Origin of the sequence: Lentzea sp. NPDC003310 (assembly GCF_040610935.1) — a bacterium.
Lineage (GTDB): Bacteria > Actinomycetota > Actinomycetes > Mycobacteriales > Pseudonocardiaceae > Lentzea.
The window spans coordinates 1-43,926 of sequence record NZ_JBEXNC010000034.1; the positions used below are offsets into that span (position 1 = coordinate 1).

Consider the following 43,926-nt stretch of genomic DNA (forward strand, 5'->3'; position numbering starts at 1 on the left):
GCAACAGGCGTGCCATCAACCCACCCACAGCGCTGGCCCCCTGATCAGATTGCCGGGGGTCTGGGGGCAGAGCCCCCAGGGGAAGCACGCAACAGGAACCCGCCCACGGCACCCACGAACAGACGGAACCGACGCGTCAGCCCAACGGCCGAATCCCCCACCGAGCCCCCCAAGACTCCCCAGGAGCAACCCAGATCAAATCCACCCCGGAGTTCAAAGCATCCGGCGGACAGGTCATCGGCTCAACAGCAACAGCCCGCCCCCGCCCAGGATAAGAATCGGGCGTGTAAACCTGAACCCACCGAAACGCAGGATCAGCCCAAACCTCAACACCACCGGCCTCGGCAGTCAACGCGTGGTGGATCAGCCCGTCCTCGCCAGGTTCACACCCACCGAACGGCGTGTCGAGCTTCACCCCGGCCAACTCCCGCCCACCTCGGAAGTCGAACGAGGTCCCCTCAACAGGCACAGCCGGCCCAGAAGGCACCATCCGCTCGACATCCAACGGCAGCACGGTAGTAGCCGCCAACGTCAAAACACACGAATCGGTCAAAGCCCGCCCAGCCCGCGGATAAGGATGCGTCCCCACACCAAACGGCGTGGCCACATCCCCAACGTTCTTCACCCCGTGCGTGACCGTCAACCCACGATCATCCAACGCATAAGACACGGTGACGTCCAAAGCAGCAGGCCACCCAGCCTGAGGCTCGATCAACGCCCGCAACGACACCAACGACCCGGTGTGCTCCAACACAGACCAGGGCCGACGCCGCACCAGCCCGTGGATCGCATTCCCCCGAGCAGGTTCGGTGACCTCCAACTGCTGCCGAACCCCGTTCAACGACCACACAGCCCCAGCGGTCCGGTTCGGCCAAGGCACCAGCACGGCCCCAGCACTCATCGGCGGCTTCTCGTCGGCCCCGAATGTCTCGACGTAAGGCACGCCGTCCACCTCGAAAGACCGCAGGCCCGCGCCTACAGTCGTGATCACGGCGGTGGCACCCTCGTACGAGATCCCCAACATGAGGCTGAAGCCTACGGGGCCAGCGGAAGGATTTGCCCATGAAGGTTCATCACCTCAACTGCGCCACGTTCCGGCCTCCCCTGGTCGCGGGCGGTCTGGTGGCCCACTGCCTGCTGATCGAGACCGATCAGGGCCTGGTCCTCGTCGACACGGGCTTCGGCACGAACGAGGTGATGAACCCCAAGGCGACGATCGACGGGCTGAGCCGCAAGCTGCTCAGGCCGGTGCTCGACATCACCGAGACCGCGATCAGCCACGTCGAGAAGCGCGGGTACACCGCCGACGACGTGCGGCACGTCCTGCTCACCCACCTCGACCTCGACCACGCGGGCGGGCTGCGCGACTTCCCCAAGGCCACCGTGCACGTGCTCGACAGCGAACTGGAGGCGGCGGTCAACGCGCGCGGCCCCAAGGAGAAGGCGCGGTACCCGAAGGCCCAGCGCGACGGCGTCAAGTTCGAGACGCACAAGGCCGAGGGTGAGGACTGGTTCGGGTTCCAGGCCGTCAAGGACATCACCGGGCTTCCGCCGGAGATCCTGATGGTGCCGCTGATCGGGCACACCCGCGGCCACACGGGCATCGCGGTGCGGTCCGACGACGGGTGGCTGCTGCACGCCGGCGACGCGTACTTCTACCGCGGCGAGGTCGAGACGCCGCCGAGCAACATCTTCGCGCTCAAGCTCACCGCCAAGCAGACCGAGACGGTCCGCGAGCAGCGTCTGTCCAATGTGGAACGGCTGCGGGAGCTCAAGGCGGGCGGCGAGGTCGAGGTGTTCAGCGCGCACGACCCGGTCGAGCTGGCGCGCCTCGCGTGACGTTCATCCACCAGGTCCGCCTCGACCAGGCCGACGACACGCACCGGTACCCGTTCACGCTGCCGGTCGTGCGGCACCTGCTGGAGCACCCGCTCGAGCTCAGCCGCCCCGTCACGTTCCTCGTCGGGGACAACGGCGCGGGCAAGTCGACGCTGGTCGAGGCGATCGCGGTGGCGGCCGGGTTCAACGCGGAGGGCGGCACGCAGTCGTTCCGCTTCGCCACCAGGGCCACGGAGTCCTCGCTCGGCGACTACCTGACCCTCAGGTGGGGCACCAGGAAACCCCGCACGGGGTTCTTCCTGCGCGCCGAGTCGTTCTACAACGTGGCCACCGAGATCGACCGGATCGGCGAGGGCATCCACGCGTCGTACGGCGGGAAGTCGTTGCACGAGCGGTCACACGGCGAGAGCTTCATCGACCTGATGAACCACCGGTTCGGCAGCAGAGGCCTTTACGTGCTGGACGAACCGGAGGCCGCGCTGTCGGTCAAAGGATGTCTCACGGTCCTGCGGCGCATGCACGAGCTCGTCCAGGAGGGCTCGCAGTTCATCATCGCCACGCACTCGCCGATCCTGCTGGCGGCACCGGACGCCACCATCCTCGAGGTCACCGACACGATCGACGAGGTCTCCTACGACACGGCGGAACCGGTCCGCCTCACCCGCAACTTCCTGGATGAGCCGGACCGGTTCCTGAGGCACCTTCTGCAATAGAAGAACTACTTGCCGAGGTTCTCCGGGTGGGTCTCCACCTTGCCGTGCGCGACGCGGTTGATGCCCCAGAGCACCAGGCCGGCGAGCAGCAGCCAGCCCGCGATCTTGTAGTCGTCCCACGGACGGCCGGACAGGCCGGGGATCGCGAGGTACGCGCACGTGATCGCGCCGAGCACCGGTGCCCACGTGGGCGCCCGGAAGTGCTGGTGCTCGGACTTCTCCCGGCGCAGCACCAGGCACGCGACGTTGACGATGGTGAAGACGATCAGCAGCAGCAACGACGTGGTGCCGCCGAGCTTGCCGATGTCCGCGGTCGACACCAGGATCACCGCGACGCCGGTCGTGAAGACGATCGAGATCCACGGCGTGCGGCGGAACGGGTGCACCGTGCCGAAGAACTGCGGGATGATCTTCTCGTTCGCCATGCCGTACAACAACCTCGACGCCATCAGCATGTTGATGAGGGCCGAGTTGATGACGGCGAGCAGGCCGATCAGCGCGAAGATCCACAGCGGGAAGCCCGGCGCGCCGACGGTGACGACCTTCAGCAACGCGCCGCTGCTCGCCTTCGCGAGCTCGTCGGACGGGATCAGCAGCGACGACGTGATCGCGACCAAGACGTAGATCAGGGCCGCGACCGCCATGCCGATCAGCATCGCGCGCGGGAAGATCTTGGCGGGGTTCTTGCACTCCTCCGCCATGTTGACCGAGTCCTCGAAGCCGACCATCGCGAAGAACGCGAGCGCGGTCGCCGAGGTGACCGCCATCAGGACGCTGGAACCGGACGGCACGTGGATCTCGGTGAGCCGGGACGGGTCGCCGTCGCCGACCGCCACCGCGTACGCGCCGATCAGGATGATGATGACCAGGCCGGACAGCTCGATGCACGTCAGGACCACGTTGGCCTTGACCGACTCCGAGACGCCGCGGAAGTTGATCAGCGCCAGGCCGCCGATGAAGACGATCGCGAGGCCGGTGAACACCAGCGACTCCGGCCGGAGCGAGACGTCGAAGAACTCCACCAGCAGCTGGCGCAGGTACGTGCGGCCGAAGGCGAGCGCCGCCGACGAGGCCGACGTGATGCCCGAGCACATCACCGCGAACGCGACCATGAACGTCAAGAAGTGGATCTTGAACGCTCTGTTCGTGTACAGCGCGGCGCCGGCGGCCCTGGGGTACTTGCCGACGAGCTCCAGGTAGCTGAACGCGGTCAGGAACGCGACCACGAACGCGAGGAGGAAGGGCAGCCAGAGCGCGCCGCCGATCTTGCCCGCCACGTTGCCGGTGAGGGCGTAGATGCCGGTGCCGAGGATGTCGCCGACGACGAAGAACAGCAGCAGCTTCGGGCCGATTGCCCGGTGTAGCTCTGGTTGCTCCGTTTGTGGAGTCGCTTCAGCCATGCTGGGAGATTGTGCCCTTTTCACGCAGCTACCTGCAGTTATAAGACACTTACCTCACCCGGATGGTGTAACAATCTGCCGATGAAGCTCGCGGCCACCGCGATCATCGCCGGCCTGGCGCTGACCGCCTGCTCCTCGTCCGAACCCGCGAGCGGGAACGCCTCCCCGCACCGTGACGCGAAGAGCCTGATCGCGGCGGTGACGAAGACCGTCACCGAGAAGGGCTCCTACCGCTTCTCGATCACCCCGCCGCCCCTCGGCGGCGGCGTGCGGGCACTGGCGAACGGCAGCGTGAAGCTGGGCGGCGAGGTCCCGGGCATGGACGCGACGACCACCCGTCCCGTGCAGACCGGCGGCGAGGCGGTCGAGCTCCGGCTCGTCTCCACGACGAAGGACGTCGCGTTCGTGAAGCTGCCCGCCGACGTGTTCGGCCTGCCCGCCGACAAGCCGTGGGTGCGGCTCGACCGCAAGGTGGACGACGACTTCACGACGACCGTGCTGGGCTTCCACGACGTCGTCTACCAGCAGGCCGTGTTCACGACGTACCACCTGCCGGTGATGGAGGCGGGCGGCGAGCTCAGGCTGACCGCGCAGGTCGGCGGCAACACCCGGTACTCGGTCAACGTCGACTACCAGAAGGCCTACGACACCCTTGAGGACGAGGCCCTGCGCGCCGAGGTCAAGCTCGCGCTCGACCAGCAGGTGCCCGGCTCCACCGGTGAGATCGAGCTGGACGGCAACGGCCTGCCCGTCCGCATCGCCTTCTTCACCGAGTTCCAGGGCGCGCAGATCGTCGACGAGGCCCGCTTCTCCCGGTGGGGCGAGCCCGTGACGATCACCGAGCCGAACCCGGCGGAGATCAGCTCGCGGAGTTGACCCGGTAGCGCCAGATCGCTGGCATCAGCGCGACCATCGCGACGCTCGCCACGACCACCAGCAGACCGCCGACCGACACCGCGGCGGCCGTGCCGAACGCCGCACCGCCCGTGCCGTGCAGCAGGTCGGCGACGCGCGGCCCACCGGCCACGACGACGATGAAGACGCCCTGCATCCGCCCGCGCATCTCGTCCGTCGCGGCGGACTGCAGGATCGCGCCGCGGAAGGCCATCGACACCATGTCCGCGGCGCCCGCGAGCGCCAGGAACGCGGCCGCGACCCACAGCGAGCCGGCGAGGCCGAAGCCCGCGACCGCGACGCCCCAGCCCACGACGGCAAGCGTCAGCGCGACGCCGTGGCGGTTGACGGTGGAGATCCAGCCGGACGTGAGACCGCAGATCACCGCGCCCACCGGGATCGCCGCGAACAGCACGCCGAGCGCGAAGCCACCGCCCGCCGGGTCGCCGAACGTGTGCTGGGCCATCTCCGGGAAGAGCGCCCGCGGCATGCCGAACACCATCGCGATGATGTCCAGCAGCATCGACGCCATCAGCACCTTCTGCGCCCACAGGTACACGAACCCGTCGAGCACGTCCCGCAGCCCCGCACGCCGGATCACGCCGTCCAGCGGGGGCATCGCGGGCAGCTTCCACACCGCGTAGACCGTGACGGTGAGCGCGATCGCGTCCACGAGGTACAACGTCGAGAGCCCGACGATCGGCATGAACGCGCCGGCGAGCAACGGCCCGAGCACCGCGCCGAACTGCATGACGGTCGACCCGAGCGCACCGGCCGACGGCAACAGCTCCGCCGGCACGAGCCGCGCGATCGCCGCCGACCGAGCCGGGGCGTTGGCCGCGAAGAACACCTGCTGCAGGCCGAGCAACGCGATGACGAGCCACACCGAGCCGACACCCAGCGCGGCCTGCACCCACAGCAGCACCGACGAGACGGCGATGCCGGCGTTGGTGACGAGCATCAGCTTCCGGCGGTCGACGGTGTCCGCGATGGCACCGCCCCACAGCCCGAAGACCAGCAGCGGCACCAGCGCAACACCGGCGGCGATGCCGACCCACGCGGACGAGCCGGTGAGGTCGTAGACCTGCTTGGGCACGGCGACGGCGGTGAGCTGGGAGCCCACCGCCGTCACGATCGTGGAGAGCCACAGCCGGCGGTACGCGACGATCTTCAACGGTCGCGTGTCGATCACGAACGTCGAGCGCGCGCTTCTCCCCACGGTGGCCACTTCGTTAGCCTATGGCAACTAACAAGCGCTTTCCGCGCCCGTGTCGCCAAGACCACTCGCCAGTGGCACCGGACTAGAGGCGGACGGGGTACACCGGCTCCGGCACCTTCGGGCTGATCCGGCCCTCGACGAAGATCCCGTGCCAGATCATGAAGCAGAGCACGCTCCACAGCTGCCGGCTGCGGTCGAACTGCTCGGACTTGTGCTCGGCGAGCAGGTCGAGCACCGCGTTCTTGTCGAGCAGGTGGCCGGTCTGCGAGTCGTTGATGATCCCGCGCGCCCAGTCGTACATCTCGGCGCGCAGCCAGTGCCGGATCGGCACCGGGAAGCCGAGCTTGGGCCGGTTCAGCACGTGCGGCGGGATGATCTTCGCCAACGCCTTGCGCAGCGCGTACTTGGTCGTGCCCTCGGTGAGCTTCTGGTCGAGCGGCACCTCGGCCGCGACCCGGAACACCTCGGGGTCGAGGAACGGCACGCGCAGCTCGATGGAGTTGGCCATCGTCACCTTGTCGGCCTTGACCAGGATGTCGCCGCGCAGCCACGTGTAGAGGTCGATGTGCTGCATGCGCGCGACCGGGTCCCAGTCCTCCGACTCGCGGTACCAGGGCGCCGTGACGTCCTTGAAGCCGATGCCCTCCTGGTAACCGGGGAACACCGCCCGCACCTGGTCGTCACTGAAGTTGCGGGCGTTGCCGTAGTACCGGTCCTCGAGCCGCAGCGACCCGCGCCGCAGCAGGTCCTTGCCGCGCACACCCTCGGGGATGGACTTGGAGACCGCGCCCATCAGCTTGCGCACACCACCGGGCACCTTCTCGAACGGCGCCAGCGACAACGGCTCGTGGTAGATCACGTACCCGCCGAACAGCTCGTCCGCACCCTCACCGGACAGCACGGCCTTGACGTACTTCCGCGCCTCCTTGGCGATGAAGTACAGCGGCACCAGCGCCGGGTCCGCCACCGGGTCGTCGAGGTACCAGAGGATGAGCGGCAGCTCCTCCATCATCTCGTCGGGCGACACCGTCCTCACGACGTGCCGCACCCCGATCGCCGCCGCCGTCTCGGCCGCGACGTCGACCTCCGAGTACCCCTGCCGGTCGAACCCGCTGGTGAACGCGATGAGGTTGGGGTTGTGCTGCTTGGCGAGCGTGGCCGTGGCCGTGGAGTCGATCCCGCCACTCAGGAACGCACCAACGGTCACGTCCGGGTCGGAGATCATGTGCTTGGCGACCGAGTCGCGCATCACGTCCGCAATGCGCTCGTGCAGCGCCTCGGCCTCGTGCGCCCCGTTGACCGGCCGCGGCGAGAACACGGGCTTGAAGTACCGGTTGAACAGCACCTGCCCACCGGGCGACACCTTGAACGACGTCCCGGACTCGACCCGCCGGATCGCCTTGTGCAGCGACTCGGGCTCCGGCACGTACTGCAGCACAAGGTAGTGCTGCAACGCCGTCTGGTCCAGCTCCTGACTGATCCCCAGAACCCCGGTGAGCTGCAACAAGCTCTTCTTCTCCGACGAGAAGCCCACCCCACCCGGCCCGGCGGCCCAGTACAGCGGCTTGATCCCGAACGGGTCCCGCGCTCCGAAGACGACCCGCTCCTGCGCGTCCCAGATCATGAACGCGAACATGCCGCGCAACATCTTGACCCAGTCGGCCCCGAGGAAGTGATACCCGGCGACGATGGCCTCACCGTCACCCTTGGTCTTGAACTGGGCCCCGAACTTCCGCATGAGCTCGGCCCGGAGCTCCTTGTAGTTGTAGATCTCGCCGTTGAAGTTCAGCGTGTACCGCGTCGGGTTCTCCGGCGGCCCCCACACCAACGGCTGGTGGGAGTGCTCCAGGTCGATGAACCCGAGCCGGTTGAACCCGTAGATGACCTCTTTGTCGGCCCACGTGTCCTGCTCGTCGGGCCCCCGGTGCCGCTGGCAACGCAACGCCGAGGCCACGGAGGCACGCGCGGAGGCCGCGGTGGCCTCGGTGGAACAGATGAGTCCGAGCACTCCGCACACGTGTAATCGCACCTCGTAGTTCGCTGTTTCCGAAATCCCAGTATGACGAAGTCCGGGATCGGACATTCCCGCCACCCGAAGGACGCCCGACCCCCAGGTCAGGTTCCGCGCGGACCGTGACAGCGGCATGAACGCGCCGTGTCGGCAGGGGACGGACGGCCAGGCAGGAAACAGGCGCCAGCCGCACCAGGCGCCCACGCAAGCAGACAACCACCGCGAAACAGGCGCCCGCCCTCGCACGGCAACCACGCACGCAGCCCGGCGTGGCGATGCGAAGCGAGCCGGACGAACCTCGACGCGCTACGAGGCGATAAGGCCCCGGCCTCGGCGATCGGGGCTTGACTTTGGGTGCGAGGTGCTACCCCTCGCGGATCGGCCGGGCGCTTTTCAGCCCGGCTTTAAAAGGCCGACCAGCGCCTCGCAAGGGCCCCGAAGTCAAGCCCCGATCGCAACCCACTACATCGTCCCGGCCCGCGTGAGCACCCTCGCAAGGCGACCGGAACCAACCCAACGCAACCAACCCCGCTGGAACGCAACCAGTCGCACGCAACCCGCAAACGCAAAAGGGGCGCCCCCGCCCACCGGAAGCGCCCCACACACCCAAGCAACTACGGAGCTACTCGCTCCAACCCCCACCCGTCCCGCCCAAGCCGGAACCGCAGCCGATCGTGCATCCGATCCCGCCGCCCCTGCCAGAACTCGACCTCCTCGGGCCGAATCCGCCACCCACCCCAGTGCGGCGGCACCGGAATCTTCTCCGTCTCGGCGAACTGCCGCTCGATCTTGTGCAACGCCGAGTCCAAAGTGGACCGCCCGGTGACCACACGCGACTGCGGCGACGCCCAGGCCCCGATCTGCGACCCGCGCGGACGCGAGTTCCAGTACTCGGCGGTCTCCACCGGCCCGACCTTCTCGACGGTCCCGCGCACGTGCGCCTGGCGCTGCATCGCGAACCACGGGAACGTCGCCGACGCGTACCGCGTGGCCATCAGGTCGTGCGACTTGTTGGAGGTGTAGTTGGTGAAGAACACCAACCCGCGGGCGTCGAGGCCCTTCGCCAGCACCGTGCGCGAGGACGGGCGGCCCTTCACGTCGGTGGTGGCGAGCACCATCGCGTTGGGCTCGGGCAGGCCGGCCCCGGTCGCCTGGTCCAGCCACAGCTGAAGCTGTTCGTACCAGGTGGCGGCGAGCTCGGACTCGCTCAGCGAACCCTGCTCGTAGGACACGCGCATCGCCGGTAGTGCGATGTTCGTGGTCTCCGTCATCGGCGAACCTCCAAGCAGTGGCAGAACTCGTGGTCCCTGGACCCGCGACCATACGCACGGCGACCCGATCCCGAAACCGCCTGCGCGGTGATGACCACCACCTGAACGGTGACTGTCCGTGCAAAGAACAGTTCTGGATCGAGTCCGTGATCGAGTCAGATGGCGTCGAGCACACGTGTGACGGTGACCACGTCATCACCCAGTGCGGTGGCGAGAGTTCCGCCTGCTGCCAACGGAACGACGCTCCACCACTCCCCGCCGCCGACCGCGCGCTCGACGGCGTCCAGGACCAGCTCCGTGCCCACGACGCGGTGCCCTGCCAATCCGGCCGACGCCCCGTCGACCGCAGGGTCGCCCACCACCAGCTGCTGGTGCAACAACGGCTTGCCGCAACGGGTTGCACGCACCAGCGACGACAGCGAGCCGGCGGGTTCGCCGGTGCGGCCGAGCACCAGGACCTCGCGGGTTCGCAACTGTGCGTGACCGTCCAATTCGGCCTCCACCACTGCGGAGTGGCGGGCGCGGCGCGTCACGACCGTGGGCTCCGGGAGGTAGCGAACCGATCCCTCGACCAGGAACCGCACGAGAGAAGACGACTCCGCATCGGACGAACCGGGCAACAACAGCGTCGCCGCAACACCTCGAAGCTCTAGCGAGGCTCCAGGACCGACTTCGACGGTCAGGGACAACGAATCGCCGCCGAGCGGTGCCGTGACCGAGGAAACCAGGTGCACCAACGCAACCGGGCCGACTCGTCGGGCCGGCACCAATGTCAACGGTGTCATCGACCGAAGGACCCGCACGACGCTGTTGCCGTGCGAGTCCAGCGCCACCACCAGCCGAGCCGACGCCTTCACAGCTGGGCCAGCACCCACTTCGCCACCTCGGGCGCGTCCGGGGTCTCGACCAGCGACTGGGCGATGACGGGCAGCTCGCCGCGCATCCGGTGCGCGTCGGAGATCATCACGTCCATGTCCGCGCCGACGAACGGCGCCAGGTCGATCTTGTTGATCACCAGCAGGTCCGCCGTCGTCACCCCCGGTCCGCCCTTGCGCGGCACCTTGTCGCCGCCGGCCACGTCCACGACGAAGATCTGCCGGTCGACCAGGCCGCGCGAGAACACCGCGGTCAGGTTGTCGCCACCGCTCTCGATGATCACCAGGTCCAGCGAGGAGAACCGGTGCTCCAGCCGCTCGACCGCGTCCAGGTTCGCGGTGATGTCGTCGCGGATCGCGGTGTGCGGGCAGCACCCGGTCTGCACCGCCTCGATCCGCGCAGGGTCGAGCACCCCGGCGCGACGCAGGAAGTCCGCGTCCTCGGTCGTGTAGATGTCGTTGGTCACGACCGCCAGCGAGAGCTGCTCGCCCAGCGCGCGGCACAGCGCGGCCGTCAGCGCGGTCTTGCCGCTGCCGACCGGTCCGCCGATACCGATGCGCGGCGCGGCCCCGTGGTGGTGATCGTGCGGGTCGGGCCCGTGGTTAGCCCCCAAAGAGACGCACCCCTTCACGTCGTGCATGTGCCTCGGCCAGCAGGTCCAAGGCAGGCGAACCCAGCGCGGGCAGCTCGGCGCACGCCCGCGAAGCGATGTCCTCGACCGGCAGCGCGGCCACGATCGCGTTGACCCCGAACGGGTCCAGCCCCAGCAGTCGCACGGCCGCCGACGCCGGTCCACTCACCGACAGATAGGCGCAGGTCAGCGCGGCCTCGAAGGCGTCACCGGCCAGCACCCCGATGACCAGCGGCTGGTGCGGGTCCCGAGGCAGCGCCTCCAGCCGCGCCGAAGGCCACGCCCGCCGGGCCGCGCGCAGCATCCCCCGTCCCTGCGCCCGCGAGGCCTCGCGCTGGGCGGGCGACGGCGTGCGCGCGTCGAGCTCCGCGTCCAGCTCCGCGAGGTCGCCGCCACGGGCCGCCGCGGCCGCGAACCCCGCCGCCAGCAGCCCCGCCCCGACCAGCCGTCCGTGCAGGAACGACCGCAGCGACGGCTCGTCGGTCACCAGACCGCGCGCGGCGGCCTCCTCCAGCCCACCGGAGTGCACGTGGCCACCGCCGGGGAAGCGGGAGTCGGCGAGGATCAGCGCGGTCAGCATCAGAACAGGAAGTACCGCTGGGCCATCGGCAGCTCCGCGACCGGCGAGGGCTCGACCAGGTTCCCGTCCACGTGCACGGCGAAGCTGTCCGGGTCGACCCGGACAGCCGGCATCGCGTCGTTGAGCACCATGTCCGCCTTGGTCACCGACCGCGTCGAGGCCACCGGCAGCACGCGCCGCGCGTACCGCTCGCCCACCCCGGCCGCGATCGCCTCCGGTGCCACGAAGAACACCGAGGACGCGGCACCGGCGGTCGCGCCGAACATCGGCCGCGCCCACACCGGTTGCGGCGTCGGGATCGAGGCGTTCGCGTCGCCCATCGCGCCCCACGCGATGAACCCGCCCTTGAGCACCACCGACGGCCGCACGCCGAAGAACTTGGGCTCCCACAGCACCAGGTCGGCGAGCTTGCCGACCTCCACGGACCCGACCTCGTCCGCGATGCCGTGCGCGATCGCCGGGTTGATCGTGTACTTCGCGACGTACCGCCGCGCCCGCAGGTTCGCGTCCAGCGTCCGCCGCGACGACATGACGTGCGCGGTCTGCCAGGTCCGGATGATCACCTCGCCGACGCGGCCCATCGCCTGCGAGTCGGACGAGATCATCGAGATCGCGCCCATGTCCTGCAACAGGTCCTCGGCCGCGATCGTGGTCGGCCGGATCCGCGACTCCGCGAACGCCAGGTCCTCCGGCACCGACGGGTTGAGGTGGTGGCACACCATCAGCATGTCGAGGTGTTCCTCGAGGGTGTTGACGGTGTGCGGGCGCGTGGGGTTCGTCGACGACGGCAGCACGTTCGGCAGCGAGACGACGCGGATGATGTCCGGCGCGTGCCCGCCGCCCGCGCCCTCGGAGTGGTAGGCGTTGATCGAGCGACCGGCAATGGCGTCCACAGTGGACTCTAGGAACCCGGCCTCGTTCAAGGTGTCCGTGTGGATCGCGACCTGGACGCCGGACTCGTCGGCGATGCGCAGGCAGGCGTCGATCGCGGCGGGCGTGGTGCCCCAGTCCTCGTGCAGCTTGAACCCGCCGGCGCCGCCGACCAGCTGCTCGCGCAGGCCCTCCTCGGAGACCGTGTTCCCCTTGCCCAGCAACAGGACGTTGATCGGCATGTGGTCCATCGACGTCAGCATGCGGTCGAGGTACCAGGCGCCGGGCGTGACCGTGGTGGCCTTCGTGCCCTCCGCCGGACCGGTGCCGCCGCCGATCAGCGTGGTCAGCCCGGACGCCAGCGCCTCGTCCACGATCTGCGGGCAGATGAAGTGGACGTGGCAGTCGATGCCGCCCGCGGTGAGGATCTTCCCGTTGCCGGACAGGATCTCCGTCGACGGCCCGATGACGAGGTCCGGGTGCACGCCGTCCATCGTGTCCGGGTTGCCCGCCTTGCCGATGGCGACGATCCGGCCGTCCCGCACGCCGACGTCGGCCTTGACGACACCCCAGTGGTCGAGGACCACCGCACCCGTGATGACCAGGTCCGGAGCACCCCCGGCACGGGTCGCGATCCCCTGCCCCATCGACTCGCGGACCACCTTGCCGCCGCCGAAGATCACCTCGTCACCCGAGCCGGCGCCGCGCGAGCGGTCCTCGGTGACCTCGATGAACAGGTCGGTGTCGGCGAGCCGGATGCGGTCGCCGACCGTCGGTCCGAGCAGTTCGGCGTAGCGCTCGCGGTCGATCATCGCTGCAACCCCCGGACGATCCTCAAGCCTGCCAGCGGAACCAGCGCGACCTCACGTTCGACGCCGGGCTCGAACCGCACGGCGGTGCCCGCCGGGATGTCGAGCCGGTAGCCGAACGCGGCCTCGCGGTCGAACTCGAGCCCCGTGTTGACCGAGGCGAAGTGGAAGTGCGAGCCGACCTGGACGGGCCGGTCCGCGGTGTTCACGACGACCAGCGTCACGCGCGGCCGTCCGGGGTTGAGCTCGACGGGCTCGGCGCCGACGACCACCTCCCCCGGCGCCGGACCGGCGGACGGCGCGATCGGGCGGTGCACGGTGACGAGCTTCGTGCCGTCCGGGAAGGTCGCCTCGACCTGCACCGAGTCGATCATCTCCGGCACGCCGCGCATGACCTGCTCCGGCGCGAGGACCGTGCGCCCGCTCTCCATCAGCTCGCTGACCGTGCGGCCGTCCCGCGCGCCCTCCAGCACGTGGTCGGTGATCAGGGCGACGGACTCGGGGTAGTTGAGCAGCACGCCGCGTTCGAGCCGGCGGCGCGCGACGTCGGCAGCGACGTGCACGAGGAGCTTGTCGCGTTCATGCGGCGTCAGATGCACCAGGCCGTTCTAACACGGGAAAGCGCGGTTGCCCGGACTGGAAACACGGCCGAAACACGACCGCGTGTCCACCGACCGGTTGACAACCGGGGTCGGTCCTGCGGTCGTCCCGCGCGCACCCCCTGCCGCCGCAGGATTTACGACATGAACGCGATCCGAGTGAGGGGCCTCCGCAAGGCCTACAAGGACCACCAGGCGGTGGCAGGGGTGGACCTCGACGTCGCACGGGGTGAGGTCTTCGCGGTGCTCGGTCCGAACGGTGCAGGCAAGACCACCAGCGTCGAGATCCTGGAGGGGCACCGCGACCGCGACGCGGGCGAGGTCAGCGTGCTGGGCGTCGATCCGGCCGAGGGTGGCCGCGAGTGGCGGTCGAAGCTCGGCATCGTCCTGCAGAGCGCGACCGACGCGGCGACGCTCACCGTCCGCGAGGCCGTGCACCACTACGCGAAGTACTACGGCGACCCGCGCGACCCGGAGGAGGTCATCGACCTCGTCGGGCTGACGGAGAAGGCGAAGTCCCGCGCCGGCACGCTCTCCGGTGGCCAGCGCCGCCGCCTCGACGTGGCGCTCGGCATCATCGGCCGCCCCGAACTCGTGTTCCTGGACGAGCCGACCACGGGCTTCGACCCCGAGGCGCGCCGGCAGTTCTGGGGCCTGATCAAGCTGCTCGCCTCCGAGGGCACCACGATCCTGCTGACCACGCACTACCTGGACGAGGCCGAGGCGCTCGCCGACCGCGTGGCCGTGCTCGCCGGTGGCCGGATCGTCGCCGAGGGCACGCCGCAGACGCTCGGCGGCCGCGCGCACGCCGACGCCACCGTGCGCTGGCTCTCCGACTCCGGACACCGCGAAGTCCTGACGCACGAGCCCACCAAGGTGATCGCCGACCTGTCCCGGCACGGCGAACTGGCCGAGCTCACCGTCACCCGCCCGTCCCTGGAAGACGTCTACCTGGAGCTGATCAAGTGACCACCGTCGTCGCGTCCCAGGCAGCAGCCCTGCCCTCGACCCTCCGGCTCGGCCTCGCGAGGGGTGGGACCGAGCTGCGGGAGTTCTTCCGGCAGAAGGAGAACCTCATCTTCACGGTGTCGCTGCCGGCACTGCTGATGCTGCTGCTGGGCACCGTCTACGTGAAGGAACCCGCCGCCGCGCAGATGTTCGCGGCCAGCATGATCGGCGCCGGCATCATCTCGACGTCGTTCGTCGGGCTCGGCATGAGCGTCGTGGCCGACCGCGAGGACGGCACGCTGAAGCGCCTGCGCGGCACGCCGATGCCGTTCACCTCGTACTTCCTGGGCAAGATCATCCTGGTGTTCGTGTCGAGCCTGTTCGAGGCGGTGCTGCTGGTCGTCGTCGGCGTGCTGCGGTTCGACCTGGAGCTGCCGACGAGCACGGAGAAGTGGCTGACGTTCGCGTGGGTCTTCACCCTGGGCGTCGTCGCCTGCTCGTTGATCGGCGTGGCGCTGAGCTCGATCGCGAAGTCCACCCGCAACGCGGCGGGCGTGCTGAACCTGCCGTACATCGTGCTGCAGTTCCTCAGCGGCGTGTTCATCATGCAGTCGGAACTGCCCGAGTCCCTGCGCACGGTGGGCTCGCTCTTCCCGCTGAAGTGGGTGTGCCAGGGTTTCCGCTCGGTGTTCGCACTGGACGACGGCTACGCGGTCATGGAGGCGGCGGGATCATGGGAGCTGGGCAAGATCGCGCTGGTGCTGACGGCGTGGAGCGTCGTGGGCCTGGTGCTCGTCGGCAGGACCTTCAAGTGGAGCAACACCAGCCGCTGACGACCTGGTACGTGCTCTTCGCACTGACCCAGGTCACCACGATCACCCTCGTCCTGGTGGACGCCAACCCCCTCGCCGACCGGCTGTCGGCGGCGGGGTTGCTCGTCCTGAACTCCCTGTGGTTCGTGCTGTACGGCCTGCGGCTCATGAAGAACGGCATCGAGGACTGGCGCGGCCTCGTCTACGCGGCCGGCTCGCTCGCGCTGTGGGCCCCGGCGGTCTGGCTGACCGGCAACGCCACGTTCGCGTTGTTCGGCCTCGTCCCCCAGATCTACATGATGATGCCGGTGACCTGGGCGTTCTTCCCGATGGTGGTCTTCGTCTTCACGCCGCAACTGCTGACCTGGCTGGCCGGCGCCGACCCCGCCCTGCCGTGGCCGGGAGCCCTGCTGATCATCGGCTTCTCGCAGGCCTTCGGCTGGGCCGTCAGCCGGATCGCGCAGCAGAACCAGCAACGCGGCGAACTGCTCGAACGCATCGAGTCGCTGACCCTCGAAGCCGAACGCGCCCGCTGGGCCGCCGAGATCCACGACACGCTCGCGCAGGGCTACACCTCGATCATCACGCTCCTGCAGGGCGCCCAGCCGAACGTCGACCTGGCCCTGCAGACCGCGCGCGAGAACCTCCGCGAGGCACGAGCCCTCGTCGCGTCGAACTCACCGTCGCCTTTGGACGGTTCGTCCCTGGAGGACGCGGTGCGCCGCCTGGTGTCCGGCCAGTCGCTGCCGTCGACGTTCCGGGTGATCGGCGACCCGCGACCGCTAGCCACCTCGGTGGAGGTGGTGCTGCTGCGCACCGCGCAGGAGGCGCTGACCAACGTGGCCAGGCACTCGGACGCGTCACGGGTGGACGTCGTGATGAGGTTCGACGAGGACGGCGTGTCCCTGGAGGTCCGCGACGACGGCCGCGGCTTCGGCGACGCCCTGGAAGGCTTCGGGCTGCGGGGCATGCGCGCCCGGCTGGAACAGGTGGGTGGGACGCTCTCCCTGTCGTCGGACGAGGGGGCGTCGGTGCTGGTGGAGGTGCCGCTGTGATCAGGATCCTGCTGGTGGACGACCACCCGGTGGTGCGTCAGGGGCTGCGCGGCATGCTCGTGGCGGACGACCTGGAGGTGGTAGGCGACGCCGGCTCGGGCGCCGAGGCGATCACCCAGGCCGCCCTGCTGAAGCCGGACGTCGTGCTGATGGACCTGCGAATGCCCGAAATGGACGGTGTGGCGGCCACCGCCCGGATCGTGGGCACCGGCCCTCGGGTGCTCGTGCTGACCACGTACGAGACCGATTCGGACATTCTTCGCGCGGTGGAGGCCGGGGCGTCGGGGTACCTGTTGAAGGACTCGACGACCGAGGACCTGATCGCGGCCATTCGGGCAGCTGCTCGTGGGGAGACCGTGCTGGCTCCCTCGATGGTGGCGAAGGTGGTGGGGCAGGTTCGGACTCCGCCTCTGTCGGCTCGGGAGGCGGAGGTGTTGAAACTGGTCGCCAAAGGCATGTCCAATGTTGAGATCGGTCGGACCTTGTTCATTTCTGAGGCGACGGTGAAGACGCACTTGTTGCGGGTGTTCAACAAACTCGGGGTGTCCGACCGGACGGCTGCGGTCACCACGGCGATGGATCGCGGCATGCTGCAGTGACGCGCTGATGTCGCCGGTTACTGCACATCGGTGAAATGGCCTGCGAAGCCGAGGGCCGTTCGAGTGCCGCCCTCCGACGAACTGATCGGCGACCGCACAATCTGTTCAATCGACTCTCACGGACAGTCACCGCCACTGTTCGCAACATCAGTCGGGGGGACAGTGCTGCGGGAGCTGATTCTATTCCTCGAAGAATTCATACGTGGCCACGGCCCACCGGCGGTGGCCAAAGCGGCGTTCGGCCTGATGTCCTTCGCCGTGCTGATCGGCGCCGCTCTCGGCAGCACGGCGGTGAAGGCCGGGGCTCTCGTCACCGCCGTCCTGGTGATCACAGCCGCCGGAATCGCGTTGATCGGCCGACTCAAGTCCGAACACCGGGGACTGGAGGTCCACAAGGAGCTCGTGTCCCACTACTGCCGGCTTCTCGACACAGTGCACCCCTCCTACGAGGTCCTCGACTGGGACGAGACGATGACCGTCGACGACCGGGGCAACGCCCACACGAGCTTGAAGATCAAGGTGAGGGCGGTGCACGCCGACCTGTACTACGTCCGGATGCGGTTCGGTTGCGGATGGTCACAACCGTCGCGCTACCGCAAGCGGGTCCGGACAACCGTGCGGAACCTGCTGGCCAACGGCTCAGCAGGAACCACCCTGCGCACGACGCTGTCGTGGCCCAAAGACGGGGCCATGGCGGCGATCGCGCATTTCCACGCACCTCCGCCGGCGAACTCGGAGGTGTCGTTGGCCATCGACCTCTATTGGCCCAAGAGGTGCAAACCGCTACTGGACGGACTGCCCGACGAGTTCGGCCTCATGTACTGGCAACCGGTCAAGCGCGCGACCTATCGCGTCGTGCTGCCGAAAGGCATCGAAGTGGTAGTCGAGCCGATCTCGAAGACCGAGGGGCAAACTGGACTTCGATGGCGCCGAAAAGTGGACACCGAAGGCAGGGAAACGATCAGTTTCAAGGTGTCGGACCTGCCGGTGCGCCAACGCACCGGAATCCGGCTGCAACTCAAAGAGACTCGCCGAGCACAGAGGTCAGGATGAGGTTCGGCTATTCGTCCTCATCGGACGTGCCAGAATTACCACCGAAGCAGGACCTCAGCACTGATCACGCTCGCAATCTCGTAGGGCTGTTGATTGCGAACAGTAAACAGTATGCCAAAGTCATGATCAACTTCCGTCCCTCGATCGTGAAGTGACCCAGGACACCCGGTTGTCACCTCGCGGCCACCGGCCTGCAACACTGTGAACTCCGGCAACGGCGCCGGTCAGGTCCGTTCAGATCGTCCATCGCCCCGGAGGCGTGACCACATGACCCAGACCGCCGATCCGACCTCGTTGGTGCTGCCCGCCGACCTCAAGCCGTCCGACGGACGCTTCGGTTGTGGACCGTCCAAGGTGCGTCCCGAGGCCGTGCAGGCCCTCGCCACCGAAGGGGCCGCGCTGCTCGGCACCTCCCACCGGCAGAAGCCCGTCAAGAACCTCGTCGGCCGCGTCCGCTCCGGCCTGCGCGAGCTGTTCCAGCTGCCGGACGGCTACGAGGTCGTGCTCGGCAACGGTGGTACCACGGCGTTCTGGGACGCGGCCAGCTTCGGGCTTGTGCGCGAGACCGCGCAGCACTTCACGAACGGTGAGTTCTCCTCCAAGTTCGCGAAGGTCACGCAGACCGCGCCGTTCCTGAAGGACTCGCTCGTCACCAAGGCGGAGCCGGGCACGTCGCCCGAGCTCTTCTACGCCGAGGGCGCCGACCTGGTCGGCTGGGCGCAGAACGAGACGTCGACCGGTGTCGCGATGCCCGTCACGCGCATCGAGGGGTCGGACGGTGCGCTGATCGCGATCGACGCGACCTCGGGTGCCGGTGGCCTGCCGGTAAGGGCCGAGGACTTCGACGTCTACTACTTCGCGCCGCAGAAGTCGTTCGCGAGCGATGGTGGTCTGTGGCTCGCGCTCATGTCGCCCGCGGCCCTGCAGCGCGTCGACGAGCTCAAGGACCGCTGGGTGCCGGAGTTCCTGTCGCTGCCCACGGCGCTCGACAACTCCACGAAGGACCAGACGTACAACACGCCGTCGGTCGCCACGCTGTTCCTGCTGGCGCACCAGATCGACTGGATCAACGGCAACGGTGGTCTGGAGTGGTCGGTCGCGCGCACCAAGGACAGCAGCGACCGGCTGTACTCGTGGGCCGAGAAGACGGCCTACACCACGCCGTACGTCGAGAAGGCCGCTGACCGCTCGCAGGTCGTCGGCACGATCAACTTCTCCGACGAGGTCGACGCCGCCACCGTGGCGAAGGTGTTGCGCGCCAACGGGATCGTGGACGTCGAGCCGTACCGCAAGCTCGGCAAGAACCAGCTGCGCGTCGCGATGTTCCCGGCCATCGAGCCGAACGACGTCACGATCCTGACGCAGGCGATCGACTGGGTCGTCGGCCAGCTCTGACCCACAGCAGGACAGCAACCTGGAGCGCACCGAACGAGTTCTCGGTGCGCCCCAGGGCTTTTCAGGCAAGTGCCTCCGTGGGCGACTGACGGGCCGCCCGCACCGCGGGATAGACGCCGGCGATGGCGCCGATGAGGATCGCCGAGCCCACTCCCCCGAGCAGGGCCGGCCACGGCAGTGCCGCGGGCCATTGCTGACTGATCGAATATCCGGCTGTGACCGCGATTCCCACGATCACGCCGACCAGCCCGCCGAGTCCCGACAACAACACCGACTCGGTGAGGAACTGCCACCGGATCTGCCGCCGGGTCGCCCCGAGCGCCCGCCGCAGTCCGATCTCCCTGCGCCGTTCCAGCACCGAGATCACCATCGTGTTCGCCACGCCGACGCCACCCACCAACAACGCGACTCCGCCCAAGCCCAGGAACAGCGCGTTGTAGGAACTCTCGGCCAGCTGCTGCGCCTCCAGCGCCTCCGAGGGCCGGGAAACCTTGACCTCGTTGGACTTCTGCGGGTTCAGCGTCGGGCCGAGCAGACCGCGGACGTTGTCCACCTGGTCCGGGGTCGTGCGCACGTAGACCGTGTTCGCGTTGCCCTCGAACCCGAACGCCTCCTTGGCCGCGTCCCAGCCGACGAGCGCGGACCTGTCGATCTCCGGCGCCAGCGGCAGCGGTCCCAGGATCCCGACGACCGTGAACCACTGCCCGTCGATCCACAGCTGCACACCGGGCTTGTCGATGCCGAGGCGCGAGGCAGCGGTGCCCCCGAGCACCACCGACTTCTCGCCCGGTGAGAGCCACCGGCCGGCGCGGACCTCGGCGTTCAGCACCTTGAGCAGGTCCTGCTCGGCCGCCTGCACCTGCAGGCCGAGCGTGTCGCTGGACGGCACCAGGTCGTTCTTGCGGACGCTCGCGGACAGCTTGCCGGTGGCGCTGGCCGCCGACACCGCGCCGATCCGCTTGGCCATCGGCACGGCGGTCTCGGGCAGCTTCGCGTCCTGGCCGAAGAAGTCCTGGCCGGGCGCGGCGGTCAGGAGGTTGGTGCCCAGCCTGGACATCTTCTCCTTGAGCGCCGCCGCGCTGGAGGCCGGGATGCCGACGACCGCGACGACGGCGGCGATGCCGATCGCGATGCCGAGGGCCGAGAGGACCGCGCGGATCGGGCGGGTCCGCATGCCGAAGAACCCGAGGCGCAGCAGGTCGATCACACGATCACCCCGTCCCTCACTTCGACGCGGCGCGGCGCCCACGCCGCGATGTCCCGGTCGTGCGTGATCATCACGATCGTCGTGCCGTCGGCGTTGAGGCTCTCCAGCAACTCCAGCACCCCGGCGCCGTTCTTCGTGTCGAGGTTCCCGGTCGGCTCGTCTGCCAGCAGGATGCCCGGCGTGTTCACCACGGCCCGCGCGATCGCGACCCGCTGGCGTTCGCCGCCGGACAGCTCGTGCGGCTTGTGCAGCGCCCGGTGGATCAGGCCGACCCGGTCCAGCGCGGACATCGCCATCGCCCGCCGCTTGGACCGCGGCACGCCGGCGTACACCAGGCCCGATGCCACGTTCTCGATCGCGGACAGCCCCTCGGTGAGGAAGAACTGCTGGAACACGAACCCGATCGTGCGCGCCCGCAGTGCCGACAGGGCGTTGTCCGACAACGACGACACGTCGTGGCCGTCGATCTCGACGGTGCCTGCGGTGGGCTTGTCGAGCGTGCCCATCAGGTGCAGCAGCGTCGACTTCCCCGAGCCGGACGGTCCCACGATCGCGAGCATCTCCCCGCCCCCGACGGTCAGGGAGACGTCGCGCAACGCCTGCACGCCGCCGGGGTAGGTCCGGCTCGCGCGGTCGACGGTGATCACTCGGTGGTCACCACCGTCATGCCCTCGCGCAGACCCTCACCCTGCACCTCGACCTGGCCCTTGGCGAAGATGCCGACGGTGACCGGGATGGTCTTGCCGTCGTCGGTCACGACGGCGTAGCCGCCCTCGGGCAGCGCGAGGAGCGCGCCGATGGGGACCGCGAGGACGTTCTGCTTCTTCGACACGGTGAACAGCGCGGTGACGTTGCCGCTCTCGACGCCTTCGGCGGCCTTGGGGTCGTCGACGGAGATCGTCAGCACGATCTTCGGCTTGGAGCCCTGGTTGGGGTCGCCGGTGGTGCGGGTGATGCCGGTGATGGTGCCGGTGGTGGACTTGCCGCCGGAGATCGACAGCTCGACCTTCTCGCCCTGCTTGGCGAGGCGCTGCTTGGCCTGGTCCAGCTCGACGGTGACGGCGCGCTCGGTGCCGGTGACCTTCATCAGGTCGCCGCCGGCGGGTGCGCCGAGCTGGGCGGTGAGCGAGGACACCCGGATCGCTCCACTTTGGACGACCACGTCGCCGGCGCCGAGCTTGCCGGTCTGTTCCAGGCCGTTGGCCTTCTGCCACTTCTTCAGCGCGGTGGCCGTGTAGTAGGTGAACTTCTCGTCGGGGGCGCCGAAGTCCTTGTACCCCAGGGCGGCGAGATTTTCCTCCACCACCTTGACGTCGGGCCCGTTCGACATGCCCTGCTCGAGGTCGCGGAAGAGCGGCAGCGAGCCGTAGAACAGCGGCACGGGCTTGGCGTCGGCGTGGAACACCGGTTTGCCCTGCTCGATGACGTCGCCCTGCTTCGGCAGGCCCGTGACGGTGCCGCTTTTCCGGCTGGCCAGAGCTCGATCCGCGCCGAAGCCGAGCTGGCCCGTGAGCGACTGCTGGTCGGCGAGGTTCGTCTTCTTCACGGCCGCGGTCTTCGCGGGGTCGTTCTGCAACGGCGCGGCGTTGGCCTGGTTGGACGCGACTCTCGTGAGGACCACGACCCCGCCGGTGCCGAGCACCACGGCGGCGACGAGCGCGGCGATGACGATCTTCCTGTTCACGCGGCGCTTCATCCGACGGGCCTCGCCGCGACCATGCCGCCCTCACCGAGGCCGCAGTCCTTCATGTCCTGCTTGACCTTCTCGTCCTCCGTGTCGGGCAGCTCGATCGGCTCCAGCGGCTCGCCCACGCCACCCTCGAACTGCGGGTCCGGCCAGTTGTAGCCCTTGTCCCGCATGCACTTCGCCTGCTGGCGCATCTTGTCCTGGTCCTCGGGCGACGGCGGCTTGAACTCGCCGCCGTTGGGCAGGAACTTCTTGCACGCCTCGTGCGCGGTCTTCATCTTCTCCGCGTCGATGCCGCCCTCGCCGCCGATCGTGATGCCGACGCCTGCCTCGCTCGACTCCGGGTCCGGCATGTCGATGCCGTTCTCCCGCATGCACTTGGCGAACTGGACCGAGTCGCCCTTCTCGTCCTTCTTCTGGTCGGCCGCCTGGTCCTTCGACCCGCAGGCGGTGAGCGCCAGGAGCAGGCCCAGCAACACTGCGATGGTGGATTTCATGGCGACAGGTCTACGGAGGCGCTCATTCGGCGGCGTTAAGCGAAAGGCCTTATCCGGCGCTTATGCCCGTTGCGCGGAAAATTGGCGTCATGCGTGTGCTGGTGGTCGAGGACGAACAGCTGCTCGCGGACACGATCGCCGAGGGGCTGCGCAGGTTCTCGATGGCGGTCGACGTCTGCTACGACGGCGAGGCGGCGTTGGAACGGGTGGGGGTGCACGCGTACGACGTCGTGGTGCTCGACCGCGACCTGCCGCTCGTGCACGGTGACGAGGTCTGCAAGGCCGTGCACGCGACCGGGGGCGAGGCGCGGGTGCTGATGCTGACGGCGGCGGCCGAGGTGGACGACCGGGTCGCCGGGCTGGGTCTCGGTGCCGACGACTACCTGACCAAGCCGTTCGCGTTCGCCGAGCTCGTCGCCCGCGTGCAGGCGCTGGGCCGCCGCGCCCGTCCCGCGTTGCCGCCCGTGCTCGAACGAGCGGGAGTCACGCTCGACCTGCCGCGGCACCAGGCGTCGCGCGACGGGACGTTCCTGCCGCTGTCCCCCAAGGAGTTCGCCGTGCTGGAGGTGCTGATGCGGGCGGAGGGCAACGTGGTGAGCCCCGAGGAGCTGCTGGAGAAGGCCTGGGACGAGCACGCGGACCCGTTCACCAACGCCGTGCGGGTGGCGGTGATGACGCTGCGCCGCAAGCTGGGGGCGCCACAGGTCATCCAGACCGTGCCCGGCGCCGGCTACCGGTTCGGCTCGTGAAGCTCCGGACCAGGCTGACGGCCTGGTACGCGGGGGTGTTCCTGATCGCGGGCGTCGCGCTGGTCGCGCTCAACTACTGGCTGCTCGCCGGGTGGATGCCGATGGAGGGCATCGCCGTCTCGCGCGCTCTGCCCGCCGACGCGGGGACGACCTACCCCGGTTTCATGCCGGTCGAGGCGTCGCAGCTGCCCGCGGACACCCTGGTCGTGAGCGGCGCGGAGTTCGCGGCGAACACGATGGACACCGTCCTGTGGCAGTCGATCCTCGCCCTGCTGGTGGCCGCCGTGATCGCGGTCTGGCTCGGCTGGGTCGTCGCCGGTCGGGTGCTGGCGCCGCTGCACTCGATCACCTCGACCGCGCACCGGCTGGAGGCCGAGCGCCTCGACCAGCGGATCGAGCTGGACGGGCCGCCGGACGAGCTCAAGGAACTCGCGGACACCTTCGACGGCATGCTCGACCGGCTCGCGTCGTCGTTCGACAGCCAGAAGCGGTTCGTGGCGAACGCCTCGCACGAGCTGCGCACGCCGCTCGCCGTGCAGCGGACGCTGATCGAGGTGGCGCTGGCCGCACCGGACGCGAACGACGACCTGCGCCGTCTCGGAGCGCACCTGCTCGACACCAACGAGCGGAGCGAGAAGCTCATCGACGGGCTGCTGCTGCTCGCTCGCAGTGACCGCGGGCTCGCCACGCGTGAGCTCGTGTGGCTGGACGAGGTGATCGACGACGAGATCGAGTCCTGCGCGGCGCTGGCCTCGGAGAAAAAGGTCACGTTTGAAGTTCGCACCCGCAGGTATCTGGTGGACGGCGATCCCGTCTTACTTGCGCAGCTCGTCGGCAACCTGTTGCGCAACGCCGTGCTCTACAACGAGCCGGGCGGGTCGGTGACCGTGGAGCTTGATCAAGAGCTGACCGTCGCCAACACCGGCCCCACCGTGCCTGCCCAGGCAGTACCCGGGTTGTTCGAGCCCTTTCGACGTCTGCGCGACCGCACCGGGACCGCCGGATCGGGCCTCGGGCTGTCGATCGTGCAGTCCGTCGCGAGGGCGCACCAGGGCTCGGCGAAGGCTCGTCCGAACGGGGGAGGAGGCCTGGTGGTCCAGGTGAACCTTCCGGAAACGGGCGTGCGACAGGCCTCGTGAACTGGCAAGATCACGTAGAGATATCGGCGAGTCTCCCACTCGTGGAGAGCTCGTTGTCCTAACGTTGTCTGCTGGCGAGGTGCGAATTCAGGGAGGCCACGATGCGAGCGCTGCGAGTCATCGGGCTCGACGAGGACGGCAAGTCCGTCATCCTCGAGGACCCCGAAAACCGCGGCGAGCGCTTCACGCTCCCCGCGGACGAGCGTCTTCGGGCGGCCCTGCGCGGTGACCTCGCGCGCCTCGGCCAGATGCAGATCGAGTCCGGCGAGGCCCAGATGCGGCCGCGCGAGATCCAGGCCCGCATCCGCGCCGGTGAGTCGATCGAGCAGGTCGCGGCCGCCGCGGGCATGCCGACGCACCGCATCGAGCGCTTCGCCTACCCCGTCCTGCTGGAGCGGTCGCGCACGGCCGAGATGGCCCAGCGCGCGCACCCGGTCCGCGAGGACGGCCCGGACGTGCAGACGCTCGGCGAGGTCGTCGCGCACTCGTTCGGCCTGCGCGGGCACGACCTCTCCGAGACCCGGTGGGACTCGTGGAAGGGCGACGACGGCCGCTGGATCGTGCAGCTGCACTGGGCGACCGGGCGTTCGGACAACCGCGCGCACTGGGCGTTCCACCCCGGTGCGCAGGGCGGCACGGTCACGGCGCTCGACGACGTGGCCGTCGACCTGATGGACCCGAACCCGAACCGGACGCTCCGCACGGTGCGCCCGGTGACGCAGCTGGCGCGGCAGGCCCTGGAGGCGACTCCGGTGCTGCCCGCGTCGATGCCGGTCGTCGAGGAGCCCGCTCCCGTGCCGGTGCCGGCCCAGGCGCCGCCGCCCGTGGCCGCTCCGGTGGTCGCGGAGAAGCCCGTCCAGGAGAAGCTGCCCGAGCCCGAACCCGCTGCTGCCCCGCCTGCACCGCCGGTGAAGAAGGAGCAGGAGCCCGCCGCGGAGAAGCCGGTCCGCAAGGACCCTCCTCCGAAGCGGGGGAAGAAGAACCACCCCATCGTCCCTTCGTGGGAGGACGTTTTACTGGGCGTGCGGTCGAACCGCTGACTGAGATTCTGACCGGAACTCAGACGGGAAAGCTGACGCCGTGGGACGTCGTGTCGCGCTGGCTGCCGGAGTGGGTGCACTCCTCGGGCTGGCCTGGTGGGGACTGTTCGAGCTCCTCGCTTCCGGAGCGGTCTGCTCGAAGGACGACTGGGGCTGCCTCGGGGCCTTCGTGACGTCGATCCCGATCTTCGCCGTGGCGGGGTCGGTGGTCGGCGGACTGGCACTGCGATCGCTGAAGGTGTCGCGGGCGTGGCTGACGGCCGTGCCCGCGACCCTCATGGCCGTGGTCGCGATGGTGTTGTTGCTGGGGTTCAGCTACCTCTCGTTCGCCGTGTTCGCGGCGCTGTACGCGTTGATCGCCGTGCTGACCGGCGCGCGTCGTGAAGGTGCTGTGGAGGGTTCGTGAAGGCCGGGTCCTCCCCGGCCTTGATCAGGTAGTTCTGGGCGCATGGTGTCGCGCACTGTTGTGGGGGCGGGCGCGGGAGTCCTCGCCGGCGCGGGGTTCGCGCTGACGCTCGAGGGGTTCACCCGCTACTGCTACCTCAGGCCCGGCCGCACCGGCTGCGGTGTCTCGCTCCCCGTGTTCTACCCGCCCGTCTTCGCGACCTGGATGGCCGTCGCGGGTGTGCTGATCTGGCTGGGGTTCCGGCTGGTCCGGCAGGAGCGCGGCTGGCTCGCGGCGGCCGGAGGCAGCGTGCTGTGGGCCGTGCTGATCGTGGCTGTCGTGTGGTTCAAAGCCGCTTACCTGGACATGTACCAGGAGGACGGGCGCCGGTTCTTCGTGGTCGCGGCGGTGGCCGTGCCGTGCGTGGCCTACGCGGCAGCGGCCGGTTTCGCAGGTCGGGCACGGCCGTGCTGACACGGGTGCTCACGGGTGTGGTGGCCGGGATCGCCGGTGTCGTGGCCACGGTCCTGGCGTTCCTCCTCCTGGCCGTCGGCTTCTGCGGGTTCGAGAAGCCGCCGCCCTGGTCCGACGAGCGGTGTCTCGTCGGCGACTACGCGGAGTACGGACTGCTGCTGATCCCCGTCGTGCTGCTGGCCGGGCTGGTGGGCACGGCGGTGTTGCACGCTTGGCTGCTGACGTGGCGCGGTCAACCTCGGCCCTGGTCGGTGGTCGCACCGGGTGCCGGTCTGGCCCTCGTGCTCGCGGCTTTCGGTGTGCTGACGGGGTTCGTCGGGATGGCACTGGTTCCGGCGGTGGCGTTCGGGCTGGCCGGAGCGCTCACCGGACTCGGGCGGAACGGGCTGTGATCTCCGATGGGACTGCGTAGTTCTGCGGATGGAGGCGCGTCCCAGAAGTCGCCATCATCGGGTCATGAGAGTGGCCGTGGCGGCTGTGGTGGGGGCGTTGTGCGCGGCGGCGTGGTCGTTGTCGTTCGTCCCGATCGGCGAGGCGCTGTGCTACGACGGTCCCGCCTCGCCGATCGGCTGCCTGGGTCTCACCTTCCTGTGGGTGGCCCCGATCTCGGCGGTGGTGTGGGCGCTCGTGGCGTGGGGGCTGCTGAGGCTCGCCCGGTTCACCCCTGCCTGGCCGACCGCCGCCGTGGGCGTGCTGGGCTCGTTCGTGCTGGCGCTCGCCGCCGGGCTGACCGCCATCGGGATGAAGCTCCGGCCGTCTGCGGACGACCTCGTCCTGGCGGTCACGATCTCGGCAGGTGCCGGGTACGCCTTGGCCGCGGCGCTGACCGCTGGTTACCGTGGGAGGCGTGACGGAGCAGAGCACCGCGGGCAAGACGGGTAGGTCAGGACGCCGGCTCCTCTTCCGGGTCGTCCTGTCGATGGCCGTCGGCGCGGGCCTGGTGCTCGGGTGGACGTGGGCCTACGAGTCGGGCTTCCTGAAGTCGTTCCTCGACAGCACGTCGATGTCGACGTTCCTGCTGCTCGTGCTGATCGGGCTGCCGCTCGCGCTCGTGTCGTCGCTGGTGCTGGCCGGACCGGTCCTGTGGGTCTTCGGGGTGCGGCCGGTGTGGCCGATCATCCTGCTCGGGCCGGTCGTGCTGGGGCTCGGGCTCTACTTCAAGGTGCACGAACCGGCGCTCGGGTGGTTCACCAACCGGCACCACGCCGAGGCGTTGCTCGCGGCCGTCGCCTACGGGCTGGTCGGCCTGTTCACCTTCAAGCGGTAGGCACCTCGTCCAGCAGGTGCAGGTTCCAGCCCTCGCGTTCGCACCAGTCCTCGGCGTCCTCGCGGCTGACGAGCATGGCGTGGCGCGGGCGTGGGCCCGCGAGCCGGTCCCAGCCGTCCGGAGCCAGGACGAAGTTCACCCCGTCGCGTGAGGCGATGAGCCGTCCGTGTGGAAACGCCATCGTCTGCTCGGTGCGCAGAAACCGCGTCATGGTGGTCATCGTGCCCTTGACCTCGACCTAAGTCGAGCGGTGAGGCTCCGGTGGGAGAAAAACCGGATGCTGAGTGTCGGTCCTCCTTCGTACTTTGGAGAGGACCTGGAGGGGGCTCGTCGCGTGAGCGATCAACGTAACTCGACAATTCAGACCTTGCGGAGGTTGTGGCCGTACGTGCGGCCGCACCGCGCACGGATGACTGTCGTGCTGTCGGCGACGATGCTCGCGATGCTGTGCGGTCTCGGCATCCCGCTGCTCACGCAGCGCATCGTCGACGGTCCGATTCAGAACAAGGAGACCGGCCCGCTGCCGTGGCTGATCCTGGGCGTGCTGCTGCTCGGCATCGGTGAGGCGGCGCTGTTCTACATCCGGCGCAAGGTCGTGGCCCGGCCCGCCGCCGAGGTCGAGGCGCGCATGCGGTTCGACCTCTACAAACACCTGCAGCGGCTGCCCGTGGCGTTCCACGACCGGTGGCAGTCGGGTCAGCTGCTCTCGCGCGCGACGAACGACCTGACGACCGTGCGGCGGTTCGTGGCGTTCGCGATCGTGTTCCTGATCGTCAACAGCCTGGTCGTGCTGATCGGGCTCGGCATCATCGCGACGCTCTCGCCGTGGCTGCTGATCGTGTCGCTGTGCGGCGCGCTGCCGTTGATCGTCATCTCGTACTTCTTCGAGGCGAAGTTCAAGGTCGTGGCGCGCAAGGCGCAGGACCAGGCGGGCGACCTGACCACGACGGTCGAGGAGTCGGTGCTCGGCATCCGGGTGCTCAAGGCGTTCGGGCGCGGGCCCGAGCTGTCGAAGCGGTTCCTCGCGCAGGCGCGTGAGCTGCGCTCGACCGAGCTGCACAAGATCTCGATCCTGGCCTCGCTGTGGTCGGTGCTGATCGTGCTGCCGGAGCTGTCGATCGCGGGCATGCTCGCCGTCGGCGCGGTGGGCATCGTGCAGGGCTGGATGACGGTCGGCACGCTGGTCGCGGCGGTCGCGGTGAGCGCGTACCTGCGCTGGCCGATCGACTCCATCGGCTGGCTGCTGGCGGAGACCAACCAGGCCGCCTCGGCGCTGGAACGGTACTGGGAGGTCGTCGACTCCCCCGTCGCGATCACCGGCCCCGCCTCGCCCGCGCCGCTGCCCACGCCGCTGCGCGGGCACGTCCGTTTCGAGGGCGTCCGGTTCGCGTTCGAGGACGGGCGCGAGGTGCTGGCGGGCATCGACCTCGACCTGCGTCCCGGCGAGACGGTCGCGCTGGTCGGTGCGACGGGGTCGGGCAAGACGACGCTGACCGCGCTGGTGCCGCGGCTCGCGGACGTGACCGGCGGCCGGATCACGATCGACGGCGTCGACGTGCGGGACCTGTCGCTGGAGGACCTGCGCACCGTCGTGGGCACGGCGTTCGAGGAGCCGGTGCTGTTCTCCGCGTCGGTGACCGAGAACGTCGGCCTGGGCGTCCCGGACGTCACCGAGGCGCAGGTGCGCGAGGCGTTGCGGGTGGCCAAGGCGGAGGAGTTCGTCGACGCGCTGCCGTGGGGTCTCGCGACCCGGATCGGCGAGCAGGGCCTGTCGCTGTCCGGTGGTCAGCGGCAACGGCTCGCGCTCGCCCGCGCGGTCGTCGGCAAGCCGGCGGTGCTGGTGCTGGACGACCCGCTGTCCGCGCTGGACGTGCACACCGAGGCCGAGGTCGAAGGCGCGCTGCGGCGCGTGCTGCGCGACACGACGGCGCTGGTGGTGGCGCACCGGTCGTCGACGGTGCAGCTGGCGGACCGGGTGGCGTTGCTGGTCGACGGCAGGATCGCCGCGATCGGCTCGCACCGGGAGTTGTTGGAGACGAACGAGGAGTACCGGCGTCTTCTGTCCTCGATGGACGAAGACCTGGTGGAAGAGGAGGTGGCGTCGTGAGTGAAGTGACTGTGCAGCAAGAAGAAGAGTGGCGCGGCGTCGCCGCCGAGGAGATCGAGGAGATCTCGCACTCGACGGGTCTGCGGCTGCAGGCCCGCTCGCGCCGGCTGCTGGGGTCGTTGCTGCGCCCGCACGTCGGCCTGGTCTCGCTGGCGATCGCCGCGGTGGTCGGCGGCAACCTCGCGGCTCTCGCGGGTCCGCTGCTGATCGCCGTCGCGATCGACAGCGGCATCCCGGCCGCGACGGGCGGCAGCGCGGCGACCCTCGTGTGGTGCGTCGTCGGGTACGCGGTCTCCGCGGTGCTGATGACGTTCCTGCGCTGGGCGTTCCTGCGGCTGTCCGGCCGGGTGGGCCAGGACGTGCTGCTCGACCTGCGCGGCCGCATCTTCCGGCACTCGCAGGCGTTGTCCGTCGGATTCCACGAGTCGTACACGTCCGGCAAGGTCATCTCCCGGCTGACGAGCGACGTCGACTCGTTGCAGGACCTGCTGGAGGAGGGCCTCGACAGCCTGTTCAACGCGGCGCTGTCGGTGACGGGCATCGCGATCATCCTGCTGTACCTGGACGTCCCGCTGGCCCTGGTCGTGATCGCGGGCTTCGTGCCGATCTTCTTCATCTGGCGCTGGTTCCGCCGCCGCTCGATGGACGCGTACCGCGGCACCCGCGGCGCGATCGCGAAGATCATCGTGCAGTTCGTGGAGTCCATGAACGGCATCCGCGCGGTGCAGGCGTTCCGGCGCCAGCCCCGCAACGAGCAGATCATGACGGGCTTCAACGGCCAGTTCCGCGACGCGAACACTGACGCGCTGGGCGTGATGGCGACGTTCGTCTCGTCGGTCCGCGCCATCGGCAACGTGTCGCTGGCACTGGTCCTCGCCTGGGGCGCCTACCGCGTGGCGGGCGGCTCCCTGGAACTGGGCGTGCTGACGGCGTTCACGGTGTACCTGCGCCGCTTCTACGACCCGTTCGACGAGCTGGCGATGTTCGCGAACTCGTACTCCTCCGCCACCGCCGCCCTGGAGAAGATCTCGGGCGTCCTGGAGGAGCAGCCGTCGGTGCCGGAACCTGCTTCGCCGGTGGCCCTGCCACACGCGCGGGGCGCCGTCCGGTTCGCCGACGTGGAGTTCCAGTACCCCGGCACGACCCGCCTGGTGCTGCCGAAGTTCTCGCTGGACGTCCCGGCGGGCCAGACCGTGGCCCTGGTGGGCGCGACCGGCGCGGGCAAGACCACGGTGGCAAAGCTGGTGGGCCGCTTCTACGACCCGTCCGCAGGCTCAGTCCAGCTCGACGGCACGGACCTGCGCTCGGTGTCGGACACGGACCTGCGCCGAGCCGTCGTGATGGTGACGCAGGAGAACTTCCTGTTCTCCGGCTCGGTGGCCGACAACATCGCCCTGGGCCGCCCCACCGCGTCCCGAGCGGAGATCGAGGCAGCAGCGGCCGAGGTGGGCGCGCACGAGTTCATCGCCGCCCTCCCCGACGGCTACGACACGGACGTCCGCAAACGAGGCGGCCGCCTGTCCGCCGGACAACGCCAGATGGTGGCGTTCGCCCGCGCGTTCCTCGCGAACCCGGCGGTACTGGTCCTGGACGAGGCAACATCGTCCCTGGACGTACCCACAGAACGCGCCGTGCAGGCAGCCCTGGAGACAGTGCTGGCCGACCGCACCGCGTTCATCATCGCCCACCGCCTGTCGACGGTCCTGATCGCGGACCGCGTCCTGGTGCTGGATGGTGGCATTGTGGTGGAAGACGGCTCCCCCGCGGAGCTGATCGGTGAGCGGGGCCGGTTCGCCGCCCTGCACACGGCCTGGCGCGACTCGCTCGCCTAGGCCGGAAGGTCGCGTTCGCGCCAATGGGGATCTGGCGCGAACGCGACCTCACGACAGCCGCGCGCCGGGGAGAGAACGACTCCGGGATCGACGGCTGGGATGCGTGGGTTGCGCAAGCCCGGCGCAGACCGGGCACGCCTCACGCGATGGCGAAGCCGAGGCGTGTGACTGATGGGCCTCAGTGCAAGCGGTGGTGACGCAACCACGACGGCGATTGGGGCTTGACTTTGGGTGCGAGGCCTTAAACTTGACCCCTCGGCCGGGCTTCACAGACCGGCCTTTTCCAGGCCGAGGAAGGCCTCGCAAGGGCCCCGAAGTCAAGCCCCAATCGCGATCGTCGCGAAGCGGCGATGTCCGGCACCGGTTCGGTACAGGACGCAAGGTGACCACGCTGGAACGCGACAGGTCGCGCGGCTGAGGCGACCACCCTCGCAAGGCAACTGGACGCACGGCACCCAGCCCCTCCGCTGGAACAGGCGCCGACCCACGCAAGCCGACCCGCGCACGCCACAAACGCCCACCCCGCCCCCCCGGTCCGATAGGTTTCCGGGCTGAAAGCTCCAGACCGAGGAGGGCCCAGTGGAGTTGCGAGTCCGGGACGGCCGCGCCGTGCTCGCCAGCAACGACGAGTCCGGTGAGCGCGAGGTCGACCCGCACAGCCTGCCCCTGGGCGCCGACCTGGCCGAGGCCCTGCACGAGTGGGCCAAGGTCGCCGACGCCGTCCACCGCACCGAAACGCCCAAAGACGGCGTGGCCGGTGCCCTCATCGCACGCCGCGGCAAGCAGCTCGCCGGCCGGATCGCCGCGGTCATGAACTCCCCGGTCAGCTACACCGACCCGGTCAGCGGCGACCTGCTCACGGTCGAGGCACCGGAGGCGCCCGAACCCGCGGACACGCCCGCCGAGGTCACGCGGGAGGACGAGCCGACGCCCTGGGGCACCGGGCTCACGGTCAGCCTCATCACGGCCGCGATCGTCACGGTGACCGTCGTGTCGCTGTCGCTCGGCCTGGGCGAGACCAGCCGCTGGCTCGCGCTCGTCGCGAACGTGCTGGTGGTCGGCGGGCTGGCGCCCAGCGTGTGGCTCGGGCGCAAGGTGCCCGTGTGGCGCTGGGTCGCGTACGGCGTGGTGACCGGCGTGCTCGTCGCCTGGCTCTCCCTGATCCTGACCCTGCTCTAAAAGGCTCTAAAGCAGCGCGTAGAACGCCACCGCGCCCGCGGTGGCCACGTTCAGCGAGTCCACGCCCGACGACATCGGGATGCGCACGGCGAGGTCCGCCGCGTCGATCGCCTCGTCGGTGAGGCCCGGCCCCTCCGAGCCCAGCAGCACGGCCACGCGTCGTCCGCGCAGGCCGGCGTCCGCGAGGTGCAGGGCCGAGGGGTGCGGGGTCAGGGCGGCAACGGTATAACCCTTTTGTCGCAACAAGTTCAGCGCTGCGGGCCACTGATCCGTGGTAGCGAACGGCACGCGCAGCACGTGACCCATCGAGACGCGCACGCTGCGCCGGTACAGCGGGTCGCTGCAGCCGGGGCCGAGCACGACGCCGTCCACGCCCAGCGCGGCGGCGTTGCGGAAGATCGAACCCAGGTTCTCGTGGTCGCCGACCCCTTCGAGCACGGCGAGTCGTCTCGCCCCGTCGGCCAGGTCGTCGAACGACACCTCCGGGGCGCGGTCCGCGGCCGCGAGTACACCCCGGTTCAAGTGGAAACCGACGACCGACGCCATAACCTCTGCAGACGTCACGTAGGCGGGAACGTCCAGGTCAGAAAGGTCAAGCGCCTCGATCCGCCGCCGCACCCCGAGCAGCCCGCGCACCGGGTACGGCGACGCCAGCAGACGTTCCACGACCACGATGCCCTCGGCGATGACGAGACCTCGTCCTCCCGGCCGGTCGGGCCTGCGGTCGGCCGTCGACAGGTCGCGGAAGTCGTCCAGCCGGGGGTCAGCCGGGTCGTAGATCTCGATCACGTCAGCCACGCCGGAAGTTTCGCATCCGCCCGGAGGTGGAACAGGCGAGGTAGTCCGGAGGGCGGAACCACACGCGCCCGACCAGCGGATGATCGCTGGTTGTTACCTCGACGTGACAGAGAGCACCGTTTTGGGCGATGTAAAGGGGGTTTCCGCTGTGTCACGTTTGGCGTTCCGCCTGGCCCGCGCCCACCGGCGCCGAGCGAAGGGGTAGCGGCATGGGAAGTGAAGTGTCCAGCCGCACTTTCACCAGAGACGACCGCCAGCGCTATCGGGAGAAGATGCAGCGGAGTCTCGACGCACTGGCCACGATGCTGGCCGAGGACACGTTCTCCTTTCCCCGTCGGCAGATGGGGCTCGAGATCGAGCTGAACCTCGTCGACGACGCGATGCGTCCGGCGATGGCGAACTCGGAGGTCCTCGAGAAGATCGACGATCCCTCCTACACCTTGGAGCTGGGACAGCAGAACCTGGAGATCAACGTCCCCCCGCGCGAGCTCGCCGGGGGTGAGATGCTTGGCCTGGAAGAAGAACTGCGGCAGTCGCTCGACAACGCCGACTCCAAGGCCAACGACGTGGGCGCGAACCTCGCCATGATCGGCGTGCTGCCCACGTTGCGGGAGCGGCACTTCGACCGCAAGTGGCTCTCCGAGGCGCCGCGGTACGCGCTGCTCAACGACACCATCTTCAAGGCACGTGGCGAAGAGATGGTGCTGCGCATGGAAGGTCCGGCGATGCCGGGCAAGCACCCGGAGAAGCTCGACAGCTACGCCGAGTCGATCCTGCCGGAAGCCGCGTGCACGTCGGTGCAGCTGCACCTGCAGGTGGAGCCGACGCACTTCGCCGCGCACTGGAACGCCGCGCAGTGCCTGGCGGGCGTGCAGGTCGCCATCGCCGCGAACTCCGCGTTCCTGCTGGGCAAGGCGCTCTGGCACGAGACCCGGATCCCGTTGTTCGAGCAGGCCACGGACACCCGGCCGGACGAGCTGAAGAACCAGGGCGTGCGCCCACGCGTGTGGTTCGGTGAACGGTGGATCACGTCGATCTTCGACCTGTTCGAGGAGAACGTGCGCTACTTCCCCAGCCTGCTGCCCGAAACCGATGACGAGGACCCGTTGGAGGTCCTGGAAGCCGGTGGCGCGCCTCGTCTTTCCGAGCTGCGCCTGCACAATGGCACGATCTGGCGCTGGAACCGCCCCGTCTACGACGTCGTCGACGGGGTGCCGCACCTGCGCGTCGAGAACAGGGTGCTGCCCGCCGGCCCCACGGTGCTCGACACGATGGCCAACGCCGCGTTCTTCTACGGCGCCCAGCGCGCCCTCACGTCCCAGGAACGTCCACTGTGGACGCAGATGTCGTTCCAGGCGGCGGAGGAGAACCTCTACACCGGCGCACGGCACGGCATGCACGCCCAGCTGTACTGGCCGGGCATCGGCTGGATCCCGCCGGACGAGCTGGTGCTGCGCCGGCTCCTGCCGATGGCACACGAGGGCCTGCGCGACTGCGGTGTCTCGGACGAGGCCCGGGAGCGCTACCTCGGTGTGATCGAGCAGCGCTGCCTCGCGCGGCGCACGGGATCGTCGTGGCAACGGGAAACCGTGGCACTGCTGGAAGAACGGGGCATGTCCAGGGACGCCGCACTGTCCGGCATGCTCAAGCGGTACATGGAGCTGATGCACGCGGGCGAGCCCGTGCACACGTGGCACGTCGGCTAGCCACTCGCCGCGCAGACGTCTCGCACCACCTCACCGGGCAGGCCGGTCCTCGTGACCCGCCTGCCCGGCGGACGTCTAGCGGCGGCGCCCCGCTTTCAACGGCGCCACGTCCGCGCCGTCGTGGGAGATCCGGCACTCGTCCGGCGTGACGGCCTCGACCGCCAGCGTCAGCTCGCCCTTCACCCCGGTGTAGATCGACTCGCCGCGCGAGGCGAGCGAGGCGTGCACGCGGTTCGAGTCGGTGAAGTCGCGCTCGTCCTTCACCCGCTTCTTGCCGGTCTCCTCCGGCCTCGTCGCGCTGCGGAGGTTGACCTCCAGCCACGCCGCGACCTCGGCCGGCGACGTCAGCACTTCCTCAGGGGTGCGTTCGAGCCGAACCTGCCGAGGAGAGGCGTGATCGAGTGACGTGTGCTCCACATAGGCGTGCCAGTGGGTGTTGCGCATCGACCAGGTCTGTTCGACCGGCCAGTCCTCCTCGGTGGTCATGACCTATATCTTCCACCCTTCACACGAGGAAACGTGAGAAGGTCGCGGACGTCGACCTCACGATCCACCCGCACGGCCGATGCGAGCCGCCGGTCGTGCGTGACCAGCAGCAACGTTCCCCCGTAGCTGTCGAGCGCCTGTTCCAGCTGTTCGATGGCCGGCAGGTCGAGGTGGTTCGTCGGTTCGTCGAGGACCAAACAGGTCGTGCCGCGCGCCTGCAGCAGCGCGAGACCGGCGCGGGTGCGTTCCCCCGGCGAGAGGTCGCGAGCGGGCCGCAGCACGGCGTCGGCGCCGAGCCGGAACTTCGCCAGCAGTGTGCGCACCTCGACGTCCGGCAGGCCGGTGGCGTCCGCGACGATCCGCAGCGCGCTGACGTCACTCGCGAACTCGGCCCGCAGCTGGTCGACCTCGCCGACGACGACGCCCGGCCCGATCGACCGGTCGCCGCTCGTGAGCGGGATGCGGCCGAGCAGCGCGCCGAGCAACGTCGACTTGCCCGAGCCGTTCGGCCCGGTGATCCGCCACCGCTCCCCCGCGCCGATCGTGAGGTCGACCGGCCCGAGCGTCACGTCGCCGCGGCTCACCACGGCCTGGCGCAACGTGAACGCGACCGAGCTGCCGCGCCCGGCCGACGGCAGCGTGAGCCGGAGCTGCCACGCCTCGCGGGGTTCCTCGACCTCCTCCAGCCTGGCGAGCTGACGGTCCACAACGGACGCTTTGGCGGTCAGGTTCTCCGCGCCGCGCTTGTGCCCCGCACGCGCGTTGCGGTCGGGTTCGTCGTTGAGCATCTTCGCGCTCGTCGCGCGGCGCACGCCCTTGCGCGACCACTCCCGCACCTGACGGCTGCGCTGGGTGAGTTCGGAGCGCTTGGTCTCGTACGCCTCGTACTCCTCGTGCGCGCGCCGTTCCGCGTTCGCCCGTTCCTCGACGTAGGCGTCCCAGCCGCCACCGAACACGGTGAGCCGGTGGGAGAACTCGTCGAGCTCGGCGATCGCGGTCGTGGTGCGCGCCAGGAACTCCCGGTCGTGGCTCACCAGCACGATGGCGCCCTGGTAGCCGGTGACGTGCGCCTCCAGCAGGTCGAGCCCGGCGGCGTCGAGGTCGTTGGTCGGCTCGTCGAGCAGCAGCACGTCGGCGCGGGTCAGCAGCACCGCCGCGAGCCGCAGCCGCGCCTGCTGGCCACCGGACAACGCGTCGGGCGCCCGGCCGTCGAGCAGGTCCGCCCGCAGCCCCAGTCGCTCGCACACGACGTCCGCGCGTTCGTCGAAGTCACCGGCACCGATGGCGGTCCAGTGGTCGAAGGCGTCGGAGTAACGCTCACCGCCGCCGTCCGCGAGCGCCTCGGCCTCCCGCTGCAACCAGCGTTCGGCCTCCGCCACGCCGGTGCGGCGGGCGAGGTGGTCGCGCAGCGACTCTCCAGCAACGTGGAGGGTCTCCTGCGTCAGGTGCGCGACCGTCCCGGTGGTCGAGACGGAACCGGTCTCCGGCGGAATCTCACCGGAGAGCAGACGGAGCAACGTGGACTTGCCGACGCCGTTGGGCGCGATCAGGCCGACGCGGTCACCAGGCGAAACATCGAGATCAACCTCCGAGATCACGGTCCTCGGACCGAACGACAGCGAAATGTTCCTGGCTGTCAGCACGGACACGCTTACGACGGTACGTCCGCGGGCAACTGGTTTACTGACCCTTATTGCTAGTAAGTTGCAGTTACCAGAGGATTGCAGGAGATGTCATGGGCCAGTACGTGCTGCCGGATCTCGACTACGACTACGGCGACCTCGAGCCGGCGATCATCGGTGAGATCAACGAGCTGCACCACGGCAAGCACCACGCGGCCTACGTGAAGGGCGCGAACGACACGATCGAGCAGATCGAGGAGGCCCGCGACAAGGAGGCCTTCGGCTCGATCGTCGGGCTGGAGACCACGCTCGCGTTCCACCTCGCCGGCCACGCGCTGCACCAGGTGTGGTGGAAGAACCTCTCGCCCAACGGCGGCGACAAGCCGGTCGGCGAGCTCGCGGCCGCGATCGATGAGCACTTCGGCTCGTTCGACAAGTTCCGCGGCCAGCTCAACGCCGCCGCGTCGTCCATCCAGGGTTCCGGCTGGGGCATCCTCGCCTGGGAGCCGATCGCGCAGAAGCTGATCACGCTGCAGCTCAAGGACCACCACTCGAACCTGTCGATCGCGGTCACGCCGCTGCTCGCGTTCGACATCTGGGAGCACGCGTACTACCTGCAGTACCGCAACCTGAAGGCCGACTACATCTCGGCGCTGTGGAACGTCGTCAACTGGGAGGACGTCTCCGCCCGCTTCGAGGCGGCGCGCTCCGGCCAGAACGGCCTGCTGCTGCCCTGATGACTTCGGCGGTGGATGCTCCGACAAAGCTCTCCGCTGCCGGACACGACGAGGCCCCCGCTCTGCCCAGAGCGGGGGCCTCGTCCGTTCCCGAACTGACTGCCGCTCCCACCACGAAGCGACGAGACTTAGGTTAGCCTAACTTCGCCTTCTTGGGAAGGCCTCCTGATCAGGCCTCTCGCGACGAGTTCGACGACGACGGCAACGGCGGCCGCCTCGACCGCCAGCAGAGCCAGGAGCACCACGATCTGGAGGGCGCCGGCCTGCCAGACAGGAGCACCGCCGAGCAGCATGCCGACGAAGGCACCCGGAAGGGTGACCAGACCGACCGTCCGGGTCTGGTCGAGCGGCGGTACCAGCGCCTCCGCGGCGGGCTGGCGGATGATCAGGCAGACCGCATCGCGTTCGGGGAAGCCCATCGCGCGTGCGGCCTCGTACTCGCCGTAGCGGTCGTGCAGCGTGTCGAGGGCTCTGCGGGCGGACAGCGTGGTCGCGGTCATCGCGCCGCCGATCAGGATGCCGCCCACCGGGATCAGCGCGATGCCCTTGACCGGCAGCAGGCCGATGACGAGCAGCAGGGTGAGCGACGGCACCGTGCCCACGACGATCGGCAGCGCCACCCACGCACCCCGCCGCCCGGCCTCGGTGCGACGGGCGGAGGTCGCGGTGGCGACGACGGCCATCAGGACCAGGAACGCCCAGGTCAGGCCGAGGTGGGACAGGACGAACGTGATCACCGCGGACACGGCGGCGAGCTGCAGCGCGGCACGGGTGGCGGCGGTGAGGAACCGCCTCGGGTCGAGGAGACCGGTGAACAGCGCGATGGCGCAGGCGACCGCCGTGAAGACGACGCAGACGATCAGCAGCCGAACCCAGTCGGTGGCCAGGAGCACGGACGTGATCACACCCGATCGTGTAGTTGCCCTCAATGCTGAATAAGTTCAGAATTCAGGCGTGAGCATCACAAGTGAAGTGCAGTGGAGCGAGCTCGCTCGCGACCCCAAGAGCGTCGCCGCCATCGCCGACCAGCACGAGGTGCGCGTGAAGCGCCGCGACGGGGCCGACCTCGTGCTGGTGCGGGCCGACCACCACGCCTACCGGCACAGCGGAGCGGTCACGGCGGCGCGTGCGATGCGTGCGCTGTTCCGCCACGCAGGACCGGACGCGGTCGCCGACGCGCTGTTGGACGAGTTCCCGTGGGTGTCGGTGCTGCCCAAGTCCGACCGGGCGGAGTTCGTGCAGGAGTTCGTCCAGGCTATCGCGGTCTCTGCGGAGCTCGGTCAGTGGTCTGTTCTTGCGCAGGTGGTGCACGAGTGGTCCAACACGGCGATCGTGCACGCGGACCCGGACCTGCACCGTGCGCTCAGCGGACCGACGAATGGGGACTTCGGTCCCGTGCCGAACCCGATGGAGATGTGAGTTGTCACCTGCAAAGCGTGGCGATCACATGACGCCACCTCCGCGTCCAGGCGGCTACGCGGTGCGCTTCGGATCAACTGACGCAGCCAAAGGTTGGGAGGAACTCTGCCGCACCGCCGCCTCAAGTGCATGGGAGGCGTGGATCGTCCTGAGCGAGCACCCTGTGTCAGTCGTCAAACCACACCGTCAGCATCTGCTCAAGGGTGATCTTCGGCTTCACACACACAACGGCGAGGTGTTCGACCAGTGGCAGTACGAGGTCACTTCGAGCGGTCGAATCTGGTACGTCGTCGATGAGAAGACCAGGACAGTGTGGGTCACCCGTGCTGGCACGGGCCACCCGAAACTGACGGACTAGGCGTCTTCGAGGCCCTGCTGGGCCCCACGTGACCCGCGCCGCACCGCCCGGCGTTGCCAGTAGAAGACTCCGTACCCGATGATCCCGAGCAGACCGCCGGACAAGGTCGTCCAGAGCAGGGTGCTGTTCTCGCGGTCGAAGACCAGGACGATCAGGAACCCGAGGAACCACAGCGCGGTACCACCCAGCACGACCGGCACGGGATCTGCCAGCCTGTGCGGCAGCGCCGGCGGGTGCGGTGGGGCGGAGTCGCGTTCGGACACATCGTTAGGAGACCAGATGCTGGACGGGTTCTTCAAGATTTCCGAGCGCGGGTCGACCGTGTCCCGCGAGGTGCGTGGCGGCGTCGTGACCTTCTTCACGATGGCGTACATCGTCGTGTTGAACCCGCTGATCATCGGCAGCTTCGCGCCGACCGGTCCGGGAGCGCACCCCGACGTGCTCGGCAACATCCTCCCGGTCGGGCAGGTCGCCGCGGTGACCGCGCTGGTCGCCGGGGTGATGACCATCCTGTTCGGACTGATCGCGAACTACCCGTTCGCGCTGGCCACGGGCCTCGGCATCAACTCGTTCGTCGCGGTGAGCGTCGCGGCGAAGGTCAGCTGGCCCGAGGCGATGGGGCTGATCCTCGTCAACGGCCTCGTGGTGCTGCTGCTGGTCGTGACGGGTGTGCGGACCGCCGTGTTCAACGCGGTCCCGAACGAGCTCAAGGCCGCTATCGCCGTCGGCATCGGCCTCTTCATCACGTTCATCGGCCTGGTCGACGCGGGCTTCGTCCGCCGCCTCCCGGACGCCGCCAACACCACCGTGCCGGTCGGCCTCGGCATCAACGGGTCGATCGCGAGCTGGCCGACGCTGGTGTTCGTCGTCGGACTGGTGCTCACCGGCGTGCTCTTCGCGCGCAAGGTCAAGGGCGCGATCCTCATCGGCATCGTCGGCACGGCGATCTTCGCGATCGTCCTGGAGGCGATCGTCAAGGCCGGTCCGTCGCAGGGCGTCAACGCCAAGGGCTGGAACCTCGGCTACCCCGCGCTGCCCGACCAGGTCTTCGGCCTCCCGGACCTCTCCCTGCTCGGCGACGTGTCGTTCGGCGCGTGGACCCGCCTCCCGGCGCTGGCCGCCGCGCTGATCGTCTTCACGCTGGTCCTGACCGACTTCTTCGACACCGTCGGCACGATGACCGGCCTCGGCAAGGAAGCGGATCTCATCGACAAGGACGGCCAGCTGCCGAACGTGAGCAAGGCCCTGTTCGTCGACGGCCTCGGCGCCGTGGCCGGCGGTGCGGCGTCCAGCTCGTCGAACACCGTCTACATCGAGTCGGCCTCCGGCATCGCCGAGGGAGCGCGCACGGGCCTCGCGAACGTCGTCACGGGCGTGTTGTTCCTGCTCGCGATGTTCTTCACGCCGCTCTACGAGGTCGTCCCGATCGAGGCGGCCGCGCCCGCGCTGGTCATCGTCGGCGCGTTGATGATGATGCAGATCCGCGAGATCGACTTCACCGACTTCACCATCGCCCTGCCCGCGTTCCTCACGATCGTGGTCATGCCGTTCACCTACTCGATCGCCAACGGCATCGGCGCGGGCTTCGTCAGCTACGTGCTGCTCAAGGCCCTGACCGGACGAGCCCGCGGAATCCACCCGCTGATGTGGATCGTGGCGGCCGCTTTCGTCGTCTACTTCTCGTTGGGACCGATCCAGAGCCTGCTGACCTGACCTTTCGGCAGGAAACTATTTCGTGAGGTATGCTAACTACGTGGCGACCGATCAGCACGGACTGGCGAGCAGGCTCAGGCTTGCCGTCGTTCGCCTCAACCGCCGCCTGCGGGCGCAGCGCACCAACTCGTCGGTGTCGCTCACGCAGGTGTCGGCACTGTCCACCCTGCACAAGTGCGGACCGCTGACGCCGGGCGAACTGGCGGCCAAGGAAGGCGTGCAACCGCCGTCGATGACGCGCGTGATCGCCGCCCTGGAGGAGTTCGGCTTCGCCACGAGGAGCCCGCACCCCACCGACGGCCGTCAAGCGATCGTCGAGCTGACGAACGAAGGCTTGTCGTACGTGCAGGACGAGATCACGGCCCGCGAAGCGTGGCTGGACAAGCGGCTGGCCGAGCTGGACCCGGAGGAACGGGAGCTGCTCACACGGGCCGCCGACATCATCGACAGGATGGCGGGTCAGTAAGAACGTGACGGGTTACGCGGGTGGTGGAGCAGACAGTTCGCCACCTCGTCGTACCGGAATGTTCGGATCGTTAGGCATCTACAACTACCGCCTCTACGCCTCCGGCCAGATCATCTCGCTGGTAGGCGTCTGGATGCAGCGGGTGGCCCAGGACTGGCTGGTCCTGGAACTGTCGAACGGCTCCCCCATAGCCCTGGGCTTCGCCGCCTCACTCCAGTTCCTGCCGGTCCTGCTCCTCTCCATGTGGGGCGGCGTCCTCGCCGACCGCATGGACAAGCGCAAACTCCTGCTCTGGCTGGAGTCAGCCCTGGGCCTCTGCGCCCTGGCACTGGGCCTGCTGGACGTCTTCGGCGTGGTGGAGCTCTGGCACGTCTACCTGCTCTGCCTGCTACTGGGCGCCTTCTCGGCCGTGGAAACCCCAGTGCGCCAGTCGTTCGTGGTGGAAATGGTCGGCCGCAACCAACTGACCAACGCCGTGGCGATCAACTCGATGATGTTCAACCTGGCCCGCATCATCGGCCCGGCCATCGCAGGCGTGACGATCGTGGCCATAGGCACGGGTTGGGTCTTCCTCGCGAACGCGATCAGCTTCGTCGGCGTTGTCGGCGGCATCTGGCTGATGCGAACGTCCCAACTGCTCCGCTCCGACCCCCTACCGCGCGAAAAGGGCCAACTCCTCTCGGGCCTGCGCTACGTCCGCAACCGCCCGGACCTGCTCACCGTCATGCTGCTGGTGTTCTTCATCGCCACGTTCGGCATGAACTTCTACATGACCCTGGCCATCATGGCCCGCAACGTCTTCGGCGGCGACGCCGACGCCTACGGCCTCCTCTCCACCCTGATAGCCGTGGGCACCCTCGCAGGCGCAACCCTGGCAGCAAAGCGAAAAACACCGAAGATGACGGTGTTTATCGGCTCAGGCATCGTCTTCGGCATCCTGGAGGTCATCTCGGGCCTCATGCCGACCATGCTCCTCACCGGCCTGATGATGATCCCGGTGGGCGTGGCGATGATGACGTTCAACACCACCGCCAACGCCACCATCCAGTTGGCAGTGGAACCAGAGATGCGCGGCCGCGTAATGGGCATCTACATGCTGGTGTTCCTGGGCGGCAACCCGGTGGGCGGCCCGCTGATGGGTTGGCTGGGAGAGATCAACGGCAGGGCACCGATCATCATCGGCGGCGCCGTGTCGATGCTGGTGACGATCACAGCGTGGATCATCTTGGTGAGACGAGGAGACATCGCCCGCCCTAGATTGAGAAGGCGACGGGACACCACGACGCAGGCGCTGCAAGAACCAGCAGAGGTAGCGAGCTAGCAAAACTGCCACCTGGACACGCCGCCCCAGCCGCGAAGCCGAAGGCGAGCCGTATTTCCAAACTCTAGGGGCGGTGGGGTCCCATCACGAGTCGCGCCATAGCTCTTGCTGCAGCCAGGTAGGGATGTCAAACGGGCACGCTTTTCGCCCGTTTGACATCCCT

General features: G+C 68.9%; 46 protein-coding genes. 26 read left to right on the forward strand and 20 right to left on the reverse strand.

Features of this window, described 5'->3' with window-relative positions; all coding sequences use genetic code 11:
- Positions 1–136 precede the first annotated feature (136 nt).
- The gene (locus ABZX02_RS42390; RefSeq protein WP_355307518.1) at positions 137–1,024 is read right to left on the reverse strand and encodes an aldose 1-epimerase family protein; all 888 of its coding nucleotides are present in this window, start codon (positions 1,022–1,024) and stop codon (positions 137–139) included.
- A 38-nt stretch (positions 1,025–1,062) separates the two neighbouring features.
- Here ABZX02_RS42390 and ABZX02_RS42395 point away from each other — a divergent pair, with 38 nt between their 5' ends.
- Together ABZX02_RS42395 and ABZX02_RS42400 are read left to right on the forward strand one after the other, a co-directional pair.
- Positions 1,063–1,839: an MBL fold metallo-hydrolase gene (locus ABZX02_RS42395; RefSeq protein WP_355307520.1), complete on the forward strand. Its 777-nt coding sequence runs from the start codon at positions 1,063–1,065 to the stop codon at positions 1,837–1,839.
- A complete protein-coding gene (locus ABZX02_RS42400) occupies positions 1,836–2,552 on the forward strand; it encodes an AAA family ATPase (protein WP_355307521.1) in 717 nt (238 codons plus the stop codon). The genes ABZX02_RS42395 and ABZX02_RS42400 overlap by 4 nt, the downstream gene beginning before the upstream one ends.
- A 5-nt stretch (positions 2,553–2,557) precedes the next feature.
- On the opposite strand, the gene ABZX02_RS42405 is transcribed toward ABZX02_RS42400, so the two are convergent.
- Positions 2,558–3,952 carry an APC family permease gene (locus ABZX02_RS42405; protein WP_355307523.1) on the reverse strand — a complete coding sequence of 465 codons (1,395 nt, stop codon included), beginning with the start codon at positions 3,950–3,952 and terminating at the stop codon, positions 2,558–2,560.
- An 81-nt stretch (positions 3,953–4,033) separates the two neighbouring features.
- Here ABZX02_RS42405 and ABZX02_RS42410 point away from each other — a divergent pair, with 81 nt between their 5' ends.
- Positions 4,034–4,828, forward strand: a complete 795-nt coding sequence (locus tag ABZX02_RS42410) for a hypothetical protein (protein ID WP_355307525.1) — start codon at positions 4,034–4,036, stop codon at positions 4,826–4,828.
- On the opposite strand, the gene ABZX02_RS42415 is transcribed toward ABZX02_RS42410, so the two are convergent.
- The 8 genes from ABZX02_RS42415 to ABZX02_RS42450 form a co-directional block, all read right to left on the reverse strand.
- A complete protein-coding gene (locus ABZX02_RS42415; RefSeq protein ID WP_355307527.1) occupies positions 4,812–6,074 on the reverse strand; it encodes an MFS transporter in 1,263 nt (420 codons plus the stop codon). The genes ABZX02_RS42410 and ABZX02_RS42415 overlap by 17 nt on opposite strands.
- 73 nt (positions 6,075–6,147) lie before the next feature.
- On the reverse strand, positions 6,148–8,082 hold the full coding sequence (gene asnB / locus ABZX02_RS42420) for an asparagine synthase (glutamine-hydrolyzing) (protein ID WP_355307529.1): 1,935 nt from the start codon (positions 8,080–8,082) through the stop codon (positions 6,148–6,150).
- 608 nt (positions 8,083–8,690) lie between these two features.
- Positions 8,691–9,347, reverse strand: coding sequence for a pyridoxamine 5'-phosphate oxidase (gene pdxH, locus ABZX02_RS42425; RefSeq protein WP_355307531.1), 657 nt, complete (start codon positions 9,345–9,347; stop codon positions 8,691–8,693).
- 155 nt (positions 9,348–9,502) lie between these two features.
- Positions 9,503–10,204 carry an urease accessory protein UreD gene (locus tag ABZX02_RS42430; protein ID WP_355307532.1) on the reverse strand — a complete coding sequence of 234 codons (702 nt, stop codon included), beginning with the start codon at positions 10,202–10,204 and terminating at the stop codon, positions 9,503–9,505.
- Complete coding sequence (gene ureG / locus ABZX02_RS42435) at positions 10,201–10,836, reverse strand: urease accessory protein UreG (protein ID WP_355307534.1); 636 nt, start codon at positions 10,834–10,836, stop codon at positions 10,201–10,203. The genes ABZX02_RS42430 and ureG overlap by 4 nt, the downstream gene beginning before the upstream one ends.
- The gene (locus ABZX02_RS42440; RefSeq protein ID WP_355307591.1) at positions 10,826–11,437 is read right to left on the reverse strand and encodes an urease accessory UreF family protein; all 612 of its coding nucleotides are present in this window, start codon (positions 11,435–11,437) and stop codon (positions 10,826–10,828) included. Before ABZX02_RS42440 ends, ureG begins: the two co-directional genes overlap by 11 nt.
- Positions 11,434–13,116 (reverse strand): urease subunit alpha, encoded by a 1,683-nt coding sequence (locus tag ABZX02_RS42445; RefSeq protein ID WP_355307536.1) that lies wholly within the window; start codon positions 13,114–13,116, stop codon positions 11,434–11,436. The genes ABZX02_RS42440 and ABZX02_RS42445 overlap by 4 nt, the downstream gene beginning before the upstream one ends.
- Complete coding sequence (locus ABZX02_RS42450; RefSeq protein WP_355307538.1) at positions 13,113–13,712, reverse strand: urease subunit gamma; 600 nt, start codon at positions 13,710–13,712, stop codon at positions 13,113–13,115. The genes ABZX02_RS42445 and ABZX02_RS42450 overlap by 4 nt, the downstream gene beginning before the upstream one ends.
- Before the next feature lie 144 nt (positions 13,713–13,856).
- Between ABZX02_RS42450 and ABZX02_RS42455 the strand changes: the two genes are divergently transcribed.
- The 6 genes from ABZX02_RS42455 (at position 13,857) to serC (ending at position 19,574) form a co-directional block, all read left to right on the forward strand.
- Positions 13,857–14,681, forward strand: a complete 825-nt coding sequence (locus ABZX02_RS42455) for an ABC transporter ATP-binding protein (RefSeq protein ID WP_355307540.1) — start codon at positions 13,857–13,859, stop codon at positions 14,679–14,681.
- The gene (locus ABZX02_RS42460) at positions 14,678–15,493 is read left to right on the forward strand and encodes an ABC transporter permease (RefSeq protein ID WP_355307542.1); all 816 of its coding nucleotides are present in this window, start codon (positions 14,678–14,680) and stop codon (positions 15,491–15,493) included. Before ABZX02_RS42455 ends, ABZX02_RS42460 begins: the two co-directional genes overlap by 4 nt.
- A complete protein-coding gene (locus ABZX02_RS42465) occupies positions 15,472–16,527 on the forward strand; it encodes a sensor histidine kinase (RefSeq protein WP_355307544.1) in 1,056 nt (351 codons plus the stop codon). Before ABZX02_RS42460 ends, ABZX02_RS42465 begins: the two co-directional genes overlap by 22 nt.
- The gene (locus ABZX02_RS42470) at positions 16,524–17,126 is read left to right on the forward strand and encodes a response regulator transcription factor (RefSeq protein ID WP_355307546.1); all 603 of its coding nucleotides are present in this window, start codon (positions 16,524–16,526) and stop codon (positions 17,124–17,126) included. Before ABZX02_RS42465 ends, ABZX02_RS42470 begins: the two co-directional genes overlap by 4 nt.
- Before the next feature lie 162 nt (positions 17,127–17,288).
- Positions 17,289–18,179: a hypothetical protein gene (locus ABZX02_RS42475; protein WP_355307548.1), complete on the forward strand. Its 891-nt coding sequence runs from the start codon at positions 17,289–17,291 to the stop codon at positions 18,177–18,179.
- 267 nt (positions 18,180–18,446) lie between these two features.
- Positions 18,447–19,574 (forward strand): phosphoserine transaminase, encoded by a 1,128-nt coding sequence (gene serC, locus ABZX02_RS42480; protein WP_355307549.1) that lies wholly within the window; start codon positions 18,447–18,449, stop codon positions 19,572–19,574.
- Positions 19,575–19,635: 61 nt separating this feature from the next.
- Here the strand turns inward: serC and ABZX02_RS42485 are convergent, their stop codons facing one another.
- Genes ABZX02_RS42485 through ABZX02_RS42500 form a run of 4 tightly spaced genes read right to left on the reverse strand, consistent with a single transcriptional unit; the run spans position 19,636 to position 22,965 of the window.
- Positions 19,636–20,748, reverse strand: coding sequence for an ABC transporter permease (locus ABZX02_RS42485; RefSeq protein WP_355307593.1), 1,113 nt, complete (start codon positions 20,746–20,748; stop codon positions 19,636–19,638).
- Between the two features lie 29 nt (positions 20,749–20,777).
- The gene (locus tag ABZX02_RS42490; protein ID WP_355307550.1) at positions 20,778–21,428 is read right to left on the reverse strand and encodes an ABC transporter ATP-binding protein; all 651 of its coding nucleotides are present in this window, start codon (positions 21,426–21,428) and stop codon (positions 20,778–20,780) included.
- A complete protein-coding gene (locus ABZX02_RS42495; protein ID WP_355307551.1) occupies positions 21,425–22,465 on the reverse strand; it encodes a peptidoglycan-binding domain-containing protein in 1,041 nt (346 codons plus the stop codon). Before ABZX02_RS42495 ends, ABZX02_RS42490 begins: the two co-directional genes overlap by 4 nt.
- Before the next feature lie 8 nt (positions 22,466–22,473).
- Positions 22,474–22,965: a hypothetical protein gene (locus ABZX02_RS42500; protein WP_355307553.1), complete on the reverse strand. Its 492-nt coding sequence runs from the start codon at positions 22,963–22,965 to the stop codon at positions 22,474–22,476.
- Between the two features lie 89 nt (positions 22,966–23,054).
- Between ABZX02_RS42500 and ABZX02_RS42505 the strand changes: the two genes are divergently transcribed.
- The 8 genes from ABZX02_RS42505 (at position 23,055) to ABZX02_RS42540 (ending at position 28,019) form a co-directional block, all read left to right on the forward strand.
- Entirely contained in the window at positions 23,055–23,714 is a 660-nt protein-coding gene (locus ABZX02_RS42505; RefSeq protein WP_355307554.1) for a response regulator transcription factor, read from the forward strand.
- Complete coding sequence (locus ABZX02_RS42510) at positions 23,711–24,853, forward strand: ATP-binding protein (RefSeq protein ID WP_355307556.1); 1,143 nt, start codon at positions 23,711–23,713, stop codon at positions 24,851–24,853. The genes ABZX02_RS42505 and ABZX02_RS42510 overlap by 4 nt, the downstream gene beginning before the upstream one ends.
- Before the next feature lie 101 nt (positions 24,854–24,954).
- The gene (sepH, locus tag ABZX02_RS42515; protein ID WP_355307558.1) at positions 24,955–25,893 is read left to right on the forward strand and encodes a septation protein SepH; all 939 of its coding nucleotides are present in this window, start codon (positions 24,955–24,957) and stop codon (positions 25,891–25,893) included.
- A gap of 40 nt (positions 25,894–25,933) precedes the next feature.
- Complete coding sequence (locus ABZX02_RS42520) at positions 25,934–26,299, forward strand: hypothetical protein (RefSeq protein ID WP_355307560.1); 366 nt, start codon at positions 25,934–25,936, stop codon at positions 26,297–26,299.
- Between the two features lie 42 nt (positions 26,300–26,341).
- Positions 26,342–26,752: a hypothetical protein gene (locus ABZX02_RS42525; protein ID WP_355307562.1), complete on the forward strand. Its 411-nt coding sequence runs from the start codon at positions 26,342–26,344 to the stop codon at positions 26,750–26,752.
- Entirely contained in the window at positions 26,746–27,144 is a 399-nt protein-coding gene (locus ABZX02_RS42530) for a hypothetical protein (protein WP_355307564.1), read from the forward strand. Before ABZX02_RS42525 ends, ABZX02_RS42530 begins: the two co-directional genes overlap by 7 nt.
- A gap of 64 nt (positions 27,145–27,208) precedes the next feature.
- Positions 27,209–27,634, forward strand: a complete 426-nt coding sequence (locus tag ABZX02_RS42535) for a hypothetical protein (RefSeq protein ID WP_355307566.1) — start codon at positions 27,209–27,211, stop codon at positions 27,632–27,634.
- On the forward strand, positions 27,600–28,019 hold the full coding sequence (locus ABZX02_RS42540) for a hypothetical protein (RefSeq protein ID WP_355307568.1): 420 nt from the start codon (positions 27,600–27,602) through the stop codon (positions 28,017–28,019). The genes ABZX02_RS42535 and ABZX02_RS42540 overlap by 35 nt, the downstream gene beginning before the upstream one ends.
- Here the strand turns inward: ABZX02_RS42540 and ABZX02_RS42545 are convergent.
- Entirely contained in the window at positions 28,009–28,230 is a 222-nt protein-coding gene (locus ABZX02_RS42545; protein ID WP_355307570.1) for a hypothetical protein, read from the reverse strand. The two genes, ABZX02_RS42540 and ABZX02_RS42545, sit on opposite strands and share 11 nt — an antisense overlap.
- Before the next feature lie 156 nt (positions 28,231–28,386).
- On the opposite strand from ABZX02_RS42545, the gene ABZX02_RS42550 reads away from it, so the two are divergent.
- From ABZX02_RS42550 to ABZX02_RS42560, 3 genes are all read left to right on the forward strand, one after another.
- Complete coding sequence (locus ABZX02_RS42550; protein ID WP_355307572.1) at positions 28,387–30,126, forward strand: ABC transporter ATP-binding protein; 1,740 nt, start codon at positions 28,387–28,389, stop codon at positions 30,124–30,126.
- Entirely contained in the window at positions 30,123–31,958 is a 1,836-nt protein-coding gene (locus tag ABZX02_RS42555; protein ID WP_355307574.1) for an ABC transporter ATP-binding protein, read from the forward strand. Before ABZX02_RS42550 ends, ABZX02_RS42555 begins: the two co-directional genes overlap by 4 nt.
- A 579-nt stretch (positions 31,959–32,537) precedes the next feature.
- Positions 32,538–33,137, forward strand: a complete 600-nt coding sequence (locus tag ABZX02_RS42560) for a DUF2537 domain-containing protein (protein WP_355307575.1) — start codon at positions 32,538–32,540, stop codon at positions 33,135–33,137.
- Between the two features lie 6 nt (positions 33,138–33,143).
- Here the strand turns inward: ABZX02_RS42560 and ABZX02_RS42565 are convergent, their stop codons facing one another.
- Positions 33,144–33,935 (reverse strand): RNA methyltransferase, encoded by a 792-nt coding sequence (locus ABZX02_RS42565; RefSeq protein ID WP_355307577.1) that lies wholly within the window; start codon positions 33,933–33,935, stop codon positions 33,144–33,146.
- A 209-nt stretch (positions 33,936–34,144) separates the two neighbouring features.
- Between ABZX02_RS42565 and ABZX02_RS42570 the strand changes: the two genes are divergently transcribed.
- The gene (locus tag ABZX02_RS42570; RefSeq protein ID WP_355307579.1) at positions 34,145–35,641 is read left to right on the forward strand and encodes a glutamate--cysteine ligase; all 1,497 of its coding nucleotides are present in this window, start codon (positions 34,145–34,147) and stop codon (positions 35,639–35,641) included.
- 75 nt (positions 35,642–35,716) lie between these two features.
- Here ABZX02_RS42570 and ABZX02_RS42575 read toward each other — a convergent pair whose 3' ends face one another.
- Together ABZX02_RS42575 and ABZX02_RS42580 are read right to left on the reverse strand one after the other, a co-directional pair.
- Entirely contained in the window at positions 35,717–36,127 is a 411-nt protein-coding gene (locus ABZX02_RS42575; RefSeq protein WP_030467775.1) for a hypothetical protein, read from the reverse strand.
- Positions 36,124–37,776, reverse strand: a complete 1,653-nt coding sequence (locus ABZX02_RS42580) for an ABC-F family ATP-binding cassette domain-containing protein (protein ID WP_355307580.1) — start codon at positions 37,774–37,776, stop codon at positions 36,124–36,126. Before ABZX02_RS42580 ends, ABZX02_RS42575 begins: the two co-directional genes overlap by 4 nt.
- Before the next feature lie 86 nt (positions 37,777–37,862).
- On the opposite strand from ABZX02_RS42580, the gene ABZX02_RS42585 reads away from it, so the two are divergent.
- Complete coding sequence (locus ABZX02_RS42585; protein WP_089908832.1) at positions 37,863–38,486, forward strand: superoxide dismutase; 624 nt, start codon at positions 37,863–37,865, stop codon at positions 38,484–38,486.
- A gap of 128 nt (positions 38,487–38,614) precedes the next feature.
- On the opposite strand, the gene ABZX02_RS42590 is transcribed toward ABZX02_RS42585, so the two are convergent.
- Positions 38,615–39,391 carry an ABC transporter permease gene (locus tag ABZX02_RS42590; RefSeq protein ID WP_355307582.1) on the reverse strand — a complete coding sequence of 259 codons (777 nt, stop codon included), beginning with the start codon at positions 39,389–39,391 and terminating at the stop codon, positions 38,615–38,617.
- A 49-nt stretch (positions 39,392–39,440) separates the two neighbouring features.
- On the opposite strand from ABZX02_RS42590, the gene ABZX02_RS42595 reads away from it, so the two are divergent.
- On the forward strand, positions 39,441–39,905 hold the full coding sequence (locus tag ABZX02_RS42595) for a DUF6247 family protein (protein ID WP_355307584.1): 465 nt from the start codon (positions 39,441–39,443) through the stop codon (positions 39,903–39,905).
- 354 nt (positions 39,906–40,259) lie between these two features.
- On the opposite strand, the gene ABZX02_RS42600 is transcribed toward ABZX02_RS42595, so the two are convergent.
- Positions 40,260–40,526: a DUF2530 domain-containing protein gene (locus ABZX02_RS42600; protein WP_355307586.1), complete on the reverse strand. Its 267-nt coding sequence runs from the start codon at positions 40,524–40,526 to the stop codon at positions 40,260–40,262.
- 16 nt (positions 40,527–40,542) lie between these two features.
- Here ABZX02_RS42600 and ABZX02_RS42605 point away from each other — a divergent pair, with 16 nt between their 5' ends.
- The 3 genes from ABZX02_RS42605 to ABZX02_RS42615 are packed head-to-tail and all read left to right on the forward strand — an operon-like array spanning position 40,543 to position 43,763.
- Positions 40,543–41,976: an NCS2 family permease gene (locus ABZX02_RS42605; RefSeq protein WP_355307587.1), complete on the forward strand. Its 1,434-nt coding sequence runs from the start codon at positions 40,543–40,545 to the stop codon at positions 41,974–41,976.
- Positions 41,977–42,016: 40 nt separating this feature from the next.
- Complete coding sequence (locus tag ABZX02_RS42610; RefSeq protein WP_355307589.1) at positions 42,017–42,442, forward strand: MarR family transcriptional regulator; 426 nt, start codon at positions 42,017–42,019, stop codon at positions 42,440–42,442.
- Positions 42,443–42,500: 58 nt separating this feature from the next.
- Positions 42,501–43,763: an MFS transporter gene (locus tag ABZX02_RS42615; RefSeq protein ID WP_355307595.1), complete on the forward strand. Its 1,263-nt coding sequence runs from the start codon at positions 42,501–42,503 to the stop codon at positions 43,761–43,763.
- Positions 43,764–43,926: the final 163 nt, after the last annotated feature.

Excerpts from the sequence above, each read along its gene's own strand:
- ABZX02_RS42390 (WP_355307518.1), bottom strand. The coding sequence starts at position 1,024 with ATGTTGGGGATCTCGTACGAGGGTGCCACCGCCGTGATCACGACTGTA.
- ABZX02_RS42395 (WP_355307520.1), top strand. The coding sequence starts at position 1,063 with ATGAAGGTTCATCACCTCAACTGCGCCACGTTCCGGCCTCCCCTGGTC.
- ABZX02_RS42405 (WP_355307523.1), bottom strand. The coding sequence starts at position 3,952 with ATGGCTGAAGCGACTCCACAAACGGAGCAACCAGAGCTACACCGGGCA.
- ABZX02_RS42410 (WP_355307525.1), top strand. The coding sequence starts at position 4,034 with ATGAAGCTCGCGGCCACCGCGATCATCGCCGGCCTGGCGCTGACCGCC.
- pdxH (WP_355307531.1), bottom strand. The coding sequence starts at position 9,347 with ATGACGGAGACCACGAACATCGCACTACCGGCGATGCGCGTGTCCTAC.
- ABZX02_RS42445 (WP_355307536.1), bottom strand. The coding sequence starts at position 13,116 with ATGATCGACCGCGAGCGCTACGCCGAACTGCTCGGACCGACGGTCGGC.
- ABZX02_RS42455 (WP_355307540.1), top strand. The coding sequence starts at position 13,857 with ATGAACGCGATCCGAGTGAGGGGCCTCCGCAAGGCCTACAAGGACCAC.
- serC (WP_355307549.1), top strand. The coding sequence starts at position 18,447 with ATGACCCAGACCGCCGATCCGACCTCGTTGGTGCTGCCCGCCGACCTC.
- ABZX02_RS42485 (WP_355307593.1), bottom strand. The coding sequence starts at position 20,748 with ATGCGGACCCGCCCGATCCGCGCGGTCCTCTCGGCCCTCGGCATCGCG.
- ABZX02_RS42500 (WP_355307553.1), bottom strand. The coding sequence starts at position 22,965 with ATGAAATCCACCATCGCAGTGTTGCTGGGCCTGCTCCTGGCGCTCACC.
- ABZX02_RS42505 (WP_355307554.1), top strand. The coding sequence starts at position 23,055 with ATGCGTGTGCTGGTGGTCGAGGACGAACAGCTGCTCGCGGACACGATC.
- sepH (WP_355307558.1), top strand. The coding sequence starts at position 24,955 with ATGCGAGCGCTGCGAGTCATCGGGCTCGACGAGGACGGCAAGTCCGTC.
- ABZX02_RS42525 (WP_355307562.1), top strand. The coding sequence starts at position 26,342 with ATGGTGTCGCGCACTGTTGTGGGGGCGGGCGCGGGAGTCCTCGCCGGC.
- ABZX02_RS42535 (WP_355307566.1), top strand. The coding sequence starts at position 27,209 with ATGAGAGTGGCCGTGGCGGCTGTGGTGGGGGCGTTGTGCGCGGCGGCG.
- ABZX02_RS42545 (WP_355307570.1), bottom strand. The coding sequence starts at position 28,230 with ATGACGCGGTTTCTGCGCACCGAGCAGACGATGGCGTTTCCACACGGA.
- ABZX02_RS42570 (WP_355307579.1), top strand. The coding sequence starts at position 34,145 with ATGGGAAGTGAAGTGTCCAGCCGCACTTTCACCAGAGACGACCGCCAG.
- ABZX02_RS42575 (WP_030467775.1), bottom strand. The coding sequence starts at position 36,127 with ATGACCACCGAGGAGGACTGGCCGGTCGAACAGACCTGGTCGATGCGC.
- ABZX02_RS42585 (WP_089908832.1), top strand. The coding sequence starts at position 37,863 with ATGGGCCAGTACGTGCTGCCGGATCTCGACTACGACTACGGCGACCTC.
- ABZX02_RS42605 (WP_355307587.1), top strand. The coding sequence starts at position 40,543 with ATGCTGGACGGGTTCTTCAAGATTTCCGAGCGCGGGTCGACCGTGTCC.
- ABZX02_RS42615 (WP_355307595.1), top strand. The coding sequence starts at position 42,501 with ATGTTCGGATCGTTAGGCATCTACAACTACCGCCTCTACGCCTCCGGC.